This is a genomic window from Pseudomonas sp. NS1(2017), assembly GCF_002269425.1.
Taxonomy (GTDB): Bacteria; Pseudomonadota; Gammaproteobacteria; order Pseudomonadales; family Pseudomonadaceae; genus Aquipseudomonas; species Aquipseudomonas reactans.
Genome location: NZ_CP022960.1, coordinates 513,057 through 568,413 on the forward strand (window position 1 = coordinate 513,057; position 55,357 = coordinate 568,413).

Genomic DNA, 55,357 nt, shown 5'->3' on the forward strand with positions numbered 1-55,357 from the left:
GCAGCGGTCATGCGCCGTACCTGGCGGTTACGCCCCTCGCGAATCACCAATTCAAGCCAGTACGTCGGTATGTTTTTGCGAAAGCGCACCGGCGGGTTACGCGGCCATAACTCAGGCTCGTCCAACCGCCGCGCTTCGGCCGGCAGGGTCTTGCCGTCATTCAGTTCGACGCCATCGCGCAGGCGTTGCAGCTGTTCTTCGGTCGGTTCGCCTTCCACCTGCACCCAGTAGGTTTTCGCCAGCTTGTGCTTGGGGTCGGCAATCCGCGCCTGCAACTGGCCATCGTTGGTCAGCAACAACAAGCCTTCGCTGTCACGGTCCAGGCGGCCCGCCGGGTAGATGCCGGGGATGTCGATGAAATCCTTGAGCGTCGCCCGCCCGCCTTCGTCGCTGAACTGGGTCAGCACGTCGAAGGGTTTATTGAACAGGATCAGTTTCGGCTCGGCCGGTGGCGCCTTGGCGACACGCCGCGCTGCGGAATACGGAGGTTTCACGCCAGGGCGGCGCGAATCGGGACGAGTGGGACGGGACATGGCAAAGGAACATCTAACGGTCAGGACCGACAATGCTAGTGGCCTGACCGTTAAATGACCATCCCAACCGCTTAGCGGAATGGCGGCTCGTCGAAGCTGCGCAGTTTGCGCGAGTGCAGCGAGTTGAGTTCGGTGCGCAGCAAATCCACCGCCTCGATGCCGATCTTCAAGTGCTGGCTGACCGCACGCTCATAGAATGCGTTGGCCGAACCGGGCAGCTTGATCTCACTGTGCAGTGGCTTATCCGACACACACAGCAAAGTGCCGTACGGCACCCGCAAGCGATAACCCTGGGCGGCGATGGTGCCGCTTTCCATGTCCACGGCCACGGCGCGGGACAAGTTGATCAGCGGCCGCTCCTGTGCCCAGCGCAGTTCCCAGTTACGGTCGTCGTAAGTCAACACGGTGCCGGTGCGCAGGCGTTTTTTCAGCTCTTCGCCTTTTTCACCGGTGACGTTGGCCGCCGCTTGCTGCAAGGCCAACTGCACTTCGGCCAGGGCCGGGATCGGGATGTTCGGCGGCACGACGCGGTCGAGAATCCCGTCGCGGCGCATGTAGGCGTGAGCCAGCACGTAATCGCCGATGGTCTGGGATTGGCGCAGGCCGCCACAGTGACCGATCATCAGCCAGCAATGCGGACGCAGCACGGCCAGGTGGTCGGTGATGTTCTTCGCGTTGGACGGGCCGACGCCAATATTCACCAGGGTCACGCCGTGGCCGTCAGTGGCTTGCAAGTGATAAGCCGGCATCTGATAACGGTGCCACACCACCCCGGCAGCAATCGCGGAGGCTTCACCGTGGTCCATCGCCTTGTCGATCACTACGTTGCCCGGCAGCACCATGCGGATAAAACGCGGGTCGCTGCGCAGTTGTTCCAGGCCATGCAGGATGAACTGGTCGACATAACGGTGGTAGTTGGTCAGTAGGATCCACGGCTGCACATGGCGCCAGTCGCTGCCGGTGTAGTGCACGAGGCGACGCAGGGAAAAGTCCACGCGCGCCGCATCGAACAGTGCCAGGGGCAGCGGGTCTGTGTTTTCCCAGTCATACAGGCCATCGGCGATGCCATCAGTGGCGGCCGACAGGTCGGTACTCGGAAATACGCGGGCCAGGGTCGCCGCAGTCACACCGGAGCCGGCCAGTTCATCGCCCTGCTCTACCACGTACGGGTACGGGATGTTCTGCTGGCTGACGCCCACTTCCACCGTCACGGTGAAGTCGTGCATCAGCGGCACCAGTTGCTCCAGCAGGTATTTACGGAACGCCGCAGGATGGGTGACGGTGACGCTGTAGGTTCCCGGCAACTGAACCTTGGCATATGCGCGGGTGGTCTGTGGGACTTCGCCGTGGCAGTGGTAGGTCAGGCGCAGTTCCGGGTAGCGAAACAACGCACGTTGTTCGGCGTCGGGTTCGACGCGGTCCTTGAGGTATTGCTTGAGGGCTTGATTGAGCGCGCCCGTGGCACGCTCATGCAGGGCCGCCAGCCGGTCCACGGCTTCTTCAGCGGTTTGAACGACAACAAAAGCTTCGGTCACGGTAAGCATCCTGTGTTCTGACGTGCAGGCCTTTATCTTGCCTGTATCCCCGTCAGACGCAAACTTTGAATGCAATCAACAAGGTGTGGACCTGGCGAAAATCGCCGCTACATCCACACCTCGCGGCAACGTGCCATACACCCGACCGGACGATTCGCCCAAGCGACTGGCGATAAACCCATCGCTGACGGCCGCATTGCCGGCTTCCAGCAACAGCTTGGCCTGCAACGCCACGGCGATGTCTTCGGTAAGCTGGCGCGCACGGTATTGGATGTCCTGGGTGTCCATAAAGGCTGACTTCAATTGCTCGATATGCCGCGTCAGCAGCCGGTCGCCATGCCCATCCCCCAGCTCGACAAACAGCGCTTCCAGCACGCCCGGCTCTTTCGACAACGCGCGCAGCACGTCCAGGCACTGCACGTTGCCGGAACCTTCCCACGTTGAATTCACCGGTGCCTCACGGTACAAGCGCGGCAAGATGCTGTCCTCGACATACCCGGCACCGCCCATGCACTCGGCGGCTTCATTGATCATGGCCGGGGCGCGTTTGCAGATCCAATACTTGCCCACGGCTGTGACGAGCCTGGCGAACTTGGCTTCCTGCTCATCGCCTAAATGATCCAATGCGCGGCCCATGCGCAGGCTCAGGGCCAACGCGGACTCGCTTTCCAACGCCAGGTCCGCCAGCACGTTTTGCATCAAGGGTTGTTCGCTGAGCACCCGCCCCCCCACCAAACGATGGGCACAATGATGGCTGGCCTGGGTCAGCGCCTGGCGCATCAATGCGCTGGAGCCGACCATGCAATCGAAGCGGGTCATGGCGACCATTTCGATGATAGTTGGCACGCCACGGCCTTCCTCACCGATCATCCAGGCCAGGGCACCACGGAACTCTACTTCGCTGGAGGCGTTGGAGCAGTTGCCCAGTTTGTTTTTCAGACGCTGGATGTAGAACTCGTTGCGCGTGTCATCCGGGCGGTGTCGGGGCAGCAGGAAGCAGGTCAGGCCCTTGTCAGTTTGCGCCAGGGTCAGGAAGGCATCGCACATCGGTGCCGAGCAGAACCACTTGTGGCCCACCAGTTCATAGGCCTGGCCCGGACCGCCGGCCCCCGCCGGATAGGCGCGAGTGGTGTTGGCGCGCACGTCAGTGCCACCCTGTTTCTCGGTCATGGCCATGCCGATAGTGGCACCGGCCTTGTGAGCGATGCCGACATTGCGCGGGTCGTATTGGGTATTGAGGATTTTCGGCAGCCAGGTCTTGGCCAAATCCGGTTGCAGGCGCAGGGCAGGCACGCAAGCGAAGGTCATGGTCAGCGGACAGCCGGTGCCGGCTTCGGCCTGGCTGTGCAGGTAGGTCATGGCGGCGCGGGCCACATGGGCGCCGGACTGCGGATGCGCCCACGGCAGCGACGGCAAGCCATGTTCGACGGCCGTGCGCATGAGTTCGTGGTAAGCCGGGTGAAACTCCACCAGGTCGATGCGATGGCCATATCGGTCATGGCTGTTGAACACCGGTTTGTTCTGGTTCGCCAGGAACCCGGCCTCCATCAACGGCCCACCGGCCAGCGCGCCATAGGCATCGATACGCGCTTCTGCCCAGCCAGCGCCAAAGCGGCGCGACCATTCCTGCAGGGGCAAATCGATACGGTACAGGTTGGTGCCGTCCAGGGACGGTGGCTGATTGGTGACGTCGTGGGTTTCGGCAAACTGATGCAGGTTCATGACGGGCCTCCTGGAAAAAGGCCCATTTCGATTGAGGCTGTTTGTAGGAGCGAGCTTGCTCGCGAAGAACGTGAGAGCACCGCGTTTTTACAGGGTGCTCGCGTTATCCTTGACATTCTTCGCGAGCAAGCTCGCTCCTACACGGTGCCCGTCGATTGAGGCCGGTTTTTTCAGTTAAGCACTGCCATGGCGCTTAAAAAAGTGGCATACCCGCCGAATGTCCGGCGCTTTCGCCCTCTGCCGGACACAACAACCGACGCTCCAACACCGCCTGTAAGGCCTCGAAACGCACAGGTTTGGCCAGGCGATCGGAGAGGCCGATGCCGTGGCAGCGCTCACGCTCCGACGCATTCAGCGACGTACTCAAGGCGATTACCGGTAACTCACCGCAGCCAGGCAATGCACGGATCTGACAACACAACGAGAAACCACCTTCAGGAATATCCAACAGTACCGCGTCGAAATCTCCTGCTTGCAAGGCGGCCAAAGCGTTCGGGCCAGTGTCCACGGTTTTCACCCGGTAACCGAGCTTGAGCAGCATGCCACGCACCACCAATTGGCCGACGCTGTTGTCATCCACCAACAATACCGAACACTCCTGAGGTGCGCGCTGCTTGTCCGGCGCAGGCTTGGATTCAGGTGCTAACGGGCTGACCTCCACTTCCAACTGGAAGCGGCTGCCTTTGCGCGGCTCGGAATGATGGGTGAGACGCCCGCCCAGCAGCTCGATCAGTTGCCGGCAGATTGCCAGGCCGATACCCAGGCCGCCGTACTCGCGCGTCATGGAGCCATCCAGTTGGAAGAAGCGCTGGTACAGGGTCGCCTCGTCAAGGAAGGCAAAGCCGATTCCGGTGTCGGTCACGATAAAGCTCAAGCGCAAGCCACCGTCACTCTGGGGCACACCGACCACGCGCAGGCGCACCGAGCCTTCGTGGGTGAACTTGAAGGCGTTGTCCAGCAGGCAATCCAGGCACTGCAGCAGTTTGTCGGCGTCGCCCAGTACGCGGTCCGGCAACTCGTCCGCCACATCGATGGAGAACGCCAGGCCTTTGCTCTGGGCGCTGGCGGTGAACTGCTGGCGCAAGGTGTCGAGCGTACCGCGCAGGCTGAATACCTGAGGTTGGGCGCTCAAGCGGCCGGCCTGCAATTCGGTGAGGGTGAGAATGCCGTTGACCATGCGCATCATGTCCCGCGCCGAACCGGCGGCGGTTTGATGGTATTGCGCCAGGTCCGCGTCCAGGGGCACGGTCTGCATCAGTTCGAGGGAGCCGATCACGCCGTTCATGGGCGTACGCAGTTCGTGGGTCAGGGTGGCGAGGAACTCGTCCTTGAGGCGGTTGCTGCGGGCCAATTGCTGGTTGAGCACTTCAAGTTTTTGGCTGGCATCGAGCAGGATCTGCGCTTGTTGCTCACGCATGGAATTGATGCGGTCGGCCAGGGCCAGGGACAGCAGCGCCACTTCAATCGCCGAGCCGATCTGGCTGGCGTACATGGTTAGGAATACGTTAGGCAGATAGCCCAGCACCATCAGCGTATTCACCACTCCACCTAGCAGGAACGCCGACCAGGCAATGATGAAATAGCGCGCCACGCGCTGGCCGCAATACCAGGCCTTGATGGCGGCGACAAAAATAGTCACGGTAAACACCAGGGCCAAACCGGTGGCCAGGCGCAGTGCCAGCGCGTAGCTGGTCATCAACGACAGCAGCATCACCACGCCACCGCAGGCCACCAGCGCCAGCAACAGCCGGTTGATCCAGCGACTGTGCTGGGCCGTGTGCAAAAAGCTGCGCGCAAACAGGCTGCCGAACAACGCCGCCGAGCCGATCAGGAAAGGCGTCGCGGCATTCGCCCACCAAGGATTGTTCGGCCAGAAATACTCCACCGCCGCACCATTGACCGACAGCTGATACATGCCAAACGAGGCGATATAAAAGATGTAATAGAGGTAGCTGGTGTCGCGCACGCTAAGGTAGATGAACAGGTTATAGACCAGCATCCCCAGCAACACGCCATAGATCAGGCCCAGCACATACAGGCGCAGCGGCTGTTGTTCCAGGTAGGCGGTGCTGGACCACAGCGTCAGAGGCGCCTGGATCGAGCCCTCGCTTTGCAAGCGCAGGTAAACAGTTTTTGCCTCGCCCGGCGTGAAGTCGACCTTGAACAAGTAGTTGTTCTGGCGAATCTCACGGGCGGAAAACGGCAGCGCATCCCCGGTACGCCCAGCCAGCCGATAAGTGCCGCTGTTGTCGGGCAAGTAGAGGTCAAGATGGTCGAGCGGCGGGTACGCCAGCTCCAGCAACCAGGTGCGCTGCGCTTCGGGATGAGTGGGTAGGTACTGCAGATTGACCTTGAGCCAGAACACCGAGCGCGAGTAGCCAGCATTCAGGGTGTCTTTATCGTGGGGCTTGAACTGCGCGGTGGCGGACGGCGCGATCACATCCGCGATGGTGAGGGCATCGGTCGGGTCTTCGAGCACTTGCATGGCTCGGCCCAACGGCAGGCTTTGCGTGTCCTGGTTGAACTCGATGGCGTTGGCGAGCATCGGCAACCCGCACAACAATAAAATCAGCAAATAGCGCATAGAGCCCCAGCGTGGCCTGTCCGGTTATGTCAAAAAGCCCCCCATTCCTTTTGAGAAGACGTACACCGGCAATACAGTTAGTAGTTTGGATCCACTCTAGCATAGCTGCTAAAGGCCACTAGGCACCATTGAAATAATTTTTTGAAAGGCTCTAGAACGCGGCTTTCAGCGATTTTAACCGAGTACAAAACCGCCAAAAAAGCGTCACTGCGATGGCAAAATTCAACCATCGCCAGACGGCCCCGCCAAAAGCGTTTGGTGGTAAGCTCGCGCATCATGAATATCTACAGCTCTCGTCCCGTTGTCCTCTGTCTCTCCGGCCATGACCCCAGTGGTGGCGCCGGCCTGCAGGCAGATATCGAAGCCCTGCTCGCCCAGGGTTGCCATGCGGCTCCGGCCGTCACCGCCTTGACCGTGCAAAACACCGTCAATGTCAGCGATTTCCGCGTGCTCGACCGCGAGTGGGTGCTGGCCCAGGCCAATGCAGTGCTCGGCGATTCCGAAGTGGCGGCAGTCAAGCTGGGCATGCTCGGCTCCACCGCGATGGTCGACACCGTAGTCGAATTGCTGCTGGCGCATCCGCACCTTCCGGTGGTGTGCGACCCGGTGCTGCGCGCCGGCGGTGGTGGCAGCCTGGGCAAGGACGAAGTCGGTTATGCAATGCGCGAGCGACTGTTCCCGCTGTCGCTGATCGCCACGCCCAACCTGCCGGAAGCGCGCATACTCGCGGAGCTGCCTGAAGGCACGGCGGACGAATGCGCCGAGAAGCTGCTGCCGTACATCAAGCACCTATTGATCACCGGCGGCCATGGCGACGAGCACGAAGTGCACAACCGCCTCTACAGCCGCGACGGCACGCGCCAGACCTTTACCTGCCAGCGCCTGCCCGGCAGCTATCACGGTTCGGGCTGTACGTTGGCCAGTGCGTTGTCCGGCCGGATTGCCCAAGGCGAAGGTTTGGTGAGCGCCGTGCAATCGGCCCTCAACTACACTTGGCGCACCTTGCGTGATGCCGAACAACTCGGCCAGGGCCAGTTTGTACCGCGCCGGCTGCCGCTGGATTTTTGCTCGTAAGACGACAGAGGGGCCTGCCCGATGAAACTACGTGGCCTTTACGCCATTACCGACAGCCAACTGTTGGCCGGTAAATTCCTCGCCTACGTCGAAGCAGCGTTGGACGGTGGCGTGACCCTGCTGCAATACCGCGACAAAAGCAGCGACGAAGCCCGGCGCCTGCGTGAAGCAGAAAAGCTGCGGGAGCTGTGCTCGCGCTACAAGACCCAGTTGATCATCAACGACGACGCCGAACTGGCTGCGCGCCTCGGCGTCGGCGTGCACCTGGGCCAGACCGACGGCCCGCTGACCCCGGCCCGTGCCCTGCTAGGCTCCAAAGCCATCATCGGTTCCACCTGTCACAGCCAGATCGAACTGGCCGAGCAGGCCGCCAAGGAAGGCGCCAGCTATGTCGCCTTCGGCCGCTTCTTCAATTCCAACACCAAGCCCGGCGCACCGGCCGCCACCACAGAGATGCTGGCCCAGGCCCGTGCACGTTTGCAGCTGCCGATCTGCGTGATTGGCGGCGTCACCCTGGAGAACGCCGAACCCTTGGTGGCCCACGGCGCCGATCTGCTTGCAGTGGTGCACGGCTTGTTTGGCGCCGACAGCACCCAGGAAGTCACGCGCCGCGCCCGTGCGTTCAACGCCCTTTTTCAGATTTGATTCAAGAGAGCCCGATCATGTCCCGTTCCGAAACGCTGTTTGCCAATGCCCAGAAACACATCCCCGGCGGTGTTAACTCCCCCGTGCGTGCGTTCAAGAGCGTGGGCGGCACGCCGCTGTTCTTCAAGCATGCCGAAGGCGCCTACGTCACCGACGAAGATGATAAGCGCTACGTGGACTACGTCGGCTCCTGGGGCCCGATGATCCTCGGCCACAGCCACCCGGACGTGTTGGACGCGGTGCGCAAGCAACTGGAACACGGCCTGTCCTACGGCGCGCCGACCGCCATGGAAACCGAGATGGCCGATCTGGTCTGCTCGATCGTACCGTCGATGGAAATGGTGCGCATGGTCAGCTCCGGCACCGAAGCCACCATGAGCGCGATCCGCCTGGCCCGTGGTTTCACCGGCCGCGACAGCATCATCAAGTTCGAAGGCTGCTACCACGGTCACTCCGACAGCCTGCTGGTGAAAGCCGGTTCCGGCCTGCTGACCCAAGGCGTGCCCAGCTCGGCCGGTGTGCCGGCGGCGTTCGCCAAACACACCCTGACCCTGCCGTTCAACGACATCGCCGCCGTCGAGCAGATGCTCAACGAAGTGGGCCAGGACGTGGCCTGCATCATCGTCGAGCCGGTGGCCGGCAACATGAACTGTGTACCCCCGGCGCCGGGCTTCCTCGAAGGCCTGCGCGAGCAGTGCGACAAGCACGGCGTGGTGCTGATTTTCGACGAAGTGATGACCGGTTTCCGCGTCGCCCTCGGCGGCGCACAGGCTCACTACGGCGTCACGCCGGACCTGAGCACCTTCGGCAAGATCATCGGCGGTGGCATGCCGGTGGGCTGCTTCGGCGGCAAGCGAGACATCATGCAGCACATCGCGCCACTGGGCCCCGTGTATCAGGCGGGCACCTTGTCGGGTAACCCGTTGGCCATGGCTGCCGGCCTGACCACCCTGCGCCTGATCAGCCGCCCGGGCTTCCACGCCGAGCTGACCGACTACACCACGCGCCTGCTCGACGGCCTGCAGCAGCGCGCCGATGCCGCCGGCATTCCGTTTGTCACCACCCAGGCGGGTGGGATGTTCGGTCTGTATTTCAGCGGCGCCGACGATATCGTCACCTTTGATGACGTGATGGGCAGCGACGCCGATCTGTTCAAGCGCTTCTTCCACCTGATGTTGGAAGGCGGCGTTTACCTGGCGCCAAGTGCTTTTGAAGCCGGCTTCACCTCGATCGCCCATGGCGAAGCCGAGTTGAAACTGACCCTCGATGCCGCCGAACGCGCCTTCGCTGCACTGAAATAATTGGCCGCAAAAATCAGGCACCGCGCAATCGGTGTCTGATTTGCTACTTTGCTTACAGAAATTTCCGAGTTTTTTCGAGAAATCACCTGCAATCCGGCAGATAACTTGCCCAAGCAGCAGAAAAACGAGTAAAGACTTTGTAAGCAGAGGCCTGCTTATTTCATAATGCGCGCTTATTGGATCCCCCGAGGGTCCGCGCGCCCCGTCAGAGGTAAGTCGATTCCCATGAAACGCACCGGCCGCACCCTGGTTCTGGGCTGCCTGTTGCTCCTTCAGCCGCTGCTGGCACATGCACAAGCAGGCGGCAACTCGTTGTTAATCCCAGCGATGGGTCGTTGCACCCTCAATACCCAGCCAGACAGCCAGGCCGAAGCCCTGAGCGCGTGCCAGAAACAGGCCGACGGCGGGGATGCGCAGGCGCAATACGAGTTGGGCGAGTACTTTCACGACAGCAAAAACCCGGCCCGCGACCTCAACAAAGCCTTGAGCTACTTCGAGAAAGCCTCGTTGCAGGGGCACGCCCAAGCGCAATTCGAATTGGGCAATATGTTCTTCAAAGGCGAAGGCGTGCCGGCCAACAACGTCCAAGCGTATATCGTGCTGAAAATGGCCGCGGTCAACGGCGCAGAAGACGCGCTGGATACAGCCGATGAAGTGGCCGAGCACATGCAGCGCGATGAGTTGGAAGTGGCGACCCAGGTGCTGGGGCAGATTTTCCGCAATTATCTGCAGGAATTGCAGAGTGCCGACGGGCGTTCGCCCTTCTCACCCCTGCCCTGACAGCGCCGTTACTTCTCTGGCATCGGCATTGGAAACGGCATCACGTTGCTGGTGCCACGTGCTTCACTGATCTTCGGCGTGCCCAAACGCTCGACCTCATCGATGCGCACAATCGAATGCATCGGCACAAAGCTGCGCACCACGCCTTCGAACTGCGCCTTGAGCTTCTCTTCGCCCGGGTCGACGACCAACTGGGTGCGCTCGCCAAAGACGAACTCTTCCACCTCCAGGAAACCCCACAGATCGCTCTGATAGATCTGCTTGGCGTACATTTCGAACACCTGGCCCTGGTTGAGGAAAATCACCTTGTAGATTGGAGCTTCACGTTTGGTCATGGTGGGCGAACAACACATCGGGGATATAAAAGAGGGCGCGAACTATAGCATGGCACCCGATGCACAACGCTAGGAACCAATGGGCATGCCCCCTATAATGCGCGGTTCTTTACCACCAGTTGACGATTCCCATGGCCAAGAAGCTTTACATCGAAACCCACGGTTGCCAGATGAACGAGTACGACAGCTCGCGCATGGTCGATCTGCTGGGCGAACACCAGGCCCTGGAAGTCACCGCCCGCGCCGAAGATGCCGACGTGATCCTGCTCAATACCTGCTCGATCCGCGAGCGGGCCCAGGACCGTGTGTACTCGCAACTGGGCCGCTGGCGCGAATTGAAACTGGCCAACCCGGACATGGTGATCGCCGTCGGCGGTTGCGTGGCCAGCCAGGAAGGCGCCGCGATCCGCGACCGCGCGCCCTATGTCGACGTGGTCTTCGGCCCGCAGACCTTGCACCGCCTGCCGGAAATGATCGACGCCGCGCGCTTTACCAAGCTGCCGCAGGTCGACGTGTCATTCCCTGAAATAGAAAAATTCGACCATTTGCCCGAGCCGCGCATCGACGGGCCGAGTGCCTACGTGTCGGTGATGGAAGGCTGCAGCAAGTACTGCACCTTCTGCGTGGTGCCCTACACCCGTGGCGAGGAAGTCAGCCGGCCATTTGACGATGTGCTGTCGGAAATTATCCACCTGGCCGAAAACGGCGTGCGCGAAGTGACCCTGCTGGGCCAGAACGTCAACGGCTATCGCGGCCAGACCCACGACGGCCGCCTGGCCGACCTGGCGGAATTGATCCGCGTGGTCGCCGCCGTGGACGGTATCGAGCGCATCCGCTACACCACCTCACACCCACTGGAGTTCTCCGACAGCCTGATCCAGGCCCACGCCGAAGTGCCGGAACTGGTCAAGCACCTGCACTTGCCGGTGCAATCGGGCTCGGACCGCATCCTCTCGGCGATGAAGCGCAACCACACGGCCCTGGAGTACAAATCCAAACTGCGCAAACTGCGCGCGGCGGTGCCGGGTATCTGCATCAGCTCGGACTTTATCGTCGGCTTCCCCGGCGAGACCGAGAAAGACTTCCAGCAGACCATGAAGCTGATCGAAGACGTCGGTTTCGACTTCTCCTACTCGTTCGTCTACAGCCAGCGCCCCGGCACCCCGGCGGCCGACTTGCTCGACGAAACCCCGGAAGCGCTGAAAAAAGAGCGCCTCAACGCGCTGCAACACCGCCTGAACCAGCAGGGCTTCGAGATCAGCCGACAAATGGTCGGTTCGACCCAGCGCATCCTGGTCACCGACTACTCGAAAAAAGACCCCGGCGAATTGCAGGGACGTACCGAGAACAACCGAATCGTAAACTTCCGTTGCGATAATCCGACCCTGATCGGCCAGTTTGCCGATGTGCACATCGACGCGGCGCAGCCGCATTCGCTGCGCGGGTCGTTGATCCCGTAATCACTCTTTGAATTATCGCCAGCCAACATGTGCCGTTTAAGTGCTTTCGCACACAGCCGGCTGGCGTTATTCTCTATTTCACCTCAACAGCCAAAGGGCGGCTAAAAGCGACCTTGAACGCACCCATAGCAGAACCCCATCGTTTTATTCTCGAGCCCTTTGAGGCTCTCCGTTTCGCCAACCTGTGCGGACAGTTCGACGAGCACCTGCGCCTGATCGAACAACGCCTGGGCATCGAGATCCGCAATCGCGGCAATCAGTTCGAGCTCATTGGTGAAGCCCTGCACACTAAATCCGCAGAAAACCTGCTGCGCCGTCTCTACCGCGAAACCAAGGGTAGCGAGCTGTCGCCAGAAATCGTGCACCTGTATTTGCAGGAATCGGCTGTGGAAGACTTGGCCAACAACCCAGTCGCTGAAGCCAGCGTGGCCCTGCGTACCAAAAAAGGCATGATTCGCCCAAAGGGCTTGAATCAGCAGAAGTACGTCAAGGCAATCCTGGGTAACGACATCAATTTCGGTATCGGCCCCGCCGGTACCGGCAAGACCTACCTGGCCGTGGCCTGTGCGGTCGACGCGCTGGAGCGCGAGCAAGTACGCCGCATCCTGCTGGTGCGCCCAGCGGTCGAGGCCGGCGAAAAACTCGGCTTCCTGCCCGGTGACTTGGCCCAGAAAATCGACCCGTACCTGCGCCCGCTCTATGACGCGCTGTACGAGATGCTCGGCTTCGAATACGTGGCCAAGCTGATCGAGCGCCAGGTGATCGAGATCGCCCCGCTGGCCTACATGCGCGGCCGCACCTTGAGCAACAGTTTCATCATCCTCGACGAAAGCCAGAACACGACGGTCGAGCAGATGAAGATGTTCCTGACCCGCATCGGGTTCGGCTCCACGGCCATTATCACCGGCGACATCACCCAGGTTGACCTGCCCAAGGGCACCAAGTCGGGCTTGAGCCATGTGATTGAAGTACTCAAGGACGTGCCGGGCATCAGCTTCACGCACTTCTCGCCCAAGGACGTGGTGCGCCACCCGCTGGTACAGCGCATTGTCGAGGCCTACGAGCGCTTCGAACACCGCGATGACGGGCTGTCCAAGGATGTTCGCCGCGATGCTTGAGCTTGACCTGCAGCTGGCCACCGACGCGCCCGCCCCCAGCGAAGCCCAATTCCGCCAATGGTGCGCCCTGGCCTTGCGCCAGCGCACCGCCGACTCGGAGCTGACCATTCGTCTGGTGGACGAGCCCGAGGGCCGTGAACTGAATCACACCTGGCGCCAGAAGGACTACGCGACCAACGTGCTGTCCTTTCCCGCCGACGTACCGGATGAGCTGCTGGATATCCCGCTGTTGGGCGATCTGGTCATCTGTGTCGCCGTGGTGGAGCGCGAGGCAAAAGAACAAGGCAAGGAACTTGAGGCCCATTGGGCCCATCTAGTCATCCACGGCTGCTTGCATCTCTTGGGTTACGACCATATAGACGATGACGAAGCCGAGGAAATGGAAACACTGGAACAAACGTTGCTTGCAGAATTGGGTCATCCGGACCCGTATGCCGACGACGAAGTTTAAAAACACTCAACTGTAACAATAAAGGATTCAGAGTAATCGCTATGAGCGAAGACCGATCGAGCAACGGGCAGAAGTCATGGCTGGGTAAATTGACCCAGGCTTTTGCCCACGAGCCGAAAAACCGCCAGGAGCTGCTTGAGCTGCTGCGCGAGGCCCATCAGAACAAGTTGCTGGACAGCGAAGCGCTGGCCATCGTCGAAGGCGCCATCCAGGTGGCTGACCTGCAAGTACGCGACATCATGGTCCCGCGCTCGCAGATGATCAGCATCAAGGCGACCCAGACCCCACGGGAATTCCTCCCGGCCGTGATCGATTCGGCGCACTCGCGCTACCCGGTGATCGGTGAAAGCCATGACGACGTCATGGGTGTCCTGTTGGCCAAGGACCTGCTGCCGTTGATCCTCAAGGAGAATGGCGACAACTTCAACATCAAGGACCTGCTGCGGCCGGCCACCTTCGTGCCCGAATCCAAGCGCTTGAACGTGTTGCTGCGTGAATTCCGCGCCAACCACAATCACATGGCCATCGTGATCGACGAATACGGCGGTGTAGCTGGCCTGGTGACGATTGAAGACGTGTTGGAACAGATCGTCGGCGACATCGAAGACGAACACGACGTCGAAGAAGACAGCTACATCAAGCCACTGCCCAGCGGTGACTTCCTGATCAAGGCGCTGACGCCGATCGAGAACTTCAACGAGTTCTTCGACAGCGAATTCTCCGATGACGAGTTCGATACCGTGGGCGGCCTGGTGATGAGTGCGTTCGGGCATCTGCCAAAACGTAACGAAACCACCGAGATCGGCGCGTATCGCTTCCGTATCCTCAATGCGGACAGCCGTCGTATCCACCTGATTCGCCTGACACCTATTGCCCGCTAAGGAATGACATGCAGCGCCTAACCCGCCCCGGCTGGCCCGGTAATTTGCTGGCCGTGGTGGCCGGCGCCATCACCACCCTGGCGCTGGCGCCGTTCGACCTGTGGCCGTTTGCGCTGGTCGCGGTCGGCCTGTTCTATGTCGGGCTGCGGGACCTGAGCCCACGCCAGGCATTGGGCCGTGGCTGGTGTTTCGGTTTCGGCCTGTTCGGCGCCGGCACCAGTTGGATCTATTACAGCATCCACCACTTCGGCGGCGCTTCGGTGCTGCTGGCGGGTTTCCTGATGCTGCTGTTTACCGCCGCCATCGCGTGGTTCTTCGCCCTGCCTGCCTGGTTATGGGCGCGCTGGTTGCGTCGTAACGAAGCACCGCTGGCAGATGCGCTGACATTTGCAGCATTGTGGGTGGGCCAGGAAGCGTTTCGCGGCTGGTTCCTCACCGGTTTCCCGTGGCTGTACTCCGGCTACAGCCAGCTTGACGGCCCACTGACGGGCTTGGCCCCAGTGGGCGGCATGTGGCTGATCTCCTTTGCCCTGGCACTGACAGCAGCGCTGCTGTGCAACCTGCCGCGTCTGCTGGCTGGCAAGCGCAACGCCTTTATCGGCGCAGGCCTGGTGTTGCTGGTCGCGCCCTGGGCCATCGGCCTGGCGCTCAAGCATCACGCCTGGACCAGCCCCTCCGGTGCGCCACTGACCGTGGCCGCCCTCCAGGGCAACGTCGAACAAAGCATGAAATGGGACCCGGAGCAGCTCAACGCACAGCTCGCGTTGTACCGCGACATGAGCTTCAGCTCCAAGCCCGTCGACCTGCTGGTGTGGCCGGAAACCGCCGTGCCGGTACTCAAGGAGTCTGTCGAAGGCTACCTGGGCATGATGGGCAAATTCGCCGCCGACCGGCACACCGCGCTGATCACCGGCGTGCCGATCCGCCAGGAAGTGCATCACCAGAAGCGCTACTTCAACGGCATCACCGTGCTTGGTGAAGGGGACGGCACCTACCTCAAGCAGAAGCTGGTGCCCTTTGGCGAGTACGTGCCGCTGCAGGACATGCTGCGCGGCCTGATCGCGTTCTTTGATCTGCCAATGTCGGACTTCGCTCGCGGACCGTCCGACCAGGCGATGCTGCAGGCCAAAGGCTATCAGATTGCACCGTTCATCTGCTACGAAGTGGTGTACCCGGAGTTCGCCGCAGGCCTGTCGGCCCAGAGCGATCTGCTGCTGACCATCAGCAACGACACCTGGTTCGGCCGCTCCATCGGCCCGTTGCAGCACCTGCAAATGGCGCAGATGCGTGCACTGGAGGCCGGTCGCTGGATGATCCGCGCCACCAACAATGGCGTGACCGGTTTGATCAACCCGTTTGGGCAGATCACCGCGCAGATCCCGCAATTCGAACGTGGGATCCTCTACGGTGAAGTGGTGCCGATGCACAACCTCACGCCGTACCTGCAATGGCGTTCGTGGCCGTTGATTATTGTGTGCCTGGGGTTGTTTGGCTGGGCGCTGCTGGCGGGCAGGATGTCGAAGACCCTGTAGGTTTCGCGACGGGGTTATCGGTAGAACAGCCGGTAACCCAACTGCCCCACGGCTTCATTGATCAACTGCCCACTCTGCCAGATTGATTTGAATTCCGGCATCCAGCCGCCCAATGGCCGGGCGTTGTCCACACCGAGGAAACCGACCGGTCCTGGCACCACGGTGAAGCCTGCCTTCTCAAAGCTCCACACCGAACGCGGCATGTGCCAGGCCTGGGTCACCACCACCACGCGTTTAATGCCCTCCGGCAATAGAATCTCGGCACTCATCTGCGCATTTTCCCAAGTGGTACGGCTGCGCTCTTCCTTCCAGCGCACCGCTACGCCGAAGTCATCCTGCATCGACACCGCCATCAACTCCGCTTCGCTGGGCGGCGTGCCGTAATGCAGGCCGCCGGTAGTCAGCACCGGCAGCCCGGAAGCCTTGGCCAGTCGTGCGGCGTAGCACTGGCGCTCCAGGCCGATACCGGTGGGCTGGTCGGTGCCCCAGGCCGGGTCACCGCGCTCACGCCCGGAGCCCAGCACCACGATGGCGTCGGCGCGCTGGGCCAAGGTCGACCAGTCTTCCCGAGCCAACGCCGGTTCGGTTTCCAGGGCCCGAGCGCCCCACTCCACCATGACAGGCAGACTGATCAGCCACAGCCCCCCAAAACCCAGGGCAAAGCAGCACGCCGCCAAGCGCGGGCGGCTGCGGCGAAACCACCAGGCAAGCGCCAGCAACAGCAAGAGAATGCCGGGCGGCAGGAGCAGTTGTTTAATGAAATAACGAATAGGCATCGGGCATCTCCAGAGATGCCCGAAGCCTAAGGTGTAACGGGGTTTAGCGACAATCTTTACGGTGACATGCTTTACAGTGAAACGGCGTGGTGAAGCCGTCCAGGGGGGGGGGCAGTGAATTACTTGTAGCGGGCGGACCGGAGCTTTTCCGGGCCACGACCGGCCGACAAGTCCTTGAGCCACACCACCTTGGCTGAGCGCGTAGGCTCCTTGATTGGCGGGGTTGCCACCCAAGGAGGCGCACTGCGCCCATTCCTTTCCAGATACGCCTTGATCAGTTCCAGCTCCGCGAGGCTCAGACCGCGCAGTTCCAACTCCACAGGCCGTTCATCACGCAATCGGCCTGCTGTCCTCGCTGCATCCAATGCACGACCCAAACGGTCGATCAGTCCTTCGTAGACATCCGGTTTCGATACGATTCTTTGCGATTCAACCATCCCCTCACCTCATTGAAGAAAGACTTGCTCCCCAATAAACAGCGTAGTCCTCGTGGCTGCGCGCGCCTGGCGCCGCGACAGACGGCCCTGCCTGCGCAATCAGGGTTTCCCTCGATAGAGTGGGGTCATGTATGCTACGGCGCTTCCTGTAACTCCACTTCCCGCAGGGTTTGGGCACGGACGCGCCGCTTTTTGGTGTCGATCAACCTGAACGTTGCACCGAAGAGGATTAGGCCACCCCTATTCAGTTCAAAAGTAGCCATGCACGAACAATATCAGCCCCGTGAAATAGAAAATGCCGCCCAAACCTTCTGGGACGAGCAAAAGTCCTTTGAAGTCAGTGAACAGCCAGGCAAGGAGACTTTCTATTGCCTATCAATGTTCCCTTACCCCAGCGGCAAGCTACACATGGGGCACGTGCGCAACTACACCATCGGCGACGTGATTTCCCGTTACCAGCGCATGCAAGGCAAGAACGTCCTGCAACCCATGGGTTGGGACGCCTTCGGCATGCCGGCGGAAAACGCCGCGATGAAAAACAACGTGGCCCCCGCCAAGTGGACCTACGAAAACATCGCCTACATGAAGACCCAGCTGCGCAGCCTGGGCCTGGCGGTGGACTGGTCCCGCGAAGTGACCACCTGCAAGCCGGACTACTACCGCTGGGAACAATGGCTGTTCACTCGCCTGTTCGAAAAAGGCGTGATCTACAAAAAGAGCGGCACCGTAAACTGGGACCCGCTCGACCAGACCGTACTGGCCAACGAGCAAGTGATCGACGGTCGCGGCTGGCGTTCCGGCGCACTGATCGAAAAGCGCGAAATCCCGATGTACTACTTCAAGATCACCGCCTACGCGGATGAGCTCTTGTCGAGTCTCGACGACCTGCCGGGCTGGCCTGAACAGGTCAAGACCATGCAGCGCAACTGGATCGGCAAGTCCAAGGGCATGGAAGTGCAGTTCCCGTACAACGTCGATTCGATCGGCGAAGCGGGCGCACTCAAAGTCTTCACCACCCGTCCGGATACCCTGATGGGCGCGACCTATGTCGCCGTGGCCGCCGAGCACCCGCTGGCCACCCAAGCCGCACAGAACAATCCTGAGCTGCAGGCGTTCATCGCTGAATGCAAAGGTGGCAGCGTGGCCGAAGCCGACGTCGCCACCCAGGAGAAAAAAGGCCTGCCGACCGGGCTGTTTGTTGAACATCCATTGACGGGCGAGAAGCTGCCGGTGTGGGTCGCCAACTACGTACTGATGCACTACGGCGATGGCGCCGTAATGGCAGTGCCGGCGCACGACGAGCGCGATTTCGAATTCGCCACCAAGTACAGCCTGCCGATCAAATCCGTTGTGCGCACCAGCTCGGGCGATACCAACCCGGCCCCGTGGCAAGACGCCTACGGCGAGCACGGTGAGCTGATCAACTCCGGCGAGTTCAACGGCCTGGACTTCCAAGGCGCGTTCGACGCGATCGAAGTTGCACTGATCAAGAAAAACCTGGGCGCCTCGCGCACCCAGTTCCGCCTGCGCGACTGGGGCATCAGCCGCCAGCGCTACTGGGGCTGCCCGATCCCGATCATCCACTGCGAAAGCTGTGGCGACGTGCCGGTACCGGAAGACCAGCTGCCAGTGGTCCTGCCGGAAGACGTGGTGCCGGATGGCGCCGGTTCGCCACTGGCGCGCATGCCTGAGTTCTACGAGTGCAACTGCCCGAAATGCGGCCAGCCTGCCAAGCGTGAAACCGACACCATGGACACCTTCGTCGAGTCCTCGTGGTACTACGCGCGCTACGCCTCGCCTCACTACGAGGGCGGCCTGGTAGAAAAATCCGCAGCCGACCATTGGTTGCCGGTTGACCAGTACATCGGCGGTATCGAACACGCCATCCTTCACCTGCTGTACGCGCGCTTCTTCCACAAGCTGATGCGCGATGAAGGCCTGGTGAGCTCCGATGAGCCGTTCAAGAACCTGCTGACCCAGGGCATGGTGGTCGCCGAGACTTACTATCGTCGCGAAGCCAACGGTGCCTACACCTGGTTCAATCCGGCTGACGTTGAGCTTGAGCGCGACAGCAAAGCCAAGGTCATCAGCGCCAAGCTGATCGCCGACGGCCTGCCGGTGGAAATCGGTGGCACCGAGAAGATGGCCAAGTCGAAGAACAACGGCGTTGACCCACAGTCGATGATCGATCAGTTCGGCGCCGACACCTGCCGCCTGTTCATGATGTTCGCCTCGCCGCCTGACATGAGCGCCGAATGGTCCGACTCCGGCGTCGAAGGCTCGCACCGCTTCCTCAAGCGCGTCTGGCGCCTGGCGCACGCCCACATCAGCCAGGGCCTGCCGGGCAAGCTGGACGTGGCCGCCTTGAGCGACGAGCAGAAACTGATTCGCCGCAGCACCCACCTGGCCATCAAGCAAGCCAGCCAGGACGTGGGCCAGAACCACAAGTTCAACACGGCCATCGCCCAGGTGATGACGCTGATGAACGTGCTGGAAAAAGCGCCACAAGCCACCGAACAGGATCGCGCACTGGTACAGGAAGGCCTGGAAACGGTCACCCTGCTGCTGGCACCGATCACGCCGCACATCAGCCACGACCTGTGGAACCGCCTGGGCCACAGCGACGCCGTCATTGATGCGCGCTGGCCGGTGCAGGATGACAGCGCCCTGGTTCAGGACACGCTGCAACTGGTGATCCAGGTCAACGGTAAACTGCGTGGCCAGATCGACATGCCGGCTACCGCCAGCCGCGAAGACGTCGAGGCGGCTGCCCGCGTCAACGAGAACGTGCTGCGCTTTACCGAAGGCCTGACGATCCGCAAAGTGATCGTGGTGCCTGGCAAACTGGTCAATATCGTCGCTAGCTAATCGGATCGGGCGCAGGGTTCAAACCCTGCGCCGAACAAAGCCTTCAGGGCCTCGATAAGGCCCACATGGTTTCAAGGGGAGCAACAAAATGATCAAACGCAATTTGCTGGTGATGGGCCTTGCCGTGCTGCTGAGCGCTTGCGGCTTCCAACTGCGCGGCACCGGCACCAACGACCTGGCGATCAAGGAACTGGACGTCAGCGCCCGCAATGCCTACGGCGAAACCGTGACGCAGTTGCGCCAGGTTCTGGAAAACAGCGGCGTGCACGTCTATACCGGCGCGACGTATAAACTGTTCCTGGCGGACGAGAGAGAAACCCAGCGTAACCTGAGCTACGCCAGCGCCGGTCGTGCATCCGACATCGAGCTGAGCACCGAATTGAGCTTTCAAATCCAGGGTCGCGACCATCTGCCGTTGATGGGTGACAAGATCCAGGTCCAGAAGGTCGTGAGCCACGATGGCAACAACCTGGTGGGCTCGGACTCGGAAATCGTCCAGGTGCGCAAGGAAATGCGTCGCGAGCTGGTTCAGCGCATGATCCTGCGTCTGCAACTGCTGACGCCGGTGCAATTGGAAGCCCTGCAGCAACAAGCTGACAACAAGGCCAAGGCCGATGCTGACGCGCTGAAAGCCGCCAAAGAGTACGAAGACAACACGCCGAAACAATCGCCTGTTGAAGTCCCTGTCGAGTAAGCCAGACGGGGCGCCCCAAGCGCCCCGTTCGCCCTGCCTATGAAACTCGCTCCCGCCCAACTCGCCAAACACCTGCAAGGTGGCCTTGCGCCTGTCTACATCGTCAGCGGTGATGACCCACTGCTGTGCCAGGAAGCCGCCGACGCCATTCGCACCGCTGCACGCCAGCAAGGCTTCGACGAACGCCAGGTCTTCAGCGCCGACGCCAGTTTCGACTGGGGCACGCTGCTGCAAGCTGGCGCGAGCATGTCGCTGTTTGCCGAGAAACGCCTGCTGGAACTGCGCCTGCCTTCGGGCAAGCCTGGGGACAAGGGTGCCGCGGCCTTGATGGAGTACTGCTCGCGACCGGCGGAGGACACGGTGCTGTTGATCAGCCTGCCCAAGCTCGACGGCAGCGCGCAGAAAACCAAATGGGGCAAAGCGCTGGTGGAAGGGGCGCAGACCCAGTTCATCCAGATCTGGCCGGTGGACAGCAGCCAACTGCCGCAATGGATACGCCAACGCCTGTCCCAATCCGGGCTGTCGGCGACCCAGGACGCAGTGGAGCTGATCGCCGCCCGGGTCGAAGGCAACTTGCTGGCCGCCGCCCAGGAAATCGAAAAGCTCAAGCTGATGGCCGAAGACGGGCAGATTACCGTCGAGACCGTCCAGGGCGCCGTGGCCGATAGCGCGCGCTTTGATGTGTTCGGGCTGGTGGATGCAATCCTCAATGGCGAACCCGCCCACGCCCTGCGCATGCTCGAAGGCCTGCGCGGTGAAGGCGTGGAGCCTCCGGTGATTCTCTGGGCCCTGGCCAGGGAACTGCGCGTACTGGCCAATATTGCCCTGCAATACAGCCAGGGCACGCCGTTGGACAAGGCCTTCAGCCAAGCCCGACCGCCGGTCTGGGACAAGCGCAAACCGCTGATGAGCAAAGCGCTGCAACGGCACTCTGCACAACGCTGGGCGCAGCTCTTGCTGGAAGCGCAGCGCATCGACGCGCAAATCAAGGGCCAAGCGGCCGGTTCGCCGTGGATGAGCCTGAGCCGTTTGTCACTGTTGATGGCCGGCCAACGGCTGACCCTTCCCGCCGAGTAACAATTTTTCAGAACAACACAAAACCAATGTGGGAGCGGGCTTGCTCGCGAATGCGGTTTACCAGTCACCTGATTTATTGACTGATACACCGCTTTCGCGAGCAAGCCCGCTCCCACAGTTTTGACCGTGCCAGTTTTCCTACACATTGCAGGGCTTTACAGCGGCTGAACTTCGGCAGATCATTTGCGCCGTTCCACCCACCCCATGAGAGTAACCATCATGAGCAAAAAGCCATCCAAGCATGGCCCCAACAAGGCCAAATCCATCATCGCCCAGCCACTGTTCCGCAGCCGTCAAGAACGCGCCGGCAAAGGCAAAGGCAGCTACCGCCGCGAAGCCTTCCAGTCTAATAGCTGGGAGGCTTCTTACTTTCTGGCTGCCTGAAGGCAAGCGCCCCTCCGACATGATAAGGTCTGCACCTGATTTGTAATCCCTGGACCTGTGCATGCCCTCTAGTCTTTCCCGTCGTTGGCACTTTCGCCAATTGATCGCTGCCTCCAGCCTCATTCTGCTTGTCGCTTGCGCGGAGAAACCCACCGCCGCCGACGCTCAACCCCTACCCAAGCTCCAGACCGCCCCTGTGGTAGCGCCCGCTGTCGTGGCCCCGCTGGCTGTGGACAATCTGGATATTCAACCGACCCAGACTTTTGCCGAATGGCAGGCTGGCTTTCGTGTGCAAGCCTTGCAGGCGGGCATCACCGCAGCCGTATTCGATAACGCCTTCGCCAATGTCACCCCCGACATGGCGGTGATCCGCGCCGACCGCAGCCAGCCGGAATTTTCCCGCCCGGTGTGGGAATACCTCGACGGCGCCCTCTCGCCATTGCGCGTACGTAATGGCCAGGCGCTGCTGATCAAGTACGCCGATATCCTGCAAAGCATCGAGCAGCGTTATGGCGTCGACCGCCAGGCGCTGGTGTCGGTGTGGGGCATGGAGAGCAACTTCGGCCAGTTCCAGGGCAATAATTCGGTGATCCGTTCCCTGGCGACCCTGGCCTACGAAGGCCGTCGCCCGGCCTTTGCCCAGGCGCAATTGCTGGCCGCGTTGCAAATCATCCAGCACGGCGACATTCAAGCCGACCAGATGAAAGGCTCCTGGGCCGGCGCCATGGGCCAGACCCAATTTATCCCGACCACCTACAACACCCACGCCGTGGACTTCGATGGCGACGGTCGTCGCGACATCTGGAACAGCCCGGCCGACGCCCTCGCCTCCACCGCGCACTACCTGCAAAGCTCCGGCTGGCAGAAGGGCCAGCCGTGGGGTTTCGAGGTTAAACAGCTACCGACGAATTTCGACTACGCCCTGGCCGATGGTGGCATCCGCAAGACGGTCGCCGAGTGGATGAAACTCGGTATCCAGTTGCCCTTTGGTGCAAGCATGCCGCCAAATGTCGACCAACTGTCCGCCGCCCTGCTATTGCCGGCCGGTTACCGTGGCCCGGCATTCCTGGTGTTGGATAACTTCCGCGCGATCCTCAAGTACAACAACTCGTCGTCCTACGCATTGGCGGTTGGACTCTTGTCGGAACGCTTCGGTGGTGGTGGTGTGATTCGTGGCGACTGGCCGAAGGATGAGCGGCCATTGAGCCGCTCGCAGCGTATCAACCTGCAGACGGCCTTGAGTGCCAATGGCTATGACGCCGGCAACCCGGACGGGATTATCGGCGCCAATACGCGCAAGGCGATTCGTGCTGCGCAGCAGGCGTTGGGCTGGCCGGCGGATGGGTATCCGACGGTGAAGTTGCTGGAGTCGCTGCAGAACCGCTGAGTTCTCCTGTAGGAGCCCGGCTTGCCGGCGATTGCGGCCTAAAGTCCCCCATTGGACTTGAGGGCCCCATCGCCGGCAAGCCGGGCTCCTACACGTTTTGCATTTAGCGGATGACCACATCCTGCTCCAACACCAACCGCTGCTCCCCCGCATCCAACCGCACCAACGCGCCCATCGGCAGCGTCAGGTTCGGGTCGCAATGCCCACTGCGCCAGCCGGACAGTACCGGAATGCGTAACGGTTCGAAGGTCTGCTTGAGCAGCCGCTCCAGCGCAACGCCATCCACGCCCGCCACATCCCCCACCAGTACGCCGGCAACCTGCGCCAGCTTGCCGGCCAACCGCAGGTGCGTCAGCAGGCGGTCGATGCGGTAGATCGGCTCGTTGACGTCTTCGATCAGCAGGATGATGCCTTCGGCGTCGATCTCAAAGGGTGTGCCCATGACTGCCGCGATCATCGACAGGTTGCCACCCAGCAGACGTCCACAGGCGATGCCAGGTTCGATGGTGGTCAGCGGATAGGCTGCGGGGTGCGCAAGCACGCTGCCTGCACCTAGTTGACCGCGAAGCATGCTGAACAATGAAGACTCGGTAGGAGGCTGCTTGTCACCCAACAGGTCGGCGTTGAGCATCGGACCGTGGAAGGTCACGAAACCGGCGTAGCGACTGATGGCCAGGTGCAACGCGGTGATATCGCTGTAGCCTACGAATGGCTTGGGGTTGGCGCGCAGCAGGCCGAAGTCCAGGCTGTCGAGCAGGCGTGGTGTGCCGTAACCGCCGCGCAGGCAGAAGATGGCGTCGATGTCAGGGTTGGCAAAGGCGTTGTGCAGGTCGTTGAGGCGGGTTTCATCGCTGCCGGCAAGGTAGCCGTCACGTTCATAGACGCCGGGGAAGATTCGCAGGTCGTAGCCGCGAGTGCGCATCCATTGGCCGGCTTTTTCCACGTCCAGGGTGGCGGGGCCGGCGGGGGCGATCAAGGCGATGGTGCCCTCGGGTCGCAAGGCAGGTACGGCAATGCTCATCCACAACTCTCCTTGGCTGACGCGGAACCAAATGTGGGAGCGGGCTTGCTCGCGAAAGCGGTGTTTCAGTCAATAACTCTGTCGACTGACACTCCGCTTTCGCGAGCAAGCCCGCTCCCACATTGGACCAGCGGTGTTATCCAGGTCTGTATTACGAAACCAGGCTCGCCTTGACCAGCTTGGCCTGCTCGTCCGCATGGTACGAGGAACGTACTAGCGGGCCGGACGCCACGTTCTTGAAGCCCATCTTGTAACCTTCCTCAGCGAACCAGGCGAAGGTGTCCGGGTGCACAAAACGCTGCACCGGCAAGTGGCTGCGGGACGGTTGCAGGTACTGGCCCAGGGTCAGCATGTCGATGTCGTGTTCGCGCATGCGCTTCATGACTTCGATCACTTCCTCGTCGGTCTCGCCCAGGCCCAGCATCAGGCCGGATTTGGTCGGGATGTGCGGCATCATCTGCTTGAATTTCTGCAGCAGGGTCAGCGACCACTGGTAGTCCGAACCCGGACGCGCGGCCTTGTACAGGCGCGGCACGGTTTCCAGGTTGTGGTTGAATACATCCGGCGGCTCGGCGGCGGTGATTTCCAGCGCGACGTCCATGCGGCCACGGTAGTCCGGCACCAGGGTTTCAAGCATCACGTTCGGCGACAGCTTGCGGATTTCGCGGATGCAGTCGGCAAAGTGCTGGGCACCACCGTCACGCAGGTCGTCGCGGTCTACCGAGGTGATCACCACGTACTTGAGGCGCAGGTCGGCGATGGCGATGGCCAGGCTTTCCGGCTCGTTGACGTCCAGTGGCTTCGGACGGCCGTGGCCGACGTCGCAGAACGGGCAACGACGGGTGCAGATGTCACCCATGATCATGAAGGTCGCGGTGCCACCGGAGAAGCACTCGCCCAGGTTCGGGCAGGACGCTTCTTCGCACACGCTGTGCAGCTTGTGTTTGCGCAGCAGCGCCTTGATACGGTCGACTTCCGGCGAAACCGGGATGCGCACGCGGATCCAGTCAGGTTTCTTCGGCAGTTCGGTGGTCGGAATGATCTTCACCGGGATGCGTGCAACCTTCTCGGCGCCGCGCAGCTTGACGCCGGCTTCCACCTTGGCACGCGGGGCCGGGGCCGGACGGTCGGTAACGTCCACCGTCGGGATCATGGTTTGCACTGCATCAGTAGTCATAATCAGTCGATTCCGCCCGTAAGGGTCGTCTGCTCAGCATAGTCGAGGTGTTTGACGAGCTGCGCACGCAGCCGGGCACTCACCTCGGCAAATTTAATCGGTGAAGCATGGTCACTCAGTTGCGTCATCGCCAACCCGGCATAGCCACACGGGTTGATCCGCCGGAACGGGGCCAGGTCCATGTCCACATTCAGGGCCAGGCCATGAAAGGAACAGCCGTGGCGAATCCGCAGCCCCAGGGAGGCGATTTTCGCGCCGTCGACATACACACCCGGTGCATCGGGCTTGGCCGCGGCGGTCACGCCGTAACTGGCCAACAGCTCGATCAGGCATGTCTCCATGCGGCTGACCAGGTCGCGTACGCCAAACCCCAGCTTGCGCACATCCAGCAACAGGTATGCGACAAGTTGTCCGGGGCCATGGTAAGTCACTTGGCCACCTCGGTCGACCTGCACCACCGGAATATCCCCCGGCAGTAGCAGATGCTCGGCCTTGCCCGCCTGACCCTGAGTGAAGACCGGCGGGTGTTCCACCAACCAGATTTCATCGGGGGCCGTGGTGCCGCGCTCATTGGTGAACCGCTGCATGGCGTGCCAGACGGGCTCGTAGTCCATCCGGCCGAGCTCGCGAAAGCCCAGGACGTGAGACATCACAGCACCATGTGCACGAAGCCGGTGGCCCGCAGTTCGCTGTTGATGTTGTAGAGCTGGTCTTGATCGATCGCAACGATGTGCAACTGGATCGTGGTGTATTTGCCGGTTGAGCTGGAGCGCTCATCCACGCGCTGATCGTTGATCGTTGCGTGTTTGCGCACGATCTCGAGGATCAGGTCTTTACGGCCGACGCCGGTATCGCTGATCACCTTGATGGGGTAGTCCACCACCGGGAATTCGATCTTTGGCGCCTTTACTTCTTTATCGGTCATGGCGTAACGGCCTCGTAAGCGTAAGCCGTGGCGACGGGCAAAGCCCCGCGTCGGATCAACACGGGGCTTTGCAGGTGCACACTATCAGTTGAACAAGCTGTAGAAGAATAGACGGATGCTATCCCAGACGCGGCGGAAGATACCACCTTCGTCAACGGCGTCCAGTGCGATCAGGTCGGCACTGTGCACCACTTTGTCGTCCAGCTTGACTTCGACCTTGCCGATCACATCACCCTTGGCGATTGGGGCAACCAATTGCGGGTTCAGCGTCATGCTGGCAGCGAGCTTTTTCAGCTGGCCTTTAGGCATGGTCAGGGTCAGGTCGTCGGCCAGGCCGGCTTTGACCTGGGAGGTCGCGCCTTTCCACACCGGCGCGGTCGCCAGTTCAGCACCCTTCTGGTAGAAGGTCTGGGTTTCGAAGAAGCGGAAACCGTAGGTCAGCAGTTTTTGCGTCTCGGCCGCACGGGCCTGCTCGCTGTTGGTGCCGAAGACCACGGCGATCAGGCGCTGGCCGTCACGCACTGCGGACGACACCATGCAGTAGCCGGCTTCGTCGGTGTGACCGGTTTTCAGGCCATCGACGGTCTTGTCGCGCCACAGCAGCAGGTTGCGGTTAGGCTGCTTGATGTTGTTCCAGAAGAATTCCTTCTGGGAGTAAATCGCGTAGTGCACCGGGTCGACACGAATGATCGCGCGCGCCAGGATCGCCATGTCGTGAGCCGACGAGTAGTGCTCTGGGTTCGGCAGACCGGTCGGGTTCATGAAGTGGCTGTTGGTCATGCCCAGGTCGGCCACGGTTTTGTTCATCATGTCGGCGAATGCGTCTTCGCTGCCGGCAATGTGCTCGGCCAGGGCGACGCTGGCGTCGTTACCGGACTGGATGATGATGCCGTGCAGCAGGTCGCTCACAGTGACCTGCGAACCGACCTTGATGAACATCCGCGAACCGCCGGTACGCCAGGCGTTTTCGCTGACAGTAACCGGATCGTTCTCGCCGATCTGGCCGCGACGGATTTCCAGGGTCGCGATGTAGGCGGTCATCAGTTTGGTCAGGCTGGCCGGCGGCAGGCGCTGGTCACCGTTGCTCTCGACCAGCACGTTGCCACTGGCGGCATCCATGAGGACCCAGGACTTGGCGGCCAGTTGCGGGGAAGCCGGCACCATTTCAACGGCCCAGGCGGCCGGGGTGATGATCAGCGAAAGAAGCAGGCACGTGCGTTTGGCTAAGGTGGTGATGTTCATCCGTCTCTCGAAATTGCTTATGGAAACTTGCCCTCGCGGGCAAAACTTATTCAGACAGCCCGTTGCCAGACTGTCGCGTGTTCGGTTGCCCGCTCACCCCTTGCCCCTGGGTTTTTATTGTCTAACGAGCCAACAACCAGGGTTCGAGCCCGCGCACGAGCCTGAACCATCAATTTCTGTTTATTCTGCGGTGACCACGCTGGGTTGCCCCAGGTTGGCCATGCGTACGCTGTTCTGGACTTGTGCTACTTCGCTCGGCGAGCCAATCGGACCCATGCGCACACGGTGCAATGTCTGCTGGTTACGCACGATGGAGCTGATGAACACCGGCGCGTTGACCATGCCACTGAGCTTGGACCTTAACAGTTCTGCCGCATCCGGGTTGGCGAAAGCGCCGACCTGCAGGTATTGCCCGCCAGCCATGGAAGCGCCAGGCGCGGCATGGGGCACGACCACCGTGTCAGGCGCGTGCTGTGCCGGCGGCGGCGTCCACTGCTCGATCTTGCCGGTGGAAGCAGTCACTTGCGGCTGTTGGGTTTGCGGTTCATTGAGCATCAACGGCGCCGGTTTGCCACGCTGGGCCCAGTACTGCGCCGGATCGATACCTTCGACCTTCACGCGTGCAGTGCCGGTTTCGGCATAACCGAGTTTCTTTGCGGCGGCGTAGGACAAGTCGATGATGCGGTCCGAGTAGAACGGGCCACGGTCGTTGACCCGCAGGATCACTGTGCGATTGTTGTCCAGGTTGGTCACGCGCACATAGCTGGGCAGCGGCAGCGTCTTATGCGCCGCGCTCATGCCGTACAGGTCATACACTTCGCCGTTGGCGGTGTTCTGGCCATGGAACTTGGTGCCATACCACGAAGCAGTGCCCGATTGCACGTAGGTCTTGGATTCCTGCAACGGGAAGTAGCTCTTGCCTAGCACGGTATATGGGTTGGCCTTGTACGGACCGGTGTGCAGGGTCGGCGTGGCATCCGGGATCTTCGACACGTCGACGTCCCACCACGGCGCGCCGTCTTTGTGCGCGCGGTTGATGTCCAGACCCGGCTGGGAACGGACAACCGCGCCCCCGGACTTCGGCGCCGGGCCACGGCTGGTGGAGCAACTGACGACCAGCAGGGACAACGCGGCGAACGCCACCAGCTTGAGCGGTTGATTGAACGGCGATGCCCGCATTACTTGTTGCCCCGTGCTTGGACCAGCATGTCTGACAGCTGATGCACGGCCATGGCGTACATCACACTGCGGTTATAACGCGTGATTGCGTAGAAATTCTTCAGGCCCATCCAGTATTCCGGGCCATTTTCGCCTTCAAGGCGGAACGCCGTGACCGGCATATCATCCGGCAGCGCATTCTGACTCGACCAGCCCAGCGCCCGCAACTCCCCGACCGTCTTGGCCGGCTCGATGCCCTGGGTCAGGCCTTCATCGGCGCGGTCACCGGTGACATCGGCGCGGATCACTACCGGCTCGCCGGCCACCCAGCCGTGGCGCTTGAAGTAGCTGGCCACGCTGCCGATGGCGTCGTCGGGGTTGCTCCAGATATTGATATGCCCGTCGCCGTCAAAGTCCACGGCGTAGGCGCGGAAGCTGCTCGGCATGAACTGCGGCAAGCCCATCGCACCGGCGTAGGAGCCTTTGAGTGTCAGCGGGTCGACCTGTTCTTCACGGGCAAGCAGCAGGAACTCGCGCAGTTCCTTGCGGAAGAAGTCAGCGCGCGGCGGGTAATCGAAGCCCAGGGTCGACAAGGCGTCGATCACCCGGTAGCTGCCGGTATTACGCCCGTAGAAGGTTTCGATGCCAATGATCGAGACAATCACCTGGGCCGGCACGCCGTATTCCTGCTCGGCGCGTGCCAGTACCGCCTCGTGCTGGCGCCAGAAATCCACACCCCGCGCCACGCGGGCGTCGGTCAGGAACATCGGGCGGTATTCCTTCCACTGCTTCACACGTTCGGCAGGGCGAGAGATGGCGTCAAGGATCGCCTGCTTTTTCTGGGCTTCGCGGAACACGCCCATCAGTTGTTCACCAGCGAAACCATAGTCGCGGGTCATTTCACCGACAAACTCGGCGACCTGGGGTGAACCATCGTAGTCACCGGCCTGCGCCTCTTGCGTTGCGCCCAGCAGGCCAATCAGGCCCATCCAGGACGCGTGCCGAGTCACCCAGCCGCGCATTACTTGCATTGACATCTTCACCTTATTCAAACCTGCGCGATCCATTTGCGATGCGTATGAATCGACATCAAAACCCCAAACGCTGACAGCAATGTCACCAGCGAAGTTCCGCCGTAGCTAATGAACGGCAACGGCACCCCAACCACCGGCAACAGGCCACTGACCATACCGATGTTGACGAAAACGTAAACAAAAAAAGTCATGGTCAAGGCACCGGCCAGCAATTTGCCGAACAGTGTCTGCGCCTGGGCGGTGATCACCAGGCCTCGACCAATCAACAGCAAATAGATCAGCAACAGCGCGCAAATGCCCACCAGGCCGAACTCTTCGCCCATTACTGCAATGATGAAGTCGGTATGGCTTTCCGGCAAAAAGTCCAAATGCGACTGAGTGCCCAGTAACCAACCCTTACCAAATACTCCACCAGAACCGATGGCCGCCTTCGACTGGATGATGTTCCAGCCGGTGCCCAGCGGGTCACTTTCCGGGTCAAGGAAGGTGAGGATCCGCTGCTTCTGGTAGTCGTGCATAAAGAAGAACCACATGGCGATGGCCACGGGCACGGCGGCGGCCAGCACGCTGAGGATCCAGCGCCAGCGCAAACCGCCCATGAACAGCACGAACGCACCGCCCGCCAGGATCAGCAGCGAGGTGCCCAGGTCGGGCTGGCGCACGATCAGGATGAAGGGTACGCCGATCAGGATCAGGCTGATCCCCACGTGCTTGAGCTGCGGTGGCAAGGTGCGCTTGGACAGGTACCAGGCGATGGTCGCCGGCATCAGGATCTTCATGAATTCCGACGGCTGGAAGCGAATCACCCCCGGGATGTTGATCCAGCGGGTCGCGCCCATGGCGTTGTGGCCCATTACGTCCACTACCACCAGCAGCAACACGCCGGCCACATAGCCTAGCGGTACCCAACGCGCCATGAAGCGCGGCTCAAGCTGAGCGATCACCACCATCGACAACAAGCCCAGGCCGAACGACGAGGCCTGCTTGATCAGCAGGTCCCAGTTCTTGCCGCTGGCCGAATACAAGACGAACAGACTGCCGGCCGCCAGGGTCAGTAGCAGGATCAGCAACGGGCCATCAATGTGCATGCGCTGCAGCAACGTCGCACGGCGACGCATCACATCTTCGCTGGAGAGGATGCGGTCAAAATTACTCTTCACGGGCCGTAACCTCGGTACTTGAAGGGGGGCCGCCATATTCGGGCTTGAGCCTGCCGTCGTCGGCCAACAGCCAGGCGTCCATGATCTGGCGCACCACAGGCGCCGCGACGCCGGAGCCGGACTCGCCGTTCTCGACCATCACCGCCACCACGATTTTCGGGTCGTCCGCCGGGGCAAAGCCGACAAACAAGGCGTGGTCGCGATGGCGCTCCTGAACCTTGGTGCGGTCGTATTTCTCGCCCTGCTTGATCGCCACCACCTGGGCGGTACCGCTCTTGCCGGCAATGCGGTATTGCGCGCCGATTGCAGCCTTGCGCGCTGTACCACGAGCGCCGTGCATCACTTGCTGCATGCCGTGGTTGACCTTGGTCCAGTCCGACGCATCGCGCAGCACAATGTCGGGGATCGGGTTCTCATCCACCGGCTTTTCGCCTTCGATGGTCTTGGCCAGGTGCGGACGGTTCCAGATGCCTTTGTTCGCCACCAGTGCCGTAGCCTGGGCCAATTGCAGCGGCGTGGCCTGCATGTAGCCCTGGCCGATGCCGAGGATCAGGGTTTCACCCGGGAACCAAGCTTGACGGCGGGTCGCGCGCTTCCATTCCCGCGACGGCATCAGGCCAGGGGACTCTTCGAACATGTCGAGGGAGACTTTCTGACCGAGGCCGAACTTGCCCATGTAAGTGGACAAGCGATCGATCCCCAGCTTATGGGCCAGGTCGTAAAAATAGGTGTCGTTGGAGCGCATGATCGCGGTGTCCAAGTCGACATAGCCGTCACCGGTGCGGTTCCAGTTACGGTATTTGTGATCGTAGTTGGGCAGCATGTAGTAGCCGGGGTCATAGACTCGACTGGAGGCCGTCACCACACCCGCGTCCAACCCCGCAATCGCCACCGCCGGCTTGATCGTCGATCCCGGCGGATACAGGCCGCGCAGCACGCGGTTGAACAGTGGCCGATCGATGGAGTCGCGCAATTCGGCGTAGGCCTTGAAGCTGATGCCGGTCACGAACAGGTTGGGGTCAAAGCTCGGCTGACTGACCATCGCCAGCACTTCGCCGGTCTTCGGGTCCAGGGCAACCACCGCGCCACGACGACCGCCCAGGGCCATCTCGGCAGCTTCCTGCAGCTTGATGTCCAGGCTCAGCACGATATCCTTGCCCGGCACCGGGTCGGTACGCTTGAGCACCCGCAGCACGCGGCCACGGGCGTTGGTCTCGACTTCTTCGTAACCGACCTGGCCGTGCAATTCGGGCTCGTAGAAACGCTCGATGCCGGTCTTGCCGATATGGTGGGTGCCGCTGTAATTGACCGGATCGAGGGTTTTCAGCTCTTTCTCGTTGATCCGCCCCATGTAGCCAACGGAGTGGGCAAAGTGCGGCCCTTGCGGGTAATGCCGCACCAACTGCGCCACCACTTCCACACCCGGCAGACGGAACTGGTTCACCGCGATCCGCGCGATCTGTTCTTCGGTCAGCTCAAAGAGTATCGGCACCGGCTCGAACGGCCGGCGCCCCTGTTTCATGCGCTTTTCGAAGATCACCCGGTCTTCCGGCGTCAGCTGCAGCACCTCGACGATCACATCGAGGATCTGCTGCCAGTCGCCGGAACGCTCGCGCGTCATGCTCAGGCTGAAACTGGGCCGGTTATCCGCCACCACCACACCATTGCGGTCGAAAATCAGCCCACGGGTCGGTGGGATCGGCTGCACATGCACCCGGTTGTTTTCCGACAAGGTGGAGTGATAGTCGTACTGGATCACCTGCAGGTAATACAGGCGCGCGATCAGTACACCCAACAACACCACCACTGCAATTGCGCCAAACACCACGCGAGCGCGTACGAGACGTGCGTCTTTCTCGTGGTCCTTGATGCGGATCGGTTGGGTCATCGGGAGAGGCGCAGATTATTTGTGGTAAGGGTGCCCGGACAGAACTGTCCAGGCGCGATACAGCTGTTCACCGATCAGAATCCGTACCAACGGGTGCGGCAACGTCAGCGCCGACAGCGACCAACGCTGATCCGCCCGCGCACAGACTTCCGGCGCCAGCCCTTCGGGGCCGCCGACCATGAAGTTGACCGTACGCGAATCCAGGCGCCAGCGATCCAGTTCCACCGCCAATTGCTCGGTGCTCCAGGGTTTGCCGTGCACTTCAAGGGTGACGATGCGCTCATTGGGGCCCACCTTGGCCAACATGGCTTCGCCTTCCTGACGGATAAAGCGCGCCACATCGGCATTCTTGCCCCGGGTGTTAAGCGGTATTTCCACCAGTTCAAGCGACAGCTCAGCGGGCAGACGCTTGGCATACTCGTGCCAGCCTTCTTCCACCCACTTGGGCATGCGTGAACCGACAGCGATCAGACGCAGGCGCACAGCCGTTCCTTATTCCTGGTCTTTGTTCAGCTTGTCGAAGTGCGCGTGGCCCACTTCCGGGCTGTGGTGCTTGCCATCGGCGGCACGGCTCTGCTCGGCGCCTTTCCACAGACGCTCCAGGTCGTAGAACTGGCGGGCGTTGGAGGTCATCATGTGAACGATCACGTCGTCCATGTCCAGCAGCACCCAGTCGCTGTCGCCCTTGCCTTCTTCACCCAATGGCTTGACGCCTTGGGCTTTGACGGCTTCGCGGACCTTGTCCAGCATCGCGCCGATCTGGCGGTTCGAGGTACCGGTGGCGATGATCATGTAGTCGGTGATGCTCTGCTTGTCGCGCACGTCCAGCACTTGGATGTCCTGGGCTTTAACGTCTTCCAGGGCCGCCACGGCGACTTTTACCAGCTCTTCGCCGGCCAGCTCAGTGCCGGTGTGGGCTTCTACTGGCAGCGGAGCGCTTTTGAAGGTGCCTTTGCGCTTAACTTTGCTTACGTCTTTGTTCGTCATATAAAACTCGTTTTGCTCGTATGTTCGGGCGCTCGCTGCACATTAATTCGTGCGTTCAAGCGCGCCTTTTCAGTTCGACGCACGGTAAAGCCCGTGCGCATCGATGTAGGCCAGGACCGCGTCAGGCACCAGGAAACGTACCGACTTACCGCTGGCCAGCAGTTGACGGATCTGGGTGGCGGACACCGCAAGCGGGGTCTGCCAGACGAATGCAATATTCCCGTTCGGCCCGGTCAGGGCCAAGGGGTCACTTACCGACCGCGCGGCCAGCAGGTTGCGCAAGGCATCCGGCGGTTCGCTGTCAGCATCCGGGCGTTGCAAAACCAGGATGTGGCAATGCTGGAGGAGTTCCTCCCAGCGATGCCAAGAGGGCAGGCCGCAAAATGCGTCCCAGCCCAAAAGCAGAAACAACTGGTCATCCACGGCCAACTCGGCGCGTATCAGTTCCAGGGTGTCAACAGTGTAGGACGGTTTATCGCGCTTGAGCTCGCGGTCGTCCACCACCAGCGGCGATATGCCTTGCACCGCCAGGCGCACCATTTCCAGGCGCTGCTGCGGCGACACTTGCGGCGTATCGCGATGGGGCGGCCGAGCGTTGGGCATCACACGCAACTCGTCCAGCGCAAGGGCATCCGCGACTTCCAGGGCACTGCGCAAATGGCCGATGTGCACGGGGTCGAAAGTACCGCCGAGCAGCCCGATGCGTTTACCCATCAAGTGCGCACATGACCGTCGCCGAACACCACGTACTTCTCGCTGGTCAGGCCTTCCAGGCCAACCGGGCCGCGCGCGTGCAGCTTGTCGGTGGAGATACCGATCTCCGCCCCCAGGCCGTACTCGAAGCCGTCGGCAAACCGCGTCGAGGCATTGATCATCACCGAAGCGGAATCCACTTCGTTGAGGAAACGCCGGGCATCGCTGAAATGCTCGGAAACAATGGCGTCGGTGTGCTTGGAGCCGTAGGTGTTGATGTGTTCGATGGCTTCGTCCAGGTCGTCGACCAGCTTGATCGACAGGATCGGCGCCGTGTATTCGGTGTACCAGTCCAGTTCCGTCGCTTCGATCACGTCCGCGCCCAGCAGCGCACGGGTGCGCTCACAACCGCGCAGCTCAACACCCTTGTCACGGTAGATGGCAGCCAGCGGCGGCAGCACGCGCTCGGCAATGCCGACGTGCACCAGCAGGGTTTCCATGGTGTTGCACGGGGCGTAGCGGTGGGTCTTGGCGTTGTCGGCGATGCGGATCGCCTTATCGATGTCGGCGGCGATGTCGATGTAGACATGGCACACACCGTCCAAGTGCTTGATCACCGGCACCTTGGCATCACGGCTGACGCGTTCGATCAGGCTCTTGCCACCGCGCGGCACGATCACGTCGACGAATTCCGGCATGGTGATCAGCGCGCCCACGGCGGCGCGGTCGGTGGTTTCTACCACCTGCACCACTTCGGCGGGCAACTCGGCCACGGCCAGGCCCTGCTGGATGCACGCGGCGATGGCGCGGTTGGAATTGATCGCCTCGGAACCGCCACGCAGGATGGTGGCATTGCCGGACTTGAGGCACAGGCTCGCGGCGTCGATGGTCACGTTCGGGCGCGACTCATAAATGATGCCGATCACGCCCAGGGGCACGCGCATCTTGCCGACCTGGATGCCGGACGGCAGGTAACGCATATCGCGGATTTCACCGATGGGGTCAGGCAGCTTGGCTACCTGACGCAGGCCTTCGATCATGTCGTCGATACGTGCTGGGGTCAGCGCCAGGCGGTCCAGCAGGGCCGGTTCCAGGCCATTGGCGCGGCCGTTGGCCAGGTCTTGCTCGTTGGCGGCAGTGAGCTCGGAGCGCGAAGCATCCAGAGCGTCGGCGGCGGCCAGCAGGGCGCGGTTCTTCTGCGCGGTGCTCGCACGGGCGATCAACCGCGAGGCCTGACGGGCAGCGCGACCCAGGCGGGTCATGTAGTCAAGAACGGACTCAGTCATGGTCAGGGAGTCTTGGCAGGGAGGAAAGCGGCAGATTATAGCTGTGACGCCGCCCGACTGACAGCGGTGAGGGGCGGATGGTCGAAATGAACTGTAAAAACCTGGGGTTCAGCGGTAATTAAGGTGGGAGTTGTTATGATTCCGTCACATTTAGCCGTATTTACCCCTGACTGCCATGCCCAGCTCATCGCCCCAACTCCCCGCAAGCGCCCTGCCCGATGGCTTTTTCGACCGTGACGCACAAACGCTCGCGCGAGACTTGCTCGGAAAAGTCATACGCCATCGCGTGGGAAAAATCTGGCTTTCGGCGCGAATTATTGAAACCGAAGCCTATTACGTGGCGGAAAAAGGCAGTCACGCCTCGTTGGGCTACACAGAAAAGCGTAAGGCTTTGTTTCTGGATGGTGGCCATATCTACATGTACTACGCCCGTGGCGGCGATTCCCTGAACTTCAGCGCCCATGGACCGGGCAATGCCGTATTGATCAAATCGGCCTATCCGTGGGTCGATGATTTATCCGGCCCGGCGAGCCTTGCGCAGATGCTGCTGAACAACCCGAATGCCGACGGCAGCCCACGCCCTTCGCAAAAGCTGTGCGCTGGCCAGACCCTATTGTGTAAAGCCCTGGGGCTGAAGGTGCCGATGTGGGACGCCAAGCGCTTCGATCAGGAACTGCTCTACGTTGAAGACGTGGGCCAAACCCCGACCCAGATTATACAGACCACCCGCCTGGGCATCCCCAGCGGGCGCGATGAACACCTGATGTACCGCTTCGTCGATGCTGGCTACGCGCCTTATTGCACGCGGAACCCGCTGCGTCGGGGCCAGGTCGAAGGCCGAGATTATTTTTTGATTTGAGCATGGAGTGGATTGTATGGGCCAATGGCTCGATAGCATTACCGGCTGGTTGACCCTGAACCCCGAATGGCTGGCGGTCGCAGTCTTTATCGTCGCCTGCGTGGAGTGCCTGGCCATCGCCGGGTTGATCGTGCCAGGCACGGTACTGTTATTTGCGATTGCTGCCCTCGCCGGCAGTGGCGCGCTATCGCTGAGCGAAACGCTGCTGCTGGGTTTTCTGGGCGGGCTATTGGGTGACGCTGTTTCCTACTTCCTGGGCAGACATTTCCACCAGAACATCCGGCGCTTGCCCGGCTTGCGTCACCACCCTGAATGGATGAACGGCGCCGAAAGCTACTTTCACAAATACGGCATCGCCAGCCTGTTGGTCGGCCGTTTCATCGGCCCGTTACGGCCCATGCTGCCGATGGTGGCCGGGATGTGCGACATGCCCTTCCCACGCTTTGCAATTGTCAGCATCGTCGCGGCCGCGGGCTGGTCCGTGGCGTATCTGCTGCCAGGCTGGGCAACCGGCGCCGCTTTCCGCCTGCCGCTGCCGGAGGGCTTCTGGCCTGAAGCGGGCATTGTTGCAGCCTGTCTCGCGCTAGTGCTGGGCTTGAGCTTGAACAGCAGCCTGCGTAGCCATCGTCGTGCCACTTTGTGGATAGGCTGCGCCAGCCTCACCTTGTTGATCGCCGTGTTTATCGGCTATCCCCACCTCAACGATTTCGACCAGGGCCTGAGCGCCCTGGTGCAGGAACACCGCAGCCCCTGGCTGGATGAGGTGATGGTGCGCATCACCCAACTGGGCGAATTCAAGAAGATGTTCTTCGCCAGCGCCGTGTTCACTGGCCTGCTGCTACTGGCGCGACAATGGCGCCATGCCGTGTTTGTCGGCGCGACGTTGGCCGGGGCTGCGGTGATCAACACGGGGACTAAGTTGTTTTTCGCACGCGGCCGCCCGGAAATCCTGACAGACCCGCTGACCAGCTTCAGCATGCCCAGCGGCCACGCGTCTGGCGCGTTCGCGTTTTTCCTGGCCCTGGCGATCCTGGCAGGTCGCGGGCAACCCGTGCGGCTGCGCCTGACCTGGATGTTGCTGGGCTGTATTCCTGCCGCCTTCATTGCGCTGTCGCGGGTTTACCTTGGCGCCCACTGGCCCACGGACATCCTGGCCGGCACGTTGCTGGCGATGACTGTGTGTGCGTTCAGCCTGGGCATCAGCCAGTATCGAAGCCCGCTGCCGGCCATGTCGCAAAAAACCTGGTGGCTGTTGCTACCGGCGCTGGTCGCGGTGTTGAGCTTCATCGCGCTTACCGGCACGCCCCACGCGCTGCTGCGGTATGCCTACTGACCCTAGGCCGGGCCGAGCCAATCGATAGGAGCAACGCGGCGCTCACTGCATCGCTCACGCCGCTCCAATAACATTTCATCAGCGATGTCCGCTGCGCGCTCGGCGATGTATTCCGGGCCGCGCTTTGCATCCTGCTGGATCAACTGCCCGGTCACGCTGACAAAAAATGCATCCCAAACCGCTTGTTCCGAGTGCGTTAGCCGAATCATTGTCATCCCCTGATCATGGTTATGTGATCGGAAACTATTTCAGGCAGCGTGCGCGGAACAACCAAGGAATGTCTGACAACAACGCCAGACTTTTCCGAAATCAGGTAAACAGTTCGCCCTGCAACTCATCCAGCAGCATCTGGATCGCATCCAGCCGCTGCTGCGGGTCATCGAGCTGAAGCAGGTCGATCTTGTCAGCCTCGGTGAACGGCAGCAGATAGGCCAACTGATTGCCCAAGGCTTGCTGGCCGTCGGCGTGGGCGTCCATATCCAGTGAAGCGACCATCGGATGCTCGGCCAACGCCTGGAGCAGCGCCAGCAGGTCGGCGTCTTCCTCTTCCAAGGGCTGGTCCGGCAGCTCTTCGAGCCATTGCACTTCAGCCACCAGCAATTGGTCCTTCTGCACACCGGCATCGCGCACGCGGAACCTGCGGCCGCCTTCGACGCGAATCCCCAGCAGGCCGTTGTCCTGCTGTTTGAAGTCGCGGATCAGCGCTTCACAGCCGATCAATGCGTAGCCGTCCGGTGCCGTGCCCACCTCCTGGCCGTCAAGAATGCACACCACGCCGAAGCTTTCGCCCTTTTTCATGCAACGGGCGACCATGTCCAGGTAGCGCGCCTCGAACAGTTGCAGGTCGAGGGTGCAGCCAGGGAACAGCACGGTATTGAGCGGAAACAGCGCCAGACTCATAAAGGTTTCCTTAAACCCGGTTTAAACGATCACCGACACGGCCAGCGGCAGGAAAACCGCCGTGGCCACGCCCATCAAACTCATCGCCAACGCGGCAAAGGCGCCGCATTCTTCGCTTTCCTGCAGGGCCACCGAGGTGCCCACGGCGTGGGCCGTCATGCCCAGCGCCATGCCGCGCGCCTCGGGGCTGTGCACGCCCAGGCGGGACAAATACGCCGGGCCGATCATCGCGCCGATCACCCCGGTGATCAGCACAAACACCGCCGCCAACGCCGCCACGCCACCGATCTGCTCGGCCACCAACATGGCGATCGGCGAGGTCACCGACTTGGGTGCCATGGTCATCAACATCATGTGTTCGGCACCAAACCACCAGCCCAGCAGCACACACAGGCCGGTGGCAAGCACCCCGCCTATCACCAGCGTAGTAAAAATCGGCCAGAACAATTGGCGAATGCGCCGCAGGTTCAGGTAAAGCGGCACTGCCAGGGCCACCGTCGCCGGGCCGAGCAGGATGCCCATGATCTCAGTGCTCTTGCGGTACTCGGCGTAGCTCAGGCCACAGGTGATCAGCACGCCGATCACCAGCAGCATGGACACCAGCACCGGCTGCAGGAAGATCCAGCGGGTTTTCTCGAACCCTGCCAGTACCAGTTGATAGGCGCCGAGGGTGATACCGATGCCGAATAGCGGGTGATGAATCACCGCCGTCCACGCGCCGTGCCAGTCGAAGATCATTGATCCTTCTCCTTGCGTTTGACCATCTGCTGCATCAGCACGCCGACAAAGCCCATGGCAACCACCAGCGACAACACCAGCGCACCGACAATGGCCCAGAAATCCGCGGCAATGTCCTTGGCATACACCATCACCCCTACCGCCGGCGGCACCAGCAGCAATGGCAAGTAACGCAATAGACTGCTGGCCGCCAGGCTCAAGGGCTCGCCGACTTCGCCCTTCCAGATCAGGAAACCCAGCATCAGCAGCAGGCCGATGATCGGCCCCGGCAGCACCGGCAACAGCAAATGATTGATCGCCGTGCCGATCAGTTGAAACAGCACCAGCCAGGTCAGGCCACGTAACAGCATCCGTTCTTCCCCCTCAAGACTCGCCCGCATTATAAGCACGCCCGCCCTATGCACCGGCATTCGCCAAAAGCATGGTGGGTTGACCGAGCCGATTGGCCATGATGATCTACATTGGTTCTCTGTAACCCAAAAAAACCAATAACTCCTTCCTTGTAGGAGCGAGCTTGCTCGCGAAGGTCGTTAACGATTACGCGGGATTTCTGGCTTAACGCGGCGCGCTTGAGTTTTTCGCGAGCAAGCTCGCTCCTACAGTGGCTGGAGAACACACCGATGAACCAAGGAGAGACGCAATGCCCTATGTACCCGTAGCGCAGCTCAAAGATTATGTCGGCAAGGAACTGGGACGTTCCGAATGGCTCACCATCGACCAGGCGCGTATCAACCTGTTCGCCGAGGCCACTGGCGATCATCAGTTCATCCACGTCGACCCGGTCAAGGCCGCGCAAACCCCGTTCGGCAGCACCATCGCCCACGGTTTCCTGTCGCTGTCGCTGATGCCCAAGCTGATGGAAGACCTGCTGATCGTGCCCGAAGGCCTGAAGATGGCGGTCAACTATGGCCTGGACAGCGTGCGATTCATCCAGCCGGTCAAGGTCAATTCCAAGGTGCGCCTGAACGTGACGCTCAATGACGTCACCGAGAAAAAACCCGGCCAATGGCTGCTCAAGGCCACTGCCACCCTGGAAATCGAAGGCCAGGAAAAACCGGCTTACATTGCCGAGTCGTTGTCACTCTACTTCGTGTAAGCCCGTGCCTGTGGTGGGGATATAAACCTCACCACAGTGTATGTAAATTTATGTATGAAACTCGCAGCTGCGGCATACTCGGCGCTCAATTATCCGGATCCCGCTATGCGCCCACTCGCTCCCCTCGCCCTTGCCCTGTTGCTCACCGCTTGCGGAGACGGCGAATCGCTGTTGCCGCCCGATGCGCGCCTGCCCGACGGCGGCCGTTACCGGGGCGATGTGGTCGATGGCTTGCTGCAAGGCCAGGGCCGCGTGGACTACCCCAACGGCAGCTGGTACGCCGGCCAGTTCGACAAAGGCCAGTGGCATGGCCAGGGCGAATGGCATGGCAGCAATGGCGAAGTCTATAAAGGCCAATTCCAGCAAGGCCTGTTCGATGGCCAGGGCAGCCTGACCACGGCGGGCAGCCACTATGTGGGCGGCTTCAAGAACGGTCGACGCAACGGTGAAGGCACCCTCAAAGAGGGGCAGATGACCTATCGCGGCGAGTTCAAGGACGACCAGTATTCCGGGCTCGGCCGCCTGGAGCTGGCCGACGGCAGCCAATACCAGGGCCAGTTCGCCCACGGCAAGCCGAATGGCGAAGGCCAGCGCAACGACGACAGTGGCAACCAGTTCAGCGGCCACTTTGTCGATGGCCAGTTGGAAGGCAATGGCACGTTCAACAGCGCCGACGGCGACATCTATGTCGGCCAGTTCAAACAAAACCAACTGAACGGCAAGGGCCGCTATGAGAACGCCGACGGCGACGTGTGGATCGGCCAGTTCAAGGAAGGCGCGCTCAGCGGCAAGGGCGAATTGATCGGCGTCGACGGCAGCCACTATGTCGGCCAGTTCAGCGATTGGCGTTTCACCGGCGAAGGCCGCCTGAACCTCACCGACGGCAGCTTCTATATCGGCGGTTTCGACAGCGACAGCTATCAAGGCAAAGGCACCCTGGTCCTCACCGACGGCACCGTACAGGCCGGCGCCTGGGTCAACGGCATGCGCGTGCGGGACGCCGACGGCAAACTGCTGCCCGACCCGCTGGAAATCGGCGTGCTCGCCCAGGGCCGCTTGCTCGACGCCGCCCTCGCCGCCGTGCCCGCCTCCACACCGGCCGTGGAGCTGTACACCCTGGCCGTGGCCGGCGACGGCAAGCAGAGCGTGTTCCTGCGCGAAGCCGATTACGTCAGCAACATGCTCGCCACCCGTTTCGGTGCACGGGGGCAGATTCGCCTGGTCAACCACCGCGACCACATTGCCGACCGCCCGCTGGCCACTCGCGAAAGCCTGCGCCGCGCCGTGCAGACCCTGGCCGACCGCACCGGGCCGGAAGACCTGGTGTTTATCTACATGACCAGCCACGGCACCCACGAACACGAACTGGTGCTCGACCAACCGCGCATGGAGTTGGCCGACCTGCCCGCCGATGAGTTGGCCGCCGTGCTGGCACCGCTGAAGAACCGCGACAAGATCGTGGTGATTTCCGCCTGCTATTCCGGTGGTTTCATCCCGGCCTTGAAGGACGAGCGTACCCTGATCATGACCGCTTCCCGCGCCGACCGCGTGTCCTTCGGTTGCTCGGAAGAAGCCGACTTCACCTACTTTGGCGACGCCCTCTTCGCCCAGGCCTTCAACCAGACCGACGACTTGCAGCAAGCCTTCAAGCTGGCACAACTGCATGTGGCCGAACGCGAACAGGCGGACAACTTCGAAGCCTCCGAACCGCAGATCTGGGCCCCCAAGGGCGTGATCGCCCATTGGCAATTATTACGCAAACAGCAGGCACGAAAGGCGCTCGAAAGCGTCTCAATGAATAGCAAGGAAGCCAAAGGCAACTAAGCTGAACTGTGTAACAAGGGGGAAACACCATGTACCTGACGCCTCAGCATATCTTGCTCGCCGGAGCCTCCGGCCTTACCGGCGAACACCTGCTCGATCGCCTGCTCAACGAACCCACCGTGACCCGCGTGCTCGCGCCCAGCCGCAAGCCATTGGCCGAACACCCGCACCTGGAAAACCCGGTGGGCGACCCGGCGGTGTTCCTGCCGCAACTGAGTGGCCAGGTGGACCTGGCCTTCTGCTGCCTGGGCACCACCCTCAAACAAGCGGGCTCCGAAGCGGCGTTTCGCGCCGTCGACCTGGACATGGTCGTGGCCTTCGCCAAACGCGCGCGGGAAATGGGGGCACGCCACCTGATCGTGATCAGCGCGATTGGCGCCGACCCGAAATCCTCGATCTTCTACAACCGCGTCAAAGGGGAAATGGAAGAGGCCTTGAAAGCCCAGGACTGGCCACAACTGACCATCGTGCGGCCATCGTTGCTGTTGGGGGAACGACTGGAACCACGTTTGGCCGAACAACTGGCCGGGCCGTTGTCGAAGCTGATTCCTGGCAAATACCGCGGCATCGAAGTGTGCGAACTGGCCCGGGCCATGTGGCGCCTGGCGCTGGAAGAGCAGGATGGGGTGCGGGTGGTGGAGTCGGATGAATTGCGCAAACTCGGCAAATAATAGGTTTCAAATACCTGTAGGAGCGAGCTTGCTCGCGAAGAACGCACAGGCGCTGAGTTCTTCCAGGAGACCCGCGTTTTCGTTAACGATCTTCGCGAGCAAGCTCGCTCCTACAAGCCACCTGTAGCGTTGAAGCCAACGCCCAACACCGTCAACACCGACAGCGGCAACAACAAGGTATCAAGCAACGCACTCGCCGGCAGATCCACACCGGGATAAGCCGGCGCCTCGGCACCAAACCGGTCCTTGGCGCAGCAACCGCCATTCATTGCATACAAATCCAACCGCGTACCGGCATACACCACCGGCGCGCCAGGTTGCGCCGCGTCCAACGTGCGCGCCGTGGCGCAGCCCGTCAGTTGCAGCGCCAGCAGGATCAGCAGCGCCTTATTCATCACTGCTCAAATGGTGCTCGCCCCAGCGTGGCAGCATGTCCTGAGGAATGTTCAGCAGGTTGAGAATGCGCGCCACCACAAAATCCACCAGGTCATCGATGGTCTGCGGCTGGTGATAAAAACCCGGCGAGGCCGGCAGAATCGTCACGCCCATGTTCGACAGCTTGAGCATGTGTTCCAGGTGAATGCTCGAATACGGCGCTTCACGGGGCACCAGGATCAACTGGCGACGCTCCTTCAAGGTCACGTCCGCTGCGCGCTCGATCAGGTTGTTGCAGGCACCCGTGGCAATCGCCGACAACGTCCCAGTGGAACACGGCACCACCACCATCGCTGCCGGCGCACCCGAACCAGACGCCACGGGCGACATCCAGTCCTCTTTGCCGTAGACCTTGATCTGCCCCGCTGCCGCACCGGTGTATTCGGTGAGGAAGGCCTGCATCGTCTGTACCTTGGGCGGCAGCGCCACGTCGGTCTCGGTGGCCATCACCAGTTGCGCGGCCTTGGAGATCAGGAAGTGCACCTCACGGTCTTCACGCACCAGGCAATCCAGCAGGCGCAAACCATAAGGCGCACCGGAGGCGCCGGTCATCGCCAGGGTGACGCGTTCCGGGCCACTCATTTCAGCGCCCCGGCCAGTTTGCCGTGCAGGCCACCAAAGCCGCCGTTGCTCATGACCACCACGTGGGTGCCCGGCTTGGCCTGGTGCTTGACGTGTTCAATGATGCCTTCGATGGAGTCGCAGACGATGGAGGGCACGGTGCACAGGGCAGCAATCGCCGGCAGATCCCAGCCGAGGTTGGCCGGCGCGTACCAGACCACTTGGTCGGCATCATTGACGCTTTCTGGCAGGCCATCGCGGTGGGCACCGAGCTTCATGGAGTTGGAGCGTGGCTCGACAATCGCGATGATCGGCGCATCGCCGACACGTTTGCGCAGGCCATCCAACGTAGTAGCAATGGCTGTCGGGTGATGGGCAAAGTCGTCGTAGATAGTAATCCCATTCACGTCGGCGACTTTTTCCATGCGGCGCTTCACGCTTTTGAAAGCGCTCAACGCGGCAATGCCCATGGACGGCACCACGCCCACATGCCGCGCGGCCGCCAGGGTGACCAACGCGTTGGCAACGTTGTGCTGGCCGGTCATGTCCCACTCGACGATGCCTTGAGCTTGGCCTTCGAACAGCACTTCAAACTTGGAACCGTCTTCGCTGAGCAGCTTGACCTGCCACTGCCCGCCCGCGCCGGTGGTTTGCACCGGGGTCCAGCAGCCCATCTCGATCACACGCTGCAAGGCGGGTTCGGTGGTCGGGTGGATCACCAGGCCTTCGCTTGGAATGGTGCGTACCAAGTGATGGAACTGCCGCTCGATGGCTGGCAAATCGGGGAAGATGTCGGCGTGATCGAACTCCAGATTGTTCAGGATCGCCGTGCGCGGGCGGTAGTGAACGAACTTGGAGCGCTTGTCGAAGAAGGCGCTGTCGTATTCATCTGCCTCGATCACAAAGAACGGCGTGTCGCCCAGACGCGCCGACACCGAGAAATTCTGCGGCACGCCGCCGATCAGGAAGCCCGGGCTCATGCCCGCATGTTCCAGCACCCACGCCAGCATGCTGCTGGTGGTGGTCTTGCCGTGAGTGCCAGCGACCGCGAGTACCCAGCGGCCTTGCAACACATGGTCGGCCAGCCACTGCGGGCCAGACACATAAGGCAAACCTTTATTGAGTACGTACTCGACCGCCGGGTTGCCACGGGACATGGCATTGCCGATCACCACCAGGTCCGGGACCGGGTCGAATTGCGATGGGTCGTAGCCTTGGGTCAGCTCGATGCCCTGGGCCTCGAGTTGCGTGCTCATGGGCGGATATACATTGGCGTCGGAGCCTGTCACGTGATGGCCCAGCTCTTTGGCCAGAACCGCCATCGAGCCCATGAACGTGCCGCAAATACCGAGAATATGAATGTGCATAGTCAACCTCGTAAAACATCGAGGCAGGTTAGCGCAGGGAGGGGCAAATCGCACCTTTTATACGGCCAGGGGCCGAACGAAGAGCAGGTGGGCACTTCGCTCGGCCCTGGCGCTTTCAGACGGTGCCGTCAGCTTTATTATTGCCGTCTTTCATCGCAGCGAGAAATCGCAACCTTTCATAAGCCTCAGTCATGCGCTCGAGTTTCTTTTCAATCAGGTTAAGGCGTCCTTTCGGGTCGGTAGGTATCGGCTCTCCAGGCTTATAAGGTTTGAAAATCAAGCCATTTTGCCGAGTGGCCTTTTTCAGATGTTGCTCTGATAGACCGAGCAACTTTTCGAGGTTATCTAAGCGCCCGGCAGTATCGGTTGGCCAACTATCATTTTTCGTAAATACACTACTGGTATCCCCGAGCGTAAACATCACGGTGGAGGCCATCCCCAGCAACTTCATTTCAACTTCATCCACTTGTGCACTGGTCGGATCTGCTGTCGACAGCACAGGTTCGCTCGACGAAGTAGAGGCTGGGGTCTTCGACTGGCTGGTGGCTCCCGGCAAAAAGGGCGGCGGTAACACCCCTGGGGCATAGGTAGCCTTGATCGCCTCCCCCGTAGCGACAGAGCCCGCGTAGGCTGCGACATTGATAGGCGCGCTGATCAGCCCTGTGATACCCGCACTGATAAACGCATCACGGGCGACACGGCTAGCGTTGGGCCCTGTAGCAATCACTCCGGACTTGACCAGGCTCTCAGCGTCGATCAATCGCTTGGTGGCCTCAGCGACGCTGATCGGCGCTTGTTTGCGTAAGCCAGCCATCAACAAATCATCATTGGCTTTGATCTTATTGGCAACGATGACTGTCTGCCCCGCTCCCTTGAACCCGTCCACCGGTGGATGCTGACCGGGCTTCGGAGAAGGACCAGCCTTGGGCAAAGGTTTAGGCGCCGGCAGCGCAGGGGGCAGCGGAGGAGGAGGCGACGGGGACCGCCGTCCAAACCTCGGAAAACCTTTCAATGCCCTTTTGGCACGATTCAGAGGTTGATTCGGGGCCTCAGAGTTATGGTCGACAGCCGGAGGTGGGGGCTCCTCTGCCGAAGTGGGCTGTACAGGAATGAAGGGAACGGTTGGTGTTGTAATGATCATCGTATTCACCCAAGTGACTTTTATTATTTGAAACACCGATTGCAGGTGCCTTAACTGAGTGAACAACTTGCGCTGAACCGTTCCTATCAGAACACCCCAACACAGCGCGTAGGGCACTTCAAACTTAACAATAAAAGCGTCACATGACTGATTATCTCAGCGCATTAAAACTTACGGCTACGATCGCAGAATATCCTCTCAACGTTCCCCTGCCGCAGCGCGTGTGATCCCATGCTTACGTAACTTGCGATACAAGGTATTGCGGCTGACACCCAAGTGCTCGGCGACTTGCGTCATATGCCAGTGTTGACGATCCAGCGTCGCCAGTAGGGTTTGGCGCTCGGCGTCCTCCAGAGGCGACTTGATGACCGTTTGCACGGATGCCTGACGGAACACCGCCGGCAGATCTGACAGCCCTATCCGCCCGTCATCACATAGCGCCACCACTGTGCGCAATACCGTACGCATCTGGCGGACATTGCCGGGCCAGGCAAACGCCAGCAACGCCTGACGCGCACCGGATTCGAGGCTGACCAATTGCCCGGCGGACTCTTCTGCCAGCAGGAAGTCCAGCAACTGAGGCCTGTCACGGCGTTCGCGCAAAGGCGGCAAGCCGACCTCCAGGCCGTTAAGGCGGTAATACAGATCTTCGCGAAAACTGCCGTTCTGCACACGCTCCAGTAAATTGCGGTGAGTGGCACTGATAACTCTGACGTTCACCGCCTGGGGCTCACCACCGATCGGCACCACCAGCCTATCCTCCAGCACCCTTAAGAGACGGGTTTGCAGCGCCAAGGGCATGTCGCCGATTTCATCGAGGAACAAGGTTCCTCCATCGGCCTGTTGCAACTTGCCTTGCATGCCCTCCTTACGCGCGCCGGTAAAGCTGCCGCCGCGATAGCCGAACAGCTCGCTTTCGATCAGGCTTTCCGGGATGGCGGCGCAGTTGAGGGCCACAAACGCCTGGTCAGCGCGCTGGCTGGCGTAGTGCACGGCCTTGGCAAAGGCTTCCTTGCCAGAACCGGTCTCGCCATTGATCAACAGCGGCACATCCCGCTCGAACACCCGCAGTGCCTTGCGAAAATCATTTTGCATCGCCGAATCGCCCAGGCAAATGCCGGGCAGCCGTGAAGGCTCAGGCTTGGCGATGGGGGTTGACGCGCTGCGCGCTTGCCCACGCAAAGCGGCGAACAGATGCCGGCCATCCCGCGTGCGCAACGGCCAACTGGCCGTGGCATTTGCGCTGGCGCGCCCGAGCAATTGATCCAGGGAGCAATCGAAAAATGCCTCTACTGGCTGCCCCTGCAACCCGTCACGCCGTTGCCCCAACAGGTTCAACGCACTCTGGTTGACCGCACAGATGCGCCCTTCTCCATCAAACGCCAGCAACCCTTCGCTGAACAACCCCACTGACTCCGCCTGCAGATGAAAACGCAGCAGCCAATGGTTTTCGAAATGACGCAGGAAGTAACAACTCTCGATCATCTTCGCCGACAGGTTCACCAGCGCCATCGTGTGGAACTGGCTTTGGCGCGACACCGCCTCCCGCGCCGAGGACACATCCAACACCGCCAGCAGATCCCCATGAGGGTCGAACACCGGGCTCGCCGAGCAGGTCAGCCCGGTATGCCGACCACGGAAGTGTTCGTCACGATGAATGGTCAGGGATTGGCGCTCCACCAGGCAGGTGCCGATGCCGTTGGTGCCCTCGCAGGCCTCACTCCAGTCGGCACCCAGCCACAACCCGGCACGCTCGAAGATCTTGCGCTCGGACGGCGCGGTGACACAGTTGAGGATCACACCGCGTGCATCCGTGAGCAACACAGCATGCCCGGCGCCGGAGAGCTGTTGATGCAGGCTGTTCATCTCACTGCCGGCAATGTGCAGCACTTGTTGCAGGCGCTCGCGGCTTTCCAGCAAGCGACCATGTTCAAGCACAGTGGGTGCAATGGTTTGCGCAGGGTCGAGGTGGTAGTCCTCCAGGCAACGCAGCCAGGAGCGGGCGATGGACGGATCGCTGGACGGGTCGCGGCCATGCGCCACGGTGAGGACTTGCTGGGCATGGCGGCTGAAATGATCGTTGTGCATTTCTTATTATTCTCCCTGCGTGAGAACTGCCAGCATCCCCCAGCCATCCAGGCAATGCAATCCCGGGCCGACCCACCAGTCACAGGCTGTACCGTTTATGGCACAAACTGTCACACCGGGTGTATCGAGCCTGCCACAGCAACGCCTTGCTACAAAGCCCAACCCCTTGATTTACCTAGCTTGCAAAGCGCTGGCCCAACCTTTGCTCTACGCTTTATCAAGCGCAATATCGCTGTACTCCAATAAACATAAAAGTCAGGAGATACCCACCATGCGTTACGCACACCCCGGTACTGAAGGCGCCATCGTTTCGTTCAAGGCCAAGTACGGCAACTACATCGGCGGCGAGTTCGTTGCGCCGGTCGATGGCAACTATTTCACCAACACCTCGCCGGTCAACGGCAAGGCCATCGCCGAATTCCCGCGCTCCACGGCCAAAGACATCGACAAGGCCCTGGACGCCGCCCATGCCGCCGCCGACGCCTGGGGCAAGACCTCGGCCCAGGACCGTTCGCTGGTCCTGCTGAAAATCGCCGACCGCATCGAACAGAACCTCGAACTGCTGGCCATCACCGAAACCTGGGACAACGGCAAGGCCGTGCGTGAAACCCTCAACGCCGACATCCCACTGGCCGCCGACCACTTCCGCTACTTCGCCGGCTGCATCCGCGCCCAGGAAGGCACCAGCGCCGAAATCAACGAACACACAGCGTCCTACCACTTCCATGAACCGCTGGGCGTGGTCGGCCAGATCATCCCGTGGAACTTCCCGATCCTGATGGCCGCGTGGAAACTCGCACCGGCCCTGGCCGCCGGTAACTGCGTGGTGCTCAAGCCCGCCGAGCAAACCCCGCTGGGCATCACCGTGCTGCTGGAGGTGATCGGAGACCTGTTGCCACCAGGCGTGTTGAACGTGGTTCAAGGCTTCGGTAAAGAAGCCGGCGAAGCCCTCGCCACCAGCAAGCGCATTGCCAAGATTGCCTTCACTGGCTCGACGCCCGTGGGCTCGCACATCATGCATGCGGCGGCCGAGAACATCATTCCGTCCACCGTGGAACTGGGCGGCAAGTCGCCGAACATCTTCTTCGCCGACATCATGAAAGCCGAGCCATCCTTTATCGAGAAAGCCGCTGAAGGCTTGGTGCTGGCGTTCTTCAACCAGGGTGAAGTGTGCACCTGCCCTTCCCGTGCGCTGGTGGAAGAGTCGATCTACGACGACTTCATGAAAGTCGTGATGAAGAAAATCGAGTCGATCAAACGCGGCGATCCGCTGGACACCGACACCATGGTCGGCGCCCAGGCGTCCGAGCAGCAGTTCGACAAGATCCTGTCCTACCTGGAAATCGCCAAGGGCGAAGGCGCACAACTGCTGACCGGCGGCAAGGTCGAGAAGCTCACCGGCGACATGGCCGGCGGTTATTACATCCAGCCGACCCTGCTCAAGGGCACCAACGAAATGCGTGTGTTCCAGGAAGAAATCTTCGGCCCGGTGGTGAGCATCACCACCTTCAAGGACGAAGCCGAAGCCCTGGCGATCGCCAACGACACCGAGTTCGGCCTGGGCGCCGGCGTGTGGACCCGCGACATCAACCGCGCCTACCGCATGGGCCGCGCGATCAAGGCGGGCCGCGTGTGGACCAACTGCTATCACCTGTACCCGGCGCATGCCGCGTTTGGTGGTTACAAGAAATCCGGTGTCGGCCGTGAGACGCACAAGATGATGCTGGATCATTACCAGCAGACCAAGAACTTGCTGGTGAGTTACGACATTAATCCACTCGGGTTCTTCTGACCCTCTCGTGGGCACCGGTCCACCGGTGCCCACGCCTGTTCGCGCTCAACCAAAACAATAAGAACGGACGGTACTTCTCATGCCTAGCGAACCCACTGGATCCTCCGTCGACTTCGAAAAAGTCGACTCCCAATACTTCCAACAACGCGAACTGAAAAAAGGCGCCGCCGGCTGGGTGTTGCTGGTCGGCCTTGGCGTTGCCTACGTGATTTCCGGCGACTACGCCGGTTGGAACTTCGGTCTGGCCCAGGGTGGCTGGGGCGGGATGTTCCTCGCCACATTGCTAATGGCCACCATGTACCTGTGCATGTGTTTTTCCCTGGCCGAACTGTCTTCCATGATTCCCACCGCTGGCGGCGGCTACGGCTTTGCCCGCAGCGCATTCGGGCCGTGGGGCGGGTTCCTCACGGGCACCGCGATCCTGATCGAATACGCCATTGCCCCCGCTGCCATCGCGGTGTTTATCGGTGCGTATTGCGAGTCGCTGTTCGGTATCGGCGGCTGGATGATTTACCTGGCGTTCTACATCATCTTTATCGGCATCCACATTTTTGGTGTGGGCGAAGCCCTGAAGTTGATGTTTGTGATCACCGCCGTGGCCGCAATAGCACTGGGTGTGTTCCTAATTGCGATGGTGCCGCACTTCAATGTCGCCAACCTGCTGGACATTCCGGTGACCGAGGCCAAGGGTGCCAGCACCTTCCTGCCGTTTGGCTATGTCGGTGTGTGGGCCGCAATTCCTTATGCCATCTGGTTCTTCCTGGCCGTAGAGGGTGTGCCCCTGGCCGCCGAAGAAACCAAGAACCCGAAACGCGACCTGCCGCGTGGCTTGATCGGCGCCATTGTGGTGCTGACCAGTTTTGCCCTGCTTATCCTCGTGATTGCACCGGGCGGCGCCGGTACCTACGCGCTGATCAAATCCGGCAACCCGCTGGTTGAAGCACTGGCATTGTCTTACGGCGGCTCCACCTGGATGGGCAGTTTCGTCAACCTCGTCGGCCTTGCCGGCCTGATCGCGAGCTTTTTCTCGATCATCTACGCCTATTCGCGGCAGATCTTCGCACTGTCCCGCGCCGGCTACCTGCCGCGCAAACTGTCCCAGACCAACAAAAGCAAGGCGCCAGTATTGGCCTTGGTGATCCCCGGCATCATCGGCTTCGGCTTGTCGCTGACCGGCCAGGGTGACCTGCTGATTCTGGTGGCGGTGTTTGGCGCGACCATTTCCTACGTACTGATGATGGCCGCGCACATCACCCTGCGCATCCGTCGCCCCAAAATGGACCGTCCGTACCGTACACCGGGCGGCATCTTTACCTCTGGCGTTGCGCTGGTGCTGGCCTGTGTGGCCGTGGTGGCGGGCTTTCTAGTGGATCCACGGGTGGTGATTGGCGCCGCGATCATCTATGGAGTATTAATTGCTTACTTTGCTTTCTACAGCCGGCATCACTTGGTAGCAGGCACGCCCGAAGAGGAATTCGCGGCGATCCAGGCCGCAGAGGCCGCCTTGCACTAACTGCCGTAAACCTCGACGCGGGCAGCCGCCCGCGTCGTCAAGGAGACACTGTATGGCAAGCTTTTCCCACGCGGTGGGTGCACAAACCTACCGCTTCGACAGCCTCAAGGACGTGATGGCCAAGGCCAGCCCCGCACGTTCCGGGGACTTCCTCGCCGGCGTCGCCGCACAGAATGACGGTGAACGGGTGGCGGCGCAGATGGCACTGGCGAATATCCCGTTGAAGCACTTCCTGCAAGAAGTGCTGATCCCCTATGAAAGCGACGAAGTCACCCGCCTGATCATCGACACCCACGATAAACAGGCGTTTGCCGCCGTCAGCCACCTGACCGTGGGCGGACTGCGCGACTGGTTGCTCAGCGATGCGGCCGACGAACATTCCCTCCGCGCCTTGGCGCCAGGTCTGACGCCAGAGATGGCGGCGGCCGTGTCCAAGATCATGCGTGTGCAGGACCTGGTGCTGGTGGCGCAGAAGATCCGCGTGGTCACGCAATTTCGCGGCACCATGGGCCTGCGCGGGCGTTTATCCACACGCCTGCAACCGAACCATCCTACAGACGAACCGGCGGGCATCGCCGCGAGCATTCTGGATGGCCTGTTGTACGGCAATGGCGACGCCATGATCGGCATCAACCCGGCCACCGACAGCATCGCCTCGATCTGCGCCATGCTGGAGATGCTCGACGCGATCATTCAGCGCTATGAGATCCCGACCCAGGCCTGCGTACTCACCCACGTCACCACCTCCATCGAGGCCATCAACCGTGGCGTGCCGCTGGATCTGGTATTCCAGTCGATCGCCGGCACTGAGGCGGCCAACGCCAGTTTCGGCATCAGCCTGAGCGTGTTGCAGGAAGGCTACGAAGCGGGCTTGAGCCTCAATCGCGGCACGTTGGGCCAGAACCTGATGTATTTCGAAACCGGCCAGGGCAGCGCCTTGTCGGCCAATGCGCACTTTGGCGTCGACCAACAAACCTGCGAGACCCGCGCCTACGCAGTAGCCCGACATTTCAAACCGTTTCTGGTGAATACAGTCGTAGGATTTATCGGCCCGGAGTACCTCTACAACGGCAAGCAGATCATCCGCGCCGGCCTCGAAGACCACTTCTGCGGCAAGCTGCTCGGTGTGCCCATGGGTTGCGACATCTGCTACACCAACCACGCCGAAGCCGACCAGGACGACATGGACACCCTGCTGACCCTGCTCGGCGTAGCCGGAATCAACTTCATCATGGGCATCCCCGGTTCCGACGACATCATGCTCAACTACCAGACCACCTCGTTCCACGACGCGCTGTACGCCCGGCAAACATTGGGTTTAAAACCGGCGCCGGAGTTTGAGCAGTGGCTGGCAAAAATGGGCATCTTCACGCAAGCCGACGGCAAGGTGCACTTCGGCAACAGCCTGCCACCGGCCTTTCGCCAAGCCTTGGCGCAACTGGGATGAAGGAGCCGCCTGTGCAACCCGACCTGCCTGACAACCCCTGGCTGGAACTGCGTCGCCTGACCCCGGCGCGCATCGCCCTGGGCCGCACCGGCACCAGCATTCCCACCAATGCGCAGCTGGATTTTCAGTTTGCCCACGCCCAGGCGCGGGACGCGGTGCATTTGCCTTTTGATCATGCGGGCCTCAGCAGCCAGTTGGCCGAACGCGGGCGTGAAACGCTGTTGCTGCACAGTGCCGCTGCCGACCGACACAGCTACCTGCAACGCCCGGACCTGGGGCGGCGCCTGAGTGATGAATCCGCCCAAGCGCTGCGCGACCATGCGTCAGCCAATCCCGGCGGCGTGGATTTAGCCGTGGTGGTGGCCGATGGTTTATCCGCCTTGGCCGTACATAAACATACCCTGCCCTTTCTGACACGCATGGAAGAACAAACCCACGCGGAAGGTTGGTCGTTGTCGCCGGTCATCCTGGTGGAACAAGGCCGCGTGGCGGTGGCCGATGAAATCGGGCAATTGCTTGGTGCCAAGATGGTGGTGATCCTGATCGGCGAACGGCCGGGGCTCAGTTCACCGGACAGCCTGGGCCTGTATTTCACCTACAACCCGAAGGTCGGCCTCACTGACGCCTATCGCAATTGCATCTCCAATGTGCGCCTGGAGGGCCTGAGCTATGGGATGGCGGCCCATCGTTTGCTGTACTTGATGCGAGAGGCGTGTCGTCGGCAGCTGTCGGGGGTCAATCTCAAGGACGAGGCGCAGGTTCAGACCATTGGATCGGATGATCCCGACCTGATGAAAGGCAATTTTCTACTCAGCTCACCGGATGACTGATCGCCGCACGATTGCGCTTTTTCGCGCCATTAGGCAGCATCGAGTCACGGCCGCTTGTGTGGTCATACCCCATTTGGAAGTTGAGGCCTGGCATGCGGATTACTCAAGCGACCCTGGAACACCTGGACCTGTTGACCCCGCTGTTCGTCAAATACCGTGAGTTCTACGGGGCCTTGCCCTTCCCGGATTCGTCACGGGCCTTTCTGGAGAAGCGTCTGCGCCGCAAGGAATCGGTGATTTACCTGGCTCTGGCGGATGATGACGACAAAAAACTGCTGGGCTTTTGCCAGCTGTACCCGAGCTTTTCGTCGTTGTCGCTCAAGCGGGTGTGGATCCTCAATGACATCTATGTGGCTGAAGACGCACGCCGGCAACTGGTGGCGGATAACCTGATGCGCACGGCGAAAAAGATGGCCAAGGAGACCCACGCGGTACGGTTGCGGGTATCGACCAGCAGCGACAATGAAGTGGCGCAGAAGACCTACGAGTCGATTGGGTTTCGCGAAGATACGGAGTTCAAGAACTACGTGCTGCCGATCAGCGAGGACTGACCAAGAGGCGCCTCCCACCTGAGCTGGCTTGTTGTGGCGAGCGGGCTTGCCCCGCGTTGGGCCGCG

General features: G+C 61.1%; 53 protein-coding genes (1 of these 53 running past the window's edge). 24 read left to right on the forward strand and 29 right to left on the reverse strand.

Translation table 11 applies throughout. The annotated features are described in order from the left end of the window. The 4 genes from CI807_RS02395 to CI807_RS02410 form a co-directional block, all read right to left on the reverse strand. A protein-coding gene (locus tag CI807_RS02395; protein WP_025999908.1) for a pseudouridine synthase crosses the window boundary here: on the reverse strand, positions 1 to 533 show its 5' portion. Its footprint begins 103 nt before the window's first position; only the first 533 of its 636 coding nucleotides appear in the window; the start codon lies at positions 531 to 533; its stop codon lies beyond the left edge, outside the window. A gap of 71 nt (positions 534 to 604) precedes the next feature. Then, entirely contained in the window at positions 605 to 2,077 is a 1,473-nt protein-coding gene (gene amn, locus CI807_RS02400; RefSeq protein WP_161634128.1) for an AMP nucleosidase, read from the reverse strand. A gap of 66 nt (positions 2,078 to 2,143) precedes the next feature. After that, positions 2,144 to 3,790 carry an acyl-CoA dehydrogenase family protein gene (locus CI807_RS02405; protein ID WP_095013636.1) on the reverse strand — a complete coding sequence of 549 codons (1,647 nt, stop codon included), beginning with the start codon at positions 3,788 to 3,790 and terminating at the stop codon, positions 2,144 to 2,146. A gap of 193 nt (positions 3,791 to 3,983) precedes the next feature. Continuing rightward, positions 3,984 to 6,374 (reverse strand): hybrid sensor histidine kinase/response regulator, encoded by a 2,391-nt coding sequence (locus CI807_RS02410; protein ID WP_095013637.1) that lies wholly within the window; start codon positions 6,372 to 6,374, stop codon positions 3,984 to 3,986. A 276-nt stretch (positions 6,375 to 6,650) separates the two neighbouring features. Between CI807_RS02410 and CI807_RS02415 the strand changes: the two genes are divergently transcribed. From CI807_RS02415 to CI807_RS02430, 4 genes are all read left to right on the forward strand, one after another. Beyond that, positions 6,651 to 7,448, forward strand: a complete 798-nt coding sequence (locus tag CI807_RS02415; RefSeq protein WP_095013638.1) for a hydroxymethylpyrimidine/phosphomethylpyrimidine kinase — start codon at positions 6,651 to 6,653, stop codon at positions 7,446 to 7,448. 21 nt (positions 7,449 to 7,469) lie between these two features. Next, positions 7,470 to 8,093 (forward strand): thiamine phosphate synthase, encoded by a 624-nt coding sequence (gene thiE, locus CI807_RS02420; RefSeq protein WP_095013639.1) that lies wholly within the window; start codon positions 7,470 to 7,472, stop codon positions 8,091 to 8,093. 17 nt (positions 8,094 to 8,110) lie between these two features. Beyond that, a complete protein-coding gene (gene hemL, locus CI807_RS02425) occupies positions 8,111 to 9,394 on the forward strand; it encodes a glutamate-1-semialdehyde 2,1-aminomutase (RefSeq protein ID WP_033896452.1) in 1,284 nt (427 codons plus the stop codon). A 225-nt stretch (positions 9,395 to 9,619) separates the two neighbouring features. Continuing rightward, positions 9,620 to 10,174: a tetratricopeptide repeat protein gene (locus CI807_RS02430; protein ID WP_010206766.1), complete on the forward strand. Its 555-nt coding sequence runs from the start codon at positions 9,620 to 9,622 to the stop codon at positions 10,172 to 10,174. Positions 10,175 to 10,182: 8 nt separating this feature from the next. On the opposite strand, the gene CI807_RS02435 is transcribed toward CI807_RS02430, so the two are convergent. Further along, a complete protein-coding gene (locus CI807_RS02435) occupies positions 10,183 to 10,509 on the reverse strand; it encodes a DUF1820 family protein (protein WP_003194436.1) in 327 nt (108 codons plus the stop codon). A gap of 131 nt (positions 10,510 to 10,640) precedes the next feature. Here CI807_RS02435 and miaB point away from each other — a divergent pair, with 131 nt between their 5' ends. From miaB to lnt, 5 genes are all read left to right on the forward strand, one after another. Next, positions 10,641 to 11,969, forward strand: coding sequence for a tRNA (N6-isopentenyl adenosine(37)-C2)-methylthiotransferase MiaB (gene miaB, locus CI807_RS02440; protein WP_028618062.1), 1,329 nt, complete (start codon positions 10,641 to 10,643; stop codon positions 11,967 to 11,969). A 113-nt stretch (positions 11,970 to 12,082) separates the two neighbouring features. Continuing rightward, a complete protein-coding gene (locus tag CI807_RS02445) occupies positions 12,083 to 13,087 on the forward strand; it encodes a PhoH family protein (protein WP_016978598.1) in 1,005 nt (334 codons plus the stop codon). Beyond that, a complete protein-coding gene (ybeY, locus tag CI807_RS02450; protein ID WP_010206771.1) occupies positions 13,080 to 13,538 on the forward strand; it encodes an rRNA maturation RNase YbeY in 459 nt (152 codons plus the stop codon). Before CI807_RS02445 ends, ybeY begins: the two co-directional genes overlap by 8 nt. Positions 13,539 to 13,579: 41 nt before the next feature. After that, positions 13,580 to 14,419: an HlyC/CorC family transporter gene (locus CI807_RS02455; protein ID WP_065886853.1), complete on the forward strand. Its 840-nt coding sequence runs from the start codon at positions 13,580 to 13,582 to the stop codon at positions 14,417 to 14,419. 8 nt (positions 14,420 to 14,427) lie between these two features. Continuing rightward, positions 14,428 to 15,951 (forward strand): apolipoprotein N-acyltransferase, encoded by a 1,524-nt coding sequence (lnt, locus tag CI807_RS02460; protein ID WP_095013640.1) that lies wholly within the window; start codon positions 14,428 to 14,430, stop codon positions 15,949 to 15,951. Positions 15,952 to 15,965: 14 nt separating this feature from the next. On the opposite strand, the gene CI807_RS02465 is transcribed toward lnt, so the two are convergent. After that, positions 15,966 to 16,727, reverse strand: coding sequence for a YdcF family protein (locus CI807_RS02465; protein ID WP_095013641.1), 762 nt, complete (start codon positions 16,725 to 16,727; stop codon positions 15,966 to 15,968). A gap of 119 nt (positions 16,728 to 16,846) precedes the next feature. Further along, positions 16,847 to 17,164, reverse strand: coding sequence for a hypothetical protein (locus CI807_RS02470; protein ID WP_095013642.1), 318 nt, complete (start codon positions 17,162 to 17,164; stop codon positions 16,847 to 16,849). Between the two features lie 261 nt (positions 17,165 to 17,425). Here CI807_RS02470 and leuS point away from each other — a divergent pair, with 261 nt between their 5' ends. The 5 genes from leuS to CI807_RS02495 all read left to right on the forward strand — a co-directional run bounded on the left by leuS (position 17,426) and on the right by CI807_RS02495 (position 23,574). Further along, entirely contained in the window at positions 17,426 to 20,032 is a 2,607-nt protein-coding gene (gene leuS, locus CI807_RS02475) for a leucine--tRNA ligase (protein WP_095013643.1), read from the forward strand. A gap of 88 nt (positions 20,033 to 20,120) precedes the next feature. Beyond that, the gene (lptE, locus tag CI807_RS02480; protein ID WP_095013644.1) at positions 20,121 to 20,726 is read left to right on the forward strand and encodes an LPS assembly lipoprotein LptE; all 606 of its coding nucleotides are present in this window, start codon (positions 20,121 to 20,123) and stop codon (positions 20,724 to 20,726) included. 39 nt (positions 20,727 to 20,765) lie between these two features. Continuing rightward, positions 20,766 to 21,803, forward strand: coding sequence for a DNA polymerase III subunit delta (gene holA, locus CI807_RS02485; RefSeq protein ID WP_078050328.1), 1,038 nt, complete (start codon positions 20,766 to 20,768; stop codon positions 21,801 to 21,803). A 219-nt stretch (positions 21,804 to 22,022) separates the two neighbouring features. Next, complete coding sequence (gene arfA / locus CI807_RS02490; RefSeq protein ID WP_003176285.1) at positions 22,023 to 22,187, forward strand: alternative ribosome rescue factor ArfA; 165 nt, start codon at positions 22,023 to 22,025, stop codon at positions 22,185 to 22,187. A 61-nt stretch (positions 22,188 to 22,248) separates the two neighbouring features. Beyond that, entirely contained in the window at positions 22,249 to 23,574 is a 1,326-nt protein-coding gene (locus CI807_RS02495; RefSeq protein ID WP_095013645.1) for a lytic murein transglycosylase, read from the forward strand. A 103-nt stretch (positions 23,575 to 23,677) separates the two neighbouring features. On the opposite strand, the gene CI807_RS02500 is transcribed toward CI807_RS02495, so the two are convergent. From CI807_RS02500 to CI807_RS02560, 13 genes are all read right to left on the reverse strand, one after another. Then, entirely contained in the window at positions 23,678 to 24,595 is a 918-nt protein-coding gene (locus CI807_RS02500; RefSeq protein ID WP_095013646.1) for an LD-carboxypeptidase, read from the reverse strand. A gap of 151 nt (positions 24,596 to 24,746) precedes the next feature. Continuing rightward, positions 24,747 to 25,748 carry a lipoyl synthase gene (gene lipA / locus CI807_RS02505; protein WP_017735632.1) on the reverse strand — a complete coding sequence of 334 codons (1,002 nt, stop codon included), beginning with the start codon at positions 25,746 to 25,748 and terminating at the stop codon, positions 24,747 to 24,749. Between the two features lie 26 nt (positions 25,749 to 25,774). Further along, entirely contained in the window at positions 25,775 to 26,422 is a 648-nt protein-coding gene (gene lipB, locus CI807_RS02510) for a lipoyl(octanoyl) transferase LipB (protein WP_016978588.1), read from the reverse strand. After that, a complete protein-coding gene (locus CI807_RS02515) occupies positions 26,422 to 26,697 on the reverse strand; it encodes a DUF493 domain-containing protein (RefSeq protein ID WP_010206784.1) in 276 nt (91 codons plus the stop codon). The genes lipB and CI807_RS02515 overlap by 1 nt, the downstream gene beginning before the upstream one ends. Positions 26,698 to 26,781: 84 nt before the next feature. Further along, entirely contained in the window at positions 26,782 to 27,939 is a 1,158-nt protein-coding gene (locus tag CI807_RS02520; protein ID WP_016978587.1) for a D-alanyl-D-alanine carboxypeptidase family protein, read from the reverse strand. Positions 27,940 to 28,119: 180 nt separating this feature from the next. Then, positions 28,120 to 29,118, reverse strand: a complete 999-nt coding sequence (locus CI807_RS02525) for a septal ring lytic transglycosylase RlpA family protein (protein WP_095013647.1) — start codon at positions 29,116 to 29,118, stop codon at positions 28,120 to 28,122. Next, positions 29,118 to 30,128 (reverse strand): lytic murein transglycosylase B, encoded by a 1,011-nt coding sequence (mltB, locus tag CI807_RS02530; RefSeq protein ID WP_095013648.1) that lies wholly within the window; start codon positions 30,126 to 30,128, stop codon positions 29,118 to 29,120. Before mltB ends, CI807_RS02525 begins: the two co-directional genes overlap by 1 nt. 17 nt (positions 30,129 to 30,145) lie before the next feature. Further along, on the reverse strand, positions 30,146 to 31,249 hold the full coding sequence (gene rodA / locus CI807_RS02535) for a rod shape-determining protein RodA (protein ID WP_050587903.1): 1,104 nt from the start codon (positions 31,247 to 31,249) through the stop codon (positions 30,146 to 30,148). Between the two features lie 31 nt (positions 31,250 to 31,280). Next, positions 31,281 to 33,179, reverse strand: coding sequence for a penicillin-binding protein 2 (mrdA, locus tag CI807_RS02540; RefSeq protein ID WP_095013649.1), 1,899 nt, complete (start codon positions 33,177 to 33,179; stop codon positions 31,281 to 31,283). Positions 33,180 to 33,194: 15 nt separating this feature from the next. Next, positions 33,195 to 33,662 (reverse strand): 23S rRNA (pseudouridine(1915)-N(3))-methyltransferase RlmH, encoded by a 468-nt coding sequence (gene rlmH / locus CI807_RS02545; RefSeq protein ID WP_003176297.1) that lies wholly within the window; start codon positions 33,660 to 33,662, stop codon positions 33,195 to 33,197. A gap of 9 nt (positions 33,663 to 33,671) precedes the next feature. Then, a complete protein-coding gene (rsfS, locus tag CI807_RS02550; RefSeq protein WP_095013650.1) occupies positions 33,672 to 34,166 on the reverse strand; it encodes a ribosome silencing factor in 495 nt (164 codons plus the stop codon). A 69-nt stretch (positions 34,167 to 34,235) separates the two neighbouring features. After that, positions 34,236 to 34,880, reverse strand: a complete 645-nt coding sequence (gene nadD / locus CI807_RS02555; RefSeq protein WP_016978582.1) for a nicotinate-nucleotide adenylyltransferase — start codon at positions 34,878 to 34,880, stop codon at positions 34,236 to 34,238. After that, positions 34,880 to 36,145, reverse strand: coding sequence for a glutamate-5-semialdehyde dehydrogenase (locus CI807_RS02560; RefSeq protein WP_016978581.1), 1,266 nt, complete (start codon positions 36,143 to 36,145; stop codon positions 34,880 to 34,882). Before CI807_RS02560 ends, nadD begins: the two co-directional genes overlap by 1 nt. Before the next feature lie 175 nt (positions 36,146 to 36,320). Between CI807_RS02560 and CI807_RS02565 the strand changes: the two genes are divergently transcribed. Next, entirely contained in the window at positions 36,321 to 37,004 is a 684-nt protein-coding gene (locus tag CI807_RS02565) for a DNA-3-methyladenine glycosylase (RefSeq protein ID WP_095013651.1), read from the forward strand. Positions 37,005 to 37,020: 16 nt separating this feature from the next. Further along, on the forward strand, positions 37,021 to 38,337 hold the full coding sequence (locus tag CI807_RS02570) for a bifunctional DedA family/phosphatase PAP2 family protein (protein WP_095013652.1): 1,317 nt from the start codon (positions 37,021 to 37,023) through the stop codon (positions 38,335 to 38,337). Positions 38,338 to 38,339: 2 nt separating this feature from the next. Here the strand turns inward: CI807_RS02570 and CI807_RS02575 are convergent, their stop codons facing one another. The 4 genes from CI807_RS02575 to CI807_RS02590 all read right to left on the reverse strand — a co-directional run bounded on the left by CI807_RS02575 (position 38,340) and on the right by CI807_RS02590 (position 40,325). Then, positions 38,340 to 38,546, reverse strand: coding sequence for a hypothetical protein (locus CI807_RS02575; protein WP_095017490.1), 207 nt, complete (start codon positions 38,544 to 38,546; stop codon positions 38,340 to 38,342). A gap of 100 nt (positions 38,547 to 38,646) precedes the next feature. Next, positions 38,647 to 39,237 carry an LON peptidase substrate-binding domain-containing protein gene (locus CI807_RS02580; RefSeq protein WP_016978577.1) on the reverse strand — a complete coding sequence of 197 codons (591 nt, stop codon included), beginning with the start codon at positions 39,235 to 39,237 and terminating at the stop codon, positions 38,647 to 38,649. A gap of 21 nt (positions 39,238 to 39,258) precedes the next feature. After that, a complete protein-coding gene (locus CI807_RS02585) occupies positions 39,259 to 39,975 on the reverse strand; it encodes an LrgB family protein (RefSeq protein ID WP_095013653.1) in 717 nt (238 codons plus the stop codon). Next, positions 39,972 to 40,325, reverse strand: coding sequence for a CidA/LrgA family protein (locus CI807_RS02590; RefSeq protein WP_095013654.1), 354 nt, complete (start codon positions 40,323 to 40,325; stop codon positions 39,972 to 39,974). The genes CI807_RS02585 and CI807_RS02590 overlap by 4 nt, the downstream gene beginning before the upstream one ends. A 290-nt stretch (positions 40,326 to 40,615) precedes the next feature. On the opposite strand from CI807_RS02590, the gene CI807_RS02595 reads away from it, so the two are divergent. The 3 genes from CI807_RS02595 (at position 40,616) to CI807_RS02605 (ending at position 43,566) form a co-directional block, all read left to right on the forward strand. Beyond that, a complete protein-coding gene (locus CI807_RS02595) occupies positions 40,616 to 41,071 on the forward strand; it encodes a MaoC family dehydratase (RefSeq protein WP_010206803.1) in 456 nt (151 codons plus the stop codon). Between the two features lie 105 nt (positions 41,072 to 41,176). Beyond that, positions 41,177 to 42,895, forward strand: a complete 1,719-nt coding sequence (locus CI807_RS02600) for a C13 family peptidase (protein ID WP_095013655.1) — start codon at positions 41,177 to 41,179, stop codon at positions 42,893 to 42,895. A gap of 29 nt (positions 42,896 to 42,924) precedes the next feature. Next, positions 42,925 to 43,566, forward strand: a complete 642-nt coding sequence (locus tag CI807_RS02605; protein ID WP_095013656.1) for an oxidoreductase — start codon at positions 42,925 to 42,927, stop codon at positions 43,564 to 43,566. A gap of 110 nt (positions 43,567 to 43,676) precedes the next feature. Here CI807_RS02605 and CI807_RS02610 read toward each other — a convergent pair whose 3' ends face one another. The 5 genes from CI807_RS02610 to CI807_RS02630 all read right to left on the reverse strand — a co-directional run bounded on the left by CI807_RS02610 (position 43,677) and on the right by CI807_RS02630 (position 49,158). After that, positions 43,677 to 43,961, reverse strand: coding sequence for a YceK/YidQ family lipoprotein (locus CI807_RS02610; RefSeq protein ID WP_016978571.1), 285 nt, complete (start codon positions 43,959 to 43,961; stop codon positions 43,677 to 43,679). After that, a complete protein-coding gene (gene ubiX / locus CI807_RS02615) occupies positions 43,954 to 44,583 on the reverse strand; it encodes a flavin prenyltransferase UbiX (RefSeq protein ID WP_028618086.1) in 630 nt (209 codons plus the stop codon). The genes CI807_RS02610 and ubiX overlap by 8 nt, the downstream gene beginning before the upstream one ends. After that, on the reverse strand, positions 44,580 to 45,929 hold the full coding sequence (gene mpl / locus CI807_RS02620) for a UDP-N-acetylmuramate:L-alanyl-gamma-D-glutamyl-meso-diaminopimelate ligase (RefSeq protein ID WP_095013657.1): 1,350 nt from the start codon (positions 45,927 to 45,929) through the stop codon (positions 44,580 to 44,582). Before mpl ends, ubiX begins: the two co-directional genes overlap by 4 nt. A gap of 115 nt (positions 45,930 to 46,044) precedes the next feature. Continuing rightward, positions 46,045 to 46,815 carry a hypothetical protein gene (locus tag CI807_RS02625; protein ID WP_095013658.1) on the reverse strand — a complete coding sequence of 257 codons (771 nt, stop codon included), beginning with the start codon at positions 46,813 to 46,815 and terminating at the stop codon, positions 46,045 to 46,047. A 453-nt stretch (positions 46,816 to 47,268) separates the two neighbouring features. Further along, entirely contained in the window at positions 47,269 to 49,158 is a 1,890-nt protein-coding gene (locus CI807_RS02630; protein ID WP_095013659.1) for a sigma-54-dependent Fis family transcriptional regulator, read from the reverse strand. Positions 49,159 to 49,429: 271 nt separating this feature from the next. Here CI807_RS02630 and CI807_RS02635 point away from each other — a divergent pair, with 271 nt between their 5' ends. The 5 genes from CI807_RS02635 (at position 49,430) to CI807_RS02655 (ending at position 55,291) form a co-directional block, all read left to right on the forward strand. Beyond that, complete coding sequence (locus CI807_RS02635) at positions 49,430 to 50,950, forward strand: aldehyde dehydrogenase family protein (RefSeq protein ID WP_016978566.1); 1,521 nt, start codon at positions 49,430 to 49,432, stop codon at positions 50,948 to 50,950. A 79-nt stretch (positions 50,951 to 51,029) separates the two neighbouring features. Continuing rightward, on the forward strand, positions 51,030 to 52,463 hold the full coding sequence (gene eat / locus CI807_RS02640; protein WP_095013660.1) for an ethanolamine permease: 1,434 nt from the start codon (positions 51,030 to 51,032) through the stop codon (positions 52,461 to 52,463). A 52-nt stretch (positions 52,464 to 52,515) separates the two neighbouring features. Then, positions 52,516 to 53,910 (forward strand): ethanolamine ammonia-lyase subunit EutB, encoded by a 1,395-nt coding sequence (locus tag CI807_RS02645; protein WP_028618091.1) that lies wholly within the window; start codon positions 52,516 to 52,518, stop codon positions 53,908 to 53,910. Then, complete coding sequence (gene eutC, locus CI807_RS02650) at positions 53,907 to 54,740, forward strand: ethanolamine ammonia-lyase subunit EutC (RefSeq protein WP_095013661.1); 834 nt, start codon at positions 53,907 to 53,909, stop codon at positions 54,738 to 54,740. The genes CI807_RS02645 and eutC overlap by 4 nt, the downstream gene beginning before the upstream one ends. 92 nt (positions 54,741 to 54,832) lie before the next feature. Then, entirely contained in the window at positions 54,833 to 55,291 is a 459-nt protein-coding gene (locus tag CI807_RS02655) for an N-acetyltransferase (RefSeq protein WP_017735604.1), read from the forward strand. Positions 55,292 to 55,357 lie beyond the last annotated feature (66 nt).

Bases quoted from the DNA above. Each gene is read 5' to 3' on its own strand.
- amn (WP_161634128.1), bottom strand. From the start codon at position 2,077: ATGCTTACCGTGACCGAAGCTTTTGTTGTCGTTCAAACCGCTGAAGAA.
- CI807_RS02405 (WP_095013636.1), bottom strand. From the start codon at position 3,790: ATGAACCTGCATCAGTTTGCCGAAACCCACGACGTCACCAATCAGCCA.
- CI807_RS02410 (WP_095013637.1), bottom strand. From the start codon at position 6,374: ATGCGCTATTTGCTGATTTTATTGTTGTGCGGGTTGCCGATGCTCGCC.
- CI807_RS02415 (WP_095013638.1), top strand. From the start codon at position 6,651: ATGAATATCTACAGCTCTCGTCCCGTTGTCCTCTGTCTCTCCGGCCAT.
- thiE (WP_095013639.1), top strand. From the start codon at position 7,470: ATGAAACTACGTGGCCTTTACGCCATTACCGACAGCCAACTGTTGGCC.
- hemL (WP_033896452.1), top strand. From the start codon at position 8,111: ATGTCCCGTTCCGAAACGCTGTTTGCCAATGCCCAGAAACACATCCCC.
- CI807_RS02430 (WP_010206766.1), top strand. From the start codon at position 9,620: ATGAAACGCACCGGCCGCACCCTGGTTCTGGGCTGCCTGTTGCTCCTT.
- CI807_RS02435 (WP_003194436.1), bottom strand. From the start codon at position 10,509: ATGACCAAACGTGAAGCTCCAATCTACAAGGTGATTTTCCTCAACCAG.
- miaB (WP_028618062.1), top strand. From the start codon at position 10,641: ATGGCCAAGAAGCTTTACATCGAAACCCACGGTTGCCAGATGAACGAG.
- ybeY (WP_010206771.1), top strand. From the start codon at position 13,080: ATGCTTGAGCTTGACCTGCAGCTGGCCACCGACGCGCCCGCCCCCAGC.
- CI807_RS02455 (WP_065886853.1), top strand. From the start codon at position 13,580: ATGAGCGAAGACCGATCGAGCAACGGGCAGAAGTCATGGCTGGGTAAA.
- lnt (WP_095013640.1), top strand. From the start codon at position 14,428: ATGCAGCGCCTAACCCGCCCCGGCTGGCCCGGTAATTTGCTGGCCGTG.
- CI807_RS02465 (WP_095013641.1), bottom strand. From the start codon at position 16,727: ATGCCTATTCGTTATTTCATTAAACAACTGCTCCTGCCGCCCGGCATT.
- CI807_RS02470 (WP_095013642.1), bottom strand. From the start codon at position 17,164: ATGGTTGAATCGCAAAGAATCGTATCGAAACCGGATGTCTACGAAGGA.
- leuS (WP_095013643.1), top strand. From the start codon at position 17,426: ATGCACGAACAATATCAGCCCCGTGAAATAGAAAATGCCGCCCAAACC.
- lptE (WP_095013644.1), top strand. From the start codon at position 20,121: ATGATCAAACGCAATTTGCTGGTGATGGGCCTTGCCGTGCTGCTGAGC.
- holA (WP_078050328.1), top strand. From the start codon at position 20,766: ATGAAACTCGCTCCCGCCCAACTCGCCAAACACCTGCAAGGTGGCCTT.
- arfA (WP_003176285.1), top strand. From the start codon at position 22,023: ATGAGCAAAAAGCCATCCAAGCATGGCCCCAACAAGGCCAAATCCATC.
- CI807_RS02495 (WP_095013645.1), top strand. From the start codon at position 22,249: ATGCCCTCTAGTCTTTCCCGTCGTTGGCACTTTCGCCAATTGATCGCT.
- CI807_RS02500 (WP_095013646.1), bottom strand. From the start codon at position 24,595: ATGAGCATTGCCGTACCTGCCTTGCGACCCGAGGGCACCATCGCCTTG.
- lipA (WP_017735632.1), bottom strand. From the start codon at position 25,748: ATGATCCCGACGGTGGACGTTACCGACCGTCCGGCCCCGGCCCCGCGT.
- lipB (WP_016978588.1), bottom strand. From the start codon at position 26,422: ATGTCTCACGTCCTGGGCTTTCGCGAGCTCGGCCGGATGGACTACGAG.
- CI807_RS02515 (WP_010206784.1), bottom strand. From the start codon at position 26,697: ATGACCGATAAAGAAGTAAAGGCGCCAAAGATCGAATTCCCGGTGGTG.
- CI807_RS02520 (WP_016978587.1), bottom strand. From the start codon at position 27,939: ATGAACATCACCACCTTAGCCAAACGCACGTGCCTGCTTCTTTCGCTG.
- CI807_RS02525 (WP_095013647.1), bottom strand. From the start codon at position 29,118: ATGCGGGCATCGCCGTTCAATCAACCGCTCAAGCTGGTGGCGTTCGCC.
- mltB (WP_095013648.1), bottom strand. From the start codon at position 30,128: ATGCAAGTAATGCGCGGCTGGGTGACTCGGCACGCGTCCTGGATGGGC.
- rodA (WP_050587903.1), bottom strand. From the start codon at position 31,249: ATGCGTCGCCGTGCGACGTTGCTGCAGCGCATGCACATTGATGGCCCG.
- mrdA (WP_095013649.1), bottom strand. From the start codon at position 33,179: ATGACCCAACCGATCCGCATCAAGGACCACGAGAAAGACGCACGTCTC.
- rsfS (WP_095013650.1), bottom strand. From the start codon at position 34,166: ATGACGAACAAAGACGTAAGCAAAGTTAAGCGCAAAGGCACCTTCAAA.
- nadD (WP_016978582.1), bottom strand. From the start codon at position 34,880: ATGGGTAAACGCATCGGGCTGCTCGGCGGTACTTTCGACCCCGTGCAC.
- CI807_RS02560 (WP_016978581.1), bottom strand. From the start codon at position 36,145: ATGACTGAGTCCGTTCTTGACTACATGACCCGCCTGGGTCGCGCTGCC.
- CI807_RS02565 (WP_095013651.1), top strand. From the start codon at position 36,321: ATGCCCAGCTCATCGCCCCAACTCCCCGCAAGCGCCCTGCCCGATGGC.
- CI807_RS02570 (WP_095013652.1), top strand. From the start codon at position 37,021: ATGGGCCAATGGCTCGATAGCATTACCGGCTGGTTGACCCTGAACCCC.
- CI807_RS02575 (WP_095017490.1), bottom strand. From the start codon at position 38,546: ATGATTCGGCTAACGCACTCGGAACAAGCGGTTTGGGATGCATTTTTT.
- CI807_RS02580 (WP_016978577.1), bottom strand. From the start codon at position 39,237: ATGAGTCTGGCGCTGTTTCCGCTCAATACCGTGCTGTTCCCTGGCTGC.
- CI807_RS02585 (WP_095013653.1), bottom strand. From the start codon at position 39,975: ATGATCTTCGACTGGCACGGCGCGTGGACGGCGGTGATTCATCACCCG.
- CI807_RS02590 (WP_095013654.1), bottom strand. From the start codon at position 40,325: ATGCTGTTACGTGGCCTGACCTGGCTGGTGCTGTTTCAACTGATCGGC.
- CI807_RS02595 (WP_010206803.1), top strand. From the start codon at position 40,616: ATGCCCTATGTACCCGTAGCGCAGCTCAAAGATTATGTCGGCAAGGAA.
- CI807_RS02600 (WP_095013655.1), top strand. From the start codon at position 41,177: ATGCGCCCACTCGCTCCCCTCGCCCTTGCCCTGTTGCTCACCGCTTGC.
- CI807_RS02605 (WP_095013656.1), top strand. From the start codon at position 42,925: ATGTACCTGACGCCTCAGCATATCTTGCTCGCCGGAGCCTCCGGCCTT.
- CI807_RS02610 (WP_016978571.1), bottom strand. From the start codon at position 43,961: ATGAATAAGGCGCTGCTGATCCTGCTGGCGCTGCAACTGACGGGCTGC.
- ubiX (WP_028618086.1), bottom strand. From the start codon at position 44,583: ATGAGTGGCCCGGAACGCGTCACCCTGGCGATGACCGGCGCCTCCGGT.
- mpl (WP_095013657.1), bottom strand. From the start codon at position 45,929: ATGCACATTCATATTCTCGGTATTTGCGGCACGTTCATGGGCTCGATG.
- CI807_RS02630 (WP_095013659.1), bottom strand. From the start codon at position 49,158: ATGCACAACGATCATTTCAGCCGCCATGCCCAGCAAGTCCTCACCGTG.
- CI807_RS02635 (WP_016978566.1), top strand. From the start codon at position 49,430: ATGCGTTACGCACACCCCGGTACTGAAGGCGCCATCGTTTCGTTCAAG.
- eat (WP_095013660.1), top strand. From the start codon at position 51,030: ATGCCTAGCGAACCCACTGGATCCTCCGTCGACTTCGAAAAAGTCGAC.
- CI807_RS02645 (WP_028618091.1), top strand. From the start codon at position 52,516: ATGGCAAGCTTTTCCCACGCGGTGGGTGCACAAACCTACCGCTTCGAC.
- eutC (WP_095013661.1), top strand. From the start codon at position 53,907: ATGAAGGAGCCGCCTGTGCAACCCGACCTGCCTGACAACCCCTGGCTG.
- CI807_RS02655 (WP_017735604.1), top strand. From the start codon at position 54,833: ATGCGGATTACTCAAGCGACCCTGGAACACCTGGACCTGTTGACCCCG.